Below are 55,101 nucleotides of genomic sequence, written 5' to 3' on the forward strand. Positions count from 1 at the left end.
TCCCGCAGCGCGTCCTGCTCCCCTGCCGTGAAGCCCTGCAAGGCCTGCTCCTTCAGCCGGCCGTCATTGCTGTGCAGGGCGGCGTGCACGGCGCGGCCTTCAGCGGACAGGCTCAAACGCGAACTGCGGCGGTCCGCCTCGTCGGCCTGGACTTCCAGCAGGCCGCGCTCGCGCAGCGCGCGGATCTGACGCGCCACCTGGGCCTTGTCGCGGCCGGAATGCGCCACCAGTTCGCTCTGGGTGGCGCCGGGATGGCGGGCGAAGAAGCCGAGCGCCTTCACCTCCATGTGGGCGAGGTCGTTGGGCCCATCGCGCAGGCTGCGCTGCTGGGCCGAGCGGTAGAGATGCATGATCGCATGCATGGTCTCGAGCACGTCGTCGACCGGACGCCCTGCATGTTGGTTGACTTGATCAACTTGTTTCGGCATAATGGATGACATTATCAACTAATTTTCGGAGTGAGGATGACTGACGTTCACACCCAGGATCCGGCGCCGCTGATTCAGCGCGTACGCCACGAACTCAAGCTGCGCAAACTGGAAGTCAGCAACATCGACACCCTGTCCCCCGGCTTCCTCGGCATCACCTTCACGGGCGAGGCGCTGGCCGACTTCAGCTCGCTCTCCTTCGACGATCACGTCAAGCTCATGTTCGGTGAGGACGATGAACAGGTTCGGCGCGACTATACCCCACGCCGCTTCAGCCGGGAAGCGCGGGAACTGGTGATCGAATTCGCCGTCCACGGCCACGGCAAGGCTTCCGACTGGGCGCGCAATGCAAGCATCGGCGACCGCCTGCTGGTCGGCGGACCGCGCGGCTCGATGATCGTCCCGCTGGAGCTGGACTGGCATCTGCTGGTGGGCGACGATACCGCCCTGCCGGCGATCTCGCGCCGCCTGGAAGAATTGCCGGAAGGCAGCCGCGCCTTCGTGTTCGTGCTGGCCGGCGAGGCCGACCGCCGCAAATTCGCCGGCCAGGCCAAGCTCGAGCTGCACTGGGCTGCCACGAACGAGGAATTACTGGCGGCGCTGGAGCAACTGAGTTTGCCGGCCGCGCAGACCGGCTTCGCCTGGGGCGGCGGCGAAGCCTCCCTGATGGCGCGGGTGCGCCAGGTGCTCGTCGACAAGGGTGTGCCGAAACAGCATATGCGGGTGTCTAGCTACTGGAAACGTGGCGTGGCCGACCATCATCACGAGGAACTGAGCTAAGCCGCCCATCCCGCTCCAGCACAAAGCGGTCGAAATCGCTGGCCAGGAAGAGCCGGCCCTCATACACCTCCCGCGCTTCCCGCTCCAGGTCGGCCATCGTCAGCCCGCCTCGCGTTGACTCCTCCTTGCTTTGCTGGTAGCGCGGGCTGAAATGGGTCAGCACCAGGTTCGGCACCCCGGCCCGGCTTGCTGCCAGCGCCGTCATGCGCGCGGAACTGTGCTGGGGCCCCGGCCCGACCTTCCGCAAGACCTCTTCCGTATAGGTCGCCTCGTGGATCAGCACCTCGGCGTCAACCGCCTCATCGACCAGCAGGTCCGGACTGTCGTTGTCGCCGCCGACGATCAGCTTCCTCGGCTTGCGGCCCGGCAGCAGCCAGTCGCGCGGATCGAGGACGCGGCCGTCGTCCAGCACCACCTGGCGGCCGTGCTGCAGCTCGCCCCAGGCGGCGCCGCGCGCCACCCCGCCCGCCTCCAGCTTGGCCGTGTCCAGCTTGCGCTCGACCTCCCGCTCCGTGAAGCTGTAGGCCCATGAAGGCATGCGGTGCGACAGCGGCGTCGCCACCACCCGCAGGTCGGGCAGCACGTCGATCTCGTCGCCCCGGGTGACGTCGACGTAATCGACCGCGAACGGCAGGCCCAGCTCGGTGGTCGCCATCACGCCCTCCAGGAAAGGCCGCAACTGCGGCGGCCCGACCAGGGCCAGCGGCGCGGTCCGGTTCAGCATGCCGGCGCTGGCCAGCAGTCCGGGCAGGCCGTAGCAGTGGTCGCCGTGCATGTGGGTGATGAAGATGGCGCGCAGCTCGTGCAGCGACCAGCTGGTGCGCAGGATGCGGTGCTGGGTGCCTTCGCCGCAATCGACCAGCGACCAGTGGCGCGCCGCGCGCGCGCCGCCCAGCGAGCGCAGCGCCAGCGCCGTCACGTTGCGGGTCCTGCTCGGGGTGCCGGATGAGGTGCCGAGGAACTGGAATTCCATGCCTTGCCTTCCTGTGATGGTATGGAGCGCATTATCGGGCCGTTTCGCCCCTCCCGCGGCCAGTTTCGCGCCGCCAAAACCGGGCTTCGTCATTTCGCGCTTGCCCGCGCCGCCCGCTCTGGCGACAATTCGATGCATATTAGCAATCAGGAAAGCCGATGCGCACTCTTTCTCCTACGACCGGTCCGGGCCCGGCGCCACGCCGCCCCCTGCTCGCCTTTGCCGGGATCTTCGGCCTCACGGTGCTCATCAGCGGCTGGGCAGCGGTCCTGATGACGCTGGCGGCGGGCCGTCCGGATCAGCTGTACACCGAACTGGTCGTCTCGCTCTGCATCGGCATGGTCGCCCTGGTGGTGGTGCTGGGCGCGCGGCGGGTTTTCTGGCGCGACTCGGCGCGGCACAGCCGCTGGCGCTTTGTCCTGCTGGCCCTGCTGGTGCCGGCGGCGCCGGTCGTGCACTACCTGGGCCTGAGCATCGGCAGCCTGATCCTCGGCCTCGACATGCCCGACCTCGCCCACTACTTCACGGTACCGCGCTTCAGCATGGTCCTGTTCACCATGCTCAGCTCCTTCGGCCTGCTCGGCATCGTCGTCGCCCGCGAACGCATGGACCGCATCAAGCTCGAACGCAGCGAAGCCCATGCGCGCGCCGCGACCGTCGAGCGCCAGGCCCTGCAGGCCCAGCTGCGCCTGCTGCAGGCCCAGATCGAGCCGCACATGCTGTTCAACACCCTGGCCAACCTGCAGGGCCTGATCGCCATCGACCCGCAGCGCGCCGGCCAGATGCTGGACCAGCTGATCCAGTACCTGCGCGCCACCCTCAGCGTGTCGCGTGACGAGACCACCACACTGGAGCAGGAATTCACCGCCCAGCAAGCCTATCTCGGCCTGATGCAGGTACGCATGGGCGCCCGCCTGGCCTACCGCTGCAGCCTGCCGGAGGAGCTGCGCACGGTGCGCCTGCCGACCATGCTGCTGCAGCCGCTGGTGGAGAACGCGATCGTCCACGGCCTGGAGCCGAAGGTGGACGGCGGCACGGTCACGATCGCCGCCGTGCGCAACGGCGATCTGCTGGAGATCAGCGTGTGCGACACCGGCCTGGGCCTCGACAGCGCCCCATCCCGCAAGGGATGCGGCGTCGGCGTCGCCACCACCCGCGAGCGCCTGCAGGTGCTGTACGGCCCGCGCGCGAATATCGAACTTTCCCCGGCCGCGCCCCAGGGCACGGTCGCCCGCATCCACCTTCCCCTGGAGTTTCCATGACCGCATCGATCGCCGCAGCCCGCCCTGTCCGCGCCCTGATCGCCGAAGACGAACCCATACTCGCCGCCATCCTCGCCCAGTCGCTGCAGCGCCTGTGGCCCGGACTCGAGATCCTCGGGCCCGCGCCGAACGGTCTGGCGGCGGTCGAGCAGGCGCTGGAACTGCGTCCGGACGTGCTCTTCCTCGACATCAAGATGCCCGGCCAGACCGGCCTCGAAGCCGCCGAGGAGCTGGCCGAGCGGTGGGACGGCGCCCAGCCCTTCCCGGAGGTCGTGTTCGTGACCGCCTACGACGACTATGCGCTGAAGGCCTTCGAGCAGGCCGCCGCCGACTATGTGCTGAAACCCGTCAGCGACGAGCGCCTGCGCCGCACCGTCGAACGTCTGCGCCAGCGCCTGGGCAGCGCCGGCGGACCGGCCCACGACGGCGGCATGGCGGCCCTGGTCGAGCAGATGCGCGCCCTGCTGCCCCAGGCCGCGGCGCCGGAGCGCCTGAGCATGATCCGCGCCGCGGTCGGCAATGTGGTGCGCATGATCCCGGTGCAGGACGTGGTCTACTTCCAGGCCCTGGACAAGTACGTGACCGTCGCCACCGCCGACAGCGAAGCCCTGATCCGCCTGCCGCTCAAGGAATTGCTGTCCCAGCTTGACCCGGCCCTGTTCTGCCAGGTCAGCCGCGGCGCCATCGTCAACATGAAGCAGGTGGCCAGCGCCAGCCGCGACGAGATGGGCAAGCTGACCCTGGCCCTGCACGGCCGCAGCGACCGCCTGAAGGTCAGCCCCCTGTTCGCCCACCTGTTCAGGCAAATGTAGCAGCTCTCAGTCCTCGATCTCGTCGGGCGATGTCTCCGGCGCCGCCAGCACGTCCTCGGTGGCGGCGTCCGGGGCCACATTGGTCACCTGCAGCACGTTCGAGGCGATGTTCACGAAGGCCGGCGCCGCCACCTGTCCGCCGTAGTGGTAGCGCCCCGAAGGCTCGTCGATCATCACCGCCACGATGAAGCGCGGCGCCGACATCGGCACGATGCCGACGAAGGAGGCGATGTACTTGCGCGGGAAGACATAGCGCCCGTTCTCGGCCTTGTAGGCGGTGCCGGTCTTGCCGCCGACCCGGTAGCCGGGAATGCGCCCGTTCTTCGCGGTGCCCTGCACCACCACGTTCTCCAGCATCTCGCGCATCGTGCGCGCGGTGGCCGGCGAGATCACCCGGGTGCCGGCCGGCGTTCCCGTGCTTTTCTCCAGGGTCAGCGGGACCACCTTGCCGTCGTTGGTGAAGATCGTGTAGGCGCGCGCCAGTTGCAGCAGCGAGACCGCGATGCCGTTCCCGTAGCTCATGGTGGCCTGCTCGATCGGGCGCCAGGAGCGGTAGGGCCGCACCCGTCCGGCCGCGGCGCCGGGAAACCCCAGCTGCGGCTGCTGGCCGAAACCGAGGCTGGTGAACATCTCCCACATATCCTTCGCCGGCAGGCCCAGGGCCAGCTTGGCGGTGCCGATGTTCGAAGAATAGCGCAGCACGTCGCTGACGCTGATGATGCCGTGGGCGCTGGTGTCCGAGATCGGCGCGCCGTTGATCACGTAGCGTCCCGGCCCGGTATCGATCATGGTGTCCGCGCTCACCTTGCCGCGGTCGATCGCCAGCGCCACCGTGAAGGGCTTGAGCACCGAACCGGGTTCGTAGATGTCGGTGATGGCGCGGTTGCGCAGTGCCGGGCCCTTGAGCGCGCCGGCGTCGTTGGGGTCGTAGCTCGGGTAATTGGCGAGCGCCAGGATTTCCCCGGTATGCGCATCGACCACGATGGCGCCGCCGGCCTTGGCCTGGAACTTCTCGACCGCCTCCTTCAACTGCTTCGAAGCGACGTACTGGACCACGCTGCTGATCGACAGCACCGAATCCTTGCCCGGCTGCGGCCTGAGGTCGGTGCCGACGTCCTCGACGATATTCCCGAGACGATCCTTGATGACGCGCCGGTGCCCGGACGCGCCCTCTAGCCGGGTCTGGTGGGCCAGTTCGATGCCTTCGAGTCCCCTGCCCTCGCGGCCGACGAAGCCGACAACGTGGCTTGCCATGTTGCCCTGCGGATAAACACGGCGGAAGCCGTCGGTAAAACCGATCCCGCGGATCTTTATGGCGCCGAGCTGCCGGGCGACGGCGGGGTCGACCTGGTTCTTCAGGTAGACGAAGTTCTTCGCGGTCGCGATGCGCTTGGCGATCTCCACCTCTTGCAACTGCAGCACGCCGGCCAGGCGGCGCAGGGTGTCGGGTTCGGCCTCCCGCAGGTCTTCCGGAATCGCCCACACCGTCACCGCCGGCACYGAGGTCGCGAGGGTGTGGCCGGCGCGGTCGACGATGCGGCCGCGGGTTCCCGGCAAGTCCAGGGTCCGCGCATAGCGGTAGGCGCCCTGCTTCTGCAGGAACTCACCGGACCAGACCTGCAGCCAGACGGCGCGTCCGGCCAGGCCCAGGAAGGCGCACAGCAGCACGCATTGCACCACGCTGGAGCGCCAGCGCGGCAGGCTTTCGGCCAGCAGGGGGTTGGCGGCGAAGGGCCGGCCATTGCGTGCCGCCACGCGGCTTTTTCGGGTGAATCTTCCGATCATTCTTGTTCTTTCAGGGGGCAGCCCGGTACCCGTTGTGAATCGAAGGCAGGTAATGTAACGTAGTGCATTGCGGAGGTTTGGCGCACATCGGATATGAAACATCGACAAACGGACATCTCATCGGCCGACATCCAGGAATTGCAGGCCCTGCGGACCCTGCCGCGGCCGGTCTACGGCCACCTGCACGGCCTGCCGAACCGCGCGATCGGACAGCGCCACCGCCATCCCTGGGCCCAGTTCTCGTATGCCGTGCGCGGCGTGCTGGAAGTGATCACCGACAGCGCGCGCTACATGGCGCCGCCGCTGCACGCCGTATGGGTGCCGGCCGGCGCGCCGCATGCCGTGCAGCGCTTCGAGGGAACGGAGATCCGCAGCCTGTACGTCGATCCGGCGGCCATCGCCGATGCCGGCGGAGAATGCCGGGTGGTGACGGTCACGCCCCTGCTGCGGGAGTTGATCCGCGGCTTCAGCGAATACCCGGTCGAGTACGACGAGGCCGGCGAGCAGGGCCGCCTGGTGGCGGTTCTGCTCGACCAGTTGGCGCGCGCGCCGCAGGCCGGCCTGGCACTGCCATGGCCCGGCGACGCGCGCCTGCGCAAGATCTGCCGCGAGCTCGAAGCGCATCCGGACAGCGCGCGCACGCTGTCCGAACACGCGGCGCGCCTCAGCGTCTCGGAAAAGACCCTGAGCCGCCTGTTCCTGCAGCAGACGGGCCTGAGCTTCCGCGCCTGGCGCCAGCGCCTGCGCATCCTGGCCGCCCTGCCCATGCTGGAACGCGGCCACCGCGTCACCGACGTCGCCGTCGCCTGCGGCTACGACAGCATGTCGGCCTTCATCGCCGCCTTCCGCTGGGTCACCGGCGTGACGCCGGGCGAGTTCTTGCCGCGCGATCAATAGCTCACACAAACATCGAGGCGGCGACGCTGCCGAGCACGATGGCGGCGCCGGCACCGGCCATGAACCGGCTGTCGCGGTGGTTGAGGCTGCGGAATTCCTGCCAGGCCACGGCCAGCAGGCAGACGCCGATGAGGGAGATGCCGTAGACGATGTTTTCCATTCATATTCTCCTTGTGGTGGTGATCATCAAGAGGTCGCTCGCGGTCTTGCCGATCAGGTCGCGGGCGCGGGACTGCCAGCACCATTCATCGACCAGCCAGCGCTGGCTGCCGGACAGGATGACGAGGTCGGCGCCGACGGCGTTCACGTAGTTCGTGACCGACAGCCCGGTGGGGCGCGGCAGCAGGGCCAGGGTCAGCTTCGAGCTTTCCGGCTTCAGTTCTTCCAGGGTTCTGGCGTAGGCCGTCTTCACCTCGCGTTCGAGGGTCTGGCGGCAGGCGTCGATGGCGTCGTCGCGGACGCCCGCCGTGCGCATATGGCCCTCGCCCGGGACCTTATAAGTATGGACGATGGTGATCCGCACGCCGGGCAGCAGGCGCGCCGCCACCCTCAGGGTCTGCAGCGACTCGCAGGAGAAGTCGCTGGCGAAGACCGCATGCCTGTAGGGACGCTTCGCTTCCTGGCGGACCAGCAGGGTCGGGCACAGGCAGCTGCGCGACAGGTCGCGCATCAGGTTGAAGTTGTGCAGCACCGGCCACCAGGGGTGGGCCTGCCACGCGATCGCGATCAGTCCGGGCGCGGCCTGGCCCGCGTGCCGGATCGTCGATTCGAACAGGCTGCCGAATTCGAAGGTGGCCGAGCAGCGCATGCCGAAGCGGATCAGCGCGTTCGCGGAGGCTGTCTTGACGTCGTTCATGCAGCGCGCCAAGGACACGTGCTTTACGTCGCCGCCCTCCTGTTCGGCGGGCGGAATCACGGACAGGAATTCCATGCTCCGGCTGTTCAGGGCCTGGGCCAGCATCGCCGCGCGCTGGGCGGCGTGGGCAAGCGGATTGGGGTACAGGGAGGCAAGCAGGATGGAGGTCGACACATCATTTCTCCTCTACCAGTCGTTCCAGCGCGCGGCGGCGGCCGGAGATGCGGATTTCGTCGTCGGTACCGACCAGCAGGTCGCAGGGCGGCCGGCTGATCATCCTGAGGGCCGAGTCGAACAACCCCGGCCATCCGCGCGCATGGCGGAAGCGCCGGCCGATCACGACCAGGTCGGCGCCGCTTTCCTCCGCGAAGTCGTCCACCACCCGGTGCGGCGGGCCATAGCGCACCTCGCTGGACAGGCACAGGCCGCTGTGGCCGGCGAAGCTGTCGACCAGGGTCTGCAGGTATTGCCGGGCCGCCACGCGCGCCCGCTCGCGGTACAGCGAGACCAGGCGCGGCTCCAGCTCCAGCTCCCGCATCAGGTTCTCGTCCGGCAGGCGGTAGGCGTGCAGGAAGATGAAGTGGGCCGAGGGCGCGAGCTGGAAGGCGGTCCTGGCCGCCGCGATCGACTCCGGCGAAAAATCGGTGGCGATCACGACCTTCCGGTATTCCCCGGTGGTTTCCGGTTTCACCAGCAGCACCGGCAGGCGGCTGCGCCGCATCACCTTCACCGCGCACGAGGGCAGCAGCCACTCGAGCAGGAAGTGCCGCGGGCTGGCGGCAAACAGCATCAGGTCCGCCTTCTTCTGGCCGGCGATGCGCAGCACCCGCGCGGCCGCGCCGCCATGGTCCGCGTTAACGGTCTCGCGCAACGCGACGCGCTCGACGGCATGCGGCACCAGGTGGAACGCCAGCCGGCCGGCGCGCTGCACCAGCCGGCATGGCTGCCGGCCGTGGTCGGCGACCAGCAGGATTCTTTGGATGTGCGGAGCGTTCATGCAATAGCCCTCCCCGGCCGGCATGGCGCTGGCCGACGTCAACGAAATGAATGGACTGCGCGAATGCCCGGCGCGCGAAGGCGCAGCGGCTCGTCAGGCAGTTCGTGTGAGGATGCTCGGGAGACGCTGAACGGCGATGCGTTCAGGTCTCGCCGAGCTCAGGAGAGGCAGGCGAGATCTCGAGTGGACAGATGCACGGGACGCGCGTGGAACACGCTGAGTCCGCGAGACAAAAGGCACTGAGCAAATTTGGTGAAAACTACGGCGACCATGCGCGACGCTTCCTTGCTATGGTTCGATGGACTAGAATCAGTATATACGACTTGGGTTTTTCGTCAACTCAGCCCGGTTCAGCTGCTGCCGCGCCAGTGGAGTCCGAAGATGATTCGTCGAATGCGCTTGCTGGCCATGGCGGCCCTGGCCGTCCTGCTGGTCCTGGCCCTGCCGCCCGCACGTGGCGCCGCGGGCGTCGGCGTGCTGACCGTCGATGGCGTGATCGGCCCGCCGAATGCCGACTACGTGGTACATGGCATCGCCCGCGCCGCCAGCATCAGGCAGCAGCTCGTAATCATCAGGATGGACACGCCGGGCGGCCTCGATACCGCGATGCGCGCGGTGATCAAGGCCATCCTGGGTTCGCCGGTGCCGGTGGTCGCCTGGGTCGCCCCGAGCGGCGCCCGCGCCGCCAGCGCCGGCACCTACATCCTCTACGCCAGCCACGTCGCGGCGATGGCGCCGGGCACCAACCTGGGCGCGGCGACGCCGGTCGAGATCGGCATCAAGCCGCCGCCGCCCGAAGAAGGGCAAAAGAAACCCGACGATGCGGCCGAAGGTTCGGCAATGGCGCGCAAGCAGGTCAACGATGCCGCCGCCTATCTGCGCGGCCTGGCCCAGTTGCGCGGCCGCAATGCCGACTGGGCCGAGCGCGCCGTGCGCGAAGCCGTCAGCCTGAGCGCCGAGGAAGCCTTGAAGCAGCACGTGATCGAGATCGTCGCGCCGGACTTGCCGAGCCTGCTGGCCCAGCTCGACGGCAGGACCGTCACCGTACTGGGCCAGGCGCGCCGCCTCGATACGAAAAACGTGGTGCCGGCCGAGTTCGCGCCGGACTGGCGAACCCAGTTGCTGGCGGCGATCACCCATCCGAGTGTGGCCCTGCTCCTGATGACCATCGGAATCTACGGCCTGGTGTTCGAATTCATGAATCCGGGTTTCGTGGCGCCGGGCGTGATCGGCGCGATCTGCCTGCTGCTGGCGCTGTACGCCCTGCAGCTGCTGCCGGTGAACTATGCGGGCCTGGCGCTGGTCCTGCTCGGCCTGATGCTGATGCTGGCCGAGGCCTTCCTGCCCAGCTTCGGCGTGATCGGCCTCGGCGGGATCGTCGCCTTCGTCGCCGGCGCGCTGATGCTGGTCGATACCGACGTTCCCGGCTTCGGCATCCCGCCTGGCCTGATCGGCACCCTCGGGGTAGCCAGCGCCCTGCTGCTGATCGGCACTGCCCGCCTCGCGCTGGCGAGCCGCAGGCGTCCGCCGGCCAGCGGCGCCACCACCCTGATCGGCGCCACCGCCAGGGTCGAGCGCATCGCCGAGGATGGCGGCAGCCGCGCAGCGTGGGTCCGCATCGAAGGAGAACTGTGGCAGGCGGCCAGCGGCCTGCCGCTCAGCCTGTCGCAGACGGTCAGGGTCGTGGGCCGGCGCGGCCTGACATTGGATGTCGTCCCGGTCGATCCTTCCCCAGGAGCCTAAATCATGTTCAACGTCGGCATCGGCATCGCCGCCCTCATCGTCCTGCTGTTCCCCTTGCTGGCCTCGGCAATCCGGGTGCTGCGCGAATACGAACGCGGGGTCGTGTTCCAGCTCGGGCGCTTCTGGGGCGTGAAAGGCCCCGGCCTGATCATCCTCATCCCGCTGTTCCAGCAGATGGTGCGCGTCGACCTGCGGACCATCGTGCTCGACGTGCCGACCCAGGACGTGATCTCGCGCGACAACGTCTCGGTCAAGATGAACGCGGTAATCTATTTTCGGGTGATTGATCCGGAAAAGGCGATCATCCAGGTGGCCAACTTCCTGGAAGCGACCAGCCAGCTGGCCCAGACCACCCTGCGCTCGGTGCTCGGGAAGCACGAACTGGACGAGATGTTGGCCGAGCGCGAGCGCCTGAACCTCGACATCCAGCAGGTGCTCGACGCCCAGACCGACGCCTGGGGCATCAAGGTCTCGAACGTCGAGATCAAGCACATCGACCTCGACGAATCGATGGTGCGCGCCATCGCCCGCCAGGCCGAGGCCGAGCGCGAGCGGCGCGCCAAGGTGATCCACGCCGAAGGCGAGCTGCAGGCCTCGCAAAAACTGAAGGAGGCCGCCTTCGTGCTGGCCCAGCAGCCGGGCGCGATGCAGCTGCGCTATATGCAGACCCTGGGCGCGATTGCGGGCGACAAGTCGTCGACCATCGTGTTTCCCATGCCGATCGAGCTGCTGGCCGGGGCAAGGGATGCGCTGCGAGGTGAAAGACCTCAGGCCTGACGCCGCAGCTCCACCACCTGGCCGTCGCGGTAGCGCGGGTACAGCTCGGCCCACTGCGCCTCCAGTTTGCCCATGGCCGCCTGCTTGATGTGGCCATAGCCGCGCACCTGGTCCGGCAGCGCCGCCAGCTTGAGCGCCGCTTCCTTGTTGTCGGCGCGCAGGCCGGTGGACAGCTCGCGCACGAACGCCAGGTAGCGGTTGCGCAGCGCGCGTTCCTCCTTGCGCTCGCGGGTGTAGCCGAAGGGGTCGAAGGCCGTGCCGCGCAGTCCCTTGAAGTGGGCCAGCACGGCAAAGGCCGGCAGCAGCCAGGCGCCGAACGTCATCTTGGCCGGCACATCGGAGCCCGGCTTCTTGCGCGCCAGCAGCGGCGGCGCCAGGTGGAAGGCCAGCTTGTAGTCGCCGTCGAACTGGCTGGCGATCTGCTCGCGGAAGGCCGGGTCGCTGTGCAGGCGCGCCACTTCGTATTCGTCCTTGTAGGCCATCACCTTGAACAGGTTGCGCGCCACCGTCTTGGCGAGCTGCCTGCGCGAGCCGCTGCCCTCCACGGCCAGCTCGCGCTGCTCGACGGCGGCCACCGCCTCCCGGTACAGCCAGGCGTAGCCTTCGTCCTGGTAGCCGGCCAGCCAGTCGGTGCGGAAGGCAACGATTTCCTCCAGCGATTTCGGCGCCGCGAACTGGATCACCTGGGCCGGCTGCCCCAAGCGATCGAGCGCCTGCGGATCGGCGGCCAGCAGGCGGCCGAGGGTGAAGGCGCGCTTGTTCATGTCCACCGCCACGCCGTTCAGTTCGATTGCCCGCATCAGCGCCGGCAGACCCACCGGCACCAGGCCCTGCTGCCAGGCATAGCCCATCAGCAGGACGTTGCTGCCGACCGGATCGCCGAGGAAGCGCGAAGCCGTCGCCTGGGCATTCAGGCGCAGCATGTTCTCGTCGCCGGCCGCCGCGCCCAGCCTGGCCAGCAGGCCTTCGCGGTCGACCTGGGCATCGCGGTCGCGGGTGAAGTCGGCGGTCGGGATCTCGTATTCGTTGGCCACCACCCTGGTGTGGCCGTGACGGATGACGGCCAGGCCGTCCGGCATGCCCGCCACCACGAGGTCGCAGGCGAACACCGCGTCGGCCTGGCGCAGGTCGATGCGGACCTGGTGCAGGCGCTCCGGGCTTGATGCCACCCGCACGTGGGACAGCACCGCGCCGCCCTTCTGCGCAAAGCCCATGAAGTCCAGGGTGGAGGCGCCCTTGCCTTCCAGGTGGGCCGCCATCGTGATCAGGGCGCCCACGGTGACGACGCCGGTGCCGCCGACGCCGGCCACCAGGATCTCGAAAGGCTTGGCCAGCGCCGGGCCGCTCGGCTCCGGATACGCCGCCAGCGCACGTTCCAGGTCGGCCAGCGAGAGCTTCTGGCCGGCCGGCTTGCGCAGCGATCCGCCCAGCACCGAGACAAAGCTCGGGCAGAAACCCTCGACGCAGGAATAATCCTTGTTGCAGGACGACTGCTCGATCTGGCGCTTGCACCCCAGTTCCGTCTCCAGCGGCAGGATCGACAGGCAGTTCGACTGCACGCCGCAATCGCCGCAGCCTTCGCAGACGGCCGGGTTGATGACCATGCGCCGCGCCGGGTCCGGGAACACGATATTGTCCGGCTTGTTTTTCTTGCGGCGGCGGCGCTTCTCGGCGGCGCAGGTCTGGTCGTACACCAGCACCGTCACGCCGGGAATCTCGCGCAGCTGGCGCTGGATCGCATCGAGTTCGCCGCGATGGTGCACGGTCACGCCTTCCGGCAGCGTCACACCGTCGTAGTTGTCCGGGTAGTCAGTCACCACCACGGCCTTCTTGACGCCCTCGCTGATCACCTGCTGCAGGATCTGCGGCACCGACAGGGTGCCGTCCACCGGCTGGCCGCCGGTCATCGCCACCGCATCGTTGTAGAGGATCTTGTAGGTGATGTTGACGCCGGCCGCCACGCTCTGGCGGATCGCCAGCGAGCCCGAATGGTAGAAGGTGCCGTCGCCCAGGTTCTGGAAGATGTGCTTCTCCGCCACGAAGCGCGAGGTGCCGGCCCAGCTGATGCCCTCGCCGCCCATCTGCGAGAGGTAGTAGGTGTCGCGCTTCATCCAGGTCGCCATGAAATGGCAGCCGATGCCGGCCAGGGCGCGGCTGCCTTCCGGCACGCGGGTCGAGGTATTGTGCGGGCAGCCCGAGCAGAAATAGGGCGTGCGGCGCACGCCGTCGGCGGGATTGAAAGGCAGTTCGGCGGCGCAGAAGTCCGGGAGGAAGCGGTTCAGTTCCAGCGCCGGGAAGCGCGTGCCCAACCAGCGCACGAGCACCGGCGCGATGCGCGAAGGACGCAGCTCGCCCAGCGCGGACAGCATCGGCGCGCCGTCGCGGTCGGTCTTACCGACCACCGCCGGCCGCTGTTCGGGCGCCAGGTTGTAGAACAGGTTCTTGACCTGCTGCTCGATCACCGGGCCCTTCTCTTCGACCACCAGGATCTCGTCCAGGCCCTCGGCAAAGCTGGACAGGCGGCTCGCTTCGAGCGGATAGGTCAGGCCCGGCTTGTACAGCCGCACGCCCAGTTCCGCCAGCCGCTCGACGGACAGCTCCATGCGTTCCAGCGCCTCGACCAGGTCGAGATAGGCCTTGCCGGCGCCGATGATGCCGACGCGGGCGCCGGGCGCCGGCACCACCAGGCGGTCGATCGAGTTCGCGCGCGCAAACGCCTGCACCGCTTCCAGCTTGGCCGCCACGCGCTGTTCCAGCGCCAGTCCCGGCAGGTCCGGCCAGCGGTTGTGCAGGCCGTCCGGCGGCGGCACGTAATCGGTGGGCGTGACGAAGCGAGGCATGGCCGGCAGCTCGACCACCGCGCCGCCCTCCACCGTTTCCGAGATCGCCTTGAAGCCGCACCATGCGCCCGTATAGCGCGACAGTGCCCAGCCGTACAGGCCGAACTCCAGGTATTCCTGGATGTTGGCCGGATTAATCACCGGCATGCCCCAGGCGATCAGCGCCTGCTCGCTCTGGTGCGGCATCGACGAGGACACGCAGCCGTGGTCGTCGCCCAGGATGGCCAGAACGCCGCCATGCGGCGACGAACCATAGACGTGGCCATGCTTGAGGGCGTCGCCGGCGCGGTCGACACCGGGCCCTTTACCGTACCACATGCCGAACACGCCATCGACCTTGCGGGTCGGATTGGCCTCGACCTGCTGCGATCCCATCACGGCGGTGGCGCCCAGCTCCTCGTTAATCGCGGGCAGGAATTCGACCTGGTGCGCCTGCAGCAGCTTCTTCGCGCGCCACAGTTCCTGGTCGACGGCGCCCAGCGGCGAGCCGCGGTAGCCGCTGACGAAGCCGGCCGTCGTGAGGCCCTGGGCTTCGTCGAAGCGCTTCTGCATGCACAGCAGGCGGACCAGGGCCTGGGTGCCGGTCAGGAAGACCCGGCCGCGCTCGCGGGTCAGGTTGTCGTCGAGTGCGTAGTCGGGGTCTGCCAGCCCGACGGTCGCGGGGAGCGTCATGTCGTTCATATAACTAGGATAGACCGCGCACCGAGAAAGATTTTTTCTATCTGTTCATGTTTCGGGACTAGAATTGCAAGATCTTGTCTGATTCCCCCAAAAAACATGAAAGATCATTCGATCGATGCAGCATCCATGAAAATTCTCGCCGAGCTGCAGAAGGATGGCAGGATCTCGTCGAACGAGCTGGCCGAGAAGATCGGCATGTCGGCCAGCCCCTGCTGGCGGCGCCAGAAGGAGCTGGAGGACAAGGGCTACATCGTGCGCTACACCGCCCTCCTCGACCGCCGCAAGCTGGGCCTGGCCGTGGTCTGCCTGCTGCACGTGTCGCTGCTGCGCCATGCCGAGGGCGTGGTCGAACAGTTCGAGCAGGCCATGCGCCTGCGGCCGGAAGTGGTGGAGTGCTACGAGACCACCGGCAGCTCGGACTACCTGGTCAAGGTCGTGGTCGCGGACATGGATGCCTATCACGACTTCCTGCACAACGTGCTGGTCAAGCTGAACGGGGTGTCGCAGGTGAATACCAGCGTGGCGCTGCGGGAGGTGAAGTATGAAACGGCGCTGCCCTTGTAGCGCTAACTAATTTTATGAAAATATGAGTTTCATATCGCGGCTTAAGGGTTTTGTTAATCCAAAACCACAATTATCGTTTTCCCGAAACGGACCGCCTCTCGATCCCGTAAAGATCCAATAGAGGAGTCTTCGATGGCGCATGGTGGAAAAATCCTCCTTTTCACGGCGCAATTCGGATGACGGCGCTGAACGATAGCGGGTCCATCGGGCAACCCGGGATCGAGAGCGAAAGCCTAGTTGAAAGGAGAGATATACATGACTGCCGTTGTCCTGGAATCAGTATTGACCTGCCCCCGGTGTGGCCACGTGCAACCGGAGTCGATGCCGACTAACGCCTGCCAGTTCTTTTACGAATGCAGTCGATGCAAAGTCGTGCTGAGGCCAAAGGCCGGCGACTGCTGTGTGTACTGCTCGTATGGGACGGTCAAGTGTCCACCCGCTCAAGAGAATCGAGGGTGCTGCGCTTGAGAAATCATTGCGTTTCAGAGCGGCCCAGCGAGTTCCAGCGCCGAATGAGCTTCGAAGCCGGGACATAACGATCGGCAAGCGCAATGGCGACCTTTGCCAGGCACAGCACGATAAGTATGCCGATCGTGTCGCCGATAATCATCGCAGTCAGCGCAGTCCAGTCCACGAGGCCGGTAAGAACCCACATGAAGGTGTGGTGAAACACAGGACTCATGAGCCCGCACAGGATGCCGGTAAAAAGCAGCCGATGCGCTGTCAGGCCCTTGAGACGCGGCTCCAGGTCGAACCAATGCTTGACCAGCAAAGCGGCGAGATAAGGTCCCAGTGCGCCCGCTACCGCCCCGCTCCATGCACGAAAATCGCTATCGAACTCGAAATGGAAGAAGTTGAGATAGACGCCCGCCAGCAGCAGGCCTTCGAAGCCGGCAAGCCCAAAGAGCAGGGTTGAAAGCAGGCGGATGCCGGCCGGGATGAACACCCAGTTGATCCCGTTGCTTTGCTGGAGCTGAATGAATACCAGTTCGTTGATCCAGTTGAGACCGAGGAAAGCAAACACGGTGATGCCCACTTCTCCGAGATGCTTTATTGCGGCCGACGTCAATCTGTTCATCTTGCTAAGTGGACTCAGTTATTTTGCATAATGGTAAGGTTATTCTAGCTCGCATTCCGTAACTTGTGGTTGCGCGACAGGCGCTTGCGTGATCTTTCGGCTGGGAATTGGCCCCTCATTGCTCCCGCGGCGCCGTATCCGTCGCTGTCAGCAAAGCCAGCGCAGCCTTCGCGTCGAGTGGGCGCGAAAACAGGAAGCCCTGGTACTCGTCGCAACCGAACTCGCGCAACATGGCAAGCTGGGATGCCGTTTCCACGCCTTCGGCCACGATGCGCATCTGCAGGCCATGACCGAGGCCCACGATCGAACGCACGATTGCCGCGCTGTCGGCATCGCGCCCGAGATCGCGCACGAAGGCACGATCGATCTTCAGGCGTTGCACCGGGAAGCGCTTCAGGTAGGCGAGACTCGAGTATCCGGTGCCGAAATCGTCGATCGAGAGCTCGACGCCGAGCTCGCGGATGCTGGCCAACAGGGGTTCGACCAGGTCGGCGCGGCTCATGGCGATGCTTTCGGTGATTTCCAGTTCGAGCGCATCCGGCGCCAGGCCGGAACTGGCCAGTGCATCGCGAATCGAGCGCAACAGGTCGCGGTGGTAGAACTGGCGCATCGACAGGTTGACGGCGATCCTGGTCCGGATTCCGTGCTCGCGCAGCCAGGTGCTGGCCTGTGTGCATGCGGCGCCCATGACCCAGTCTCCGATCTGCACGATCAATCCCGTCTGTTCGGCGATCGGGATGAAGCGCGCCGGAGAGACGCTGCCGAGTACCGGATTTTCCCAACGCAGCAGGACTTCGAAACCGACAATGCGTCCAGTCTCGATCTCGACCTTCGGCTGGTACATCGCGGTCAATTCTCCGCGCGCCAGTGCATGACGCAACTGCTCTTCGATCGACAAGCGCTCGTTGAGCTGGGTATGGGTGGATGCGGAATGAAAATGCACCGGCTCGCCGCTCTCGCTGCGGGCACGATGTTTGGCGATATCCGCCAAGCGCAACAATTCGTTGACCGAGCTGGCATCCTGCGGGTAGAGCGCGATCCCGACGACCGGCGCCAGATGGAACTCGCGCCCGCCCACCTGCACCGGCTCCGCCAGCAAGTCATACAGCTTGAACGCGGTCGCATCGACTGTCCCTAGTCCCGCCGAGGCCGGCAATACCAGGCCGAACTCATTGGGTTTGACGCGCGACGTACACAGGGTGTGCGGCACCAGGTCTTGCAGGCGCCTGGCGATCTCGCGTACCGCCTCGTCGCCGGCATCATGGCCCAGCAAGTCGGCCACCTCCTGCAGGCGCTCCAGCGCAACCAGCAGCACGGCGACCTGTTCGCCGCGCGCCGACGCAGCCTGGATCGCCTCGGCGAGGACACGCCGCAGCTGGTCATGGTTGGCCAGCCCGGTCAGTGGATCGTGGTCGGACAGATAGGCCAGCCGCAACTCGACCTGCTTGCGTTCCGTGATGTCGGTGAGGCTGTTGACGATCTGCGCCGCATGGCTTTCGCTTTCCAGGCGCGCGGTGAGCTGGATCATGGTACGCGCCTCGCCGGCGCCATCGCGCACTTCGACTTCGAGCGCGTGCACACCGTCCTGCGCGGTCGCCGCGTACATCCGTTCGCGCGAAGCGGCGCTTTCCGGATCGAGCACCGCGGCCTCCTCGGATCCGGCCAGTACCTGCCCGTCGTGGCCGGTAAAGTGCTGGAATGCCTTGTTGGACAAGACGATGCGGCGTTGCGCGTCGACCACCCAGAGCGGCGTGGCGAGGGCGTCGAGAATGGCGGACAGGTAACGGTAGCTGTGCTGCAAGCGGCTTTCGCTGGTCCTCAGGCGCCCGATCAGCGCCGCCTGGCGCGAGGCCTCGCGGCCGATACGCCAGGCTAACAGCAACAGCACTGCCGACAACAAGGTCCAGGCCAGCAGCGCCACCCACAGCCAGCCCATCCAGAGGCTCAGCGTGTCGGCCACGTCACGGCCCGTGATGATCACCAGCGGATAGTCGGCGACCACGCAGTAGCCATACAGGCGGTGCCTGCCGTCGACCGGACTGATCGCCTCGAACGCGCCAACCGGACTGTGTGGCAGCTGGACCTGGAACAGTGGCGTGTTCAGAAAGGATTTGCCAATGGATTTCGGCAACGCAGGGCTACGCACCAGCATCGTGCCGTCGCGCCGCAGCAAGGTGACCGAGCCGCCGGCGCCCAGGTCGGCGGCATCGAAAATGCGTTCAAAATAGGCGGCACCGGTCTCGATACCGATGGCCCCGCCGGCCACGCTCCCGTTCGCGGGAAGGGCGCGCGCCAGCGTGATGATGTCATGCCCCTTGTCCTGGCCGGACTCCACGATGCCGATCTGCGGGCCCTGGTTCGGCGCCATGCGCCGCATCCAGAGTGGCCCCGCCGGGCCGACTGTGGTACTCGCCGCGCGCACCTGGCCGTCCGGCCCCAGCACATACACGCGAGACGGCATGTCATCGCGTATGGCGCCGGCGAGCGTGCCCGCCACGGCGTCATGGCCGTGCAGGACCCGTTCGGCGTCCCGTGCCAGCGTCATGTCCAGCGCCAGGGTCGCATAATGGGTTTGTGCGGCGAAGGCCGATGCCAGGTTGCGTAGATTGGTCTGTTCGCGCTGGATCGTGCTGCGATAGCTGGAGAACAGCAAGCCGGACAGCACGAGCGTCACCGCGACGATCAACACCCCCGCCACCGCTAGCGCGTGCGCGACGCGACGGTTGCGTTCCGACGGTGGTGGGAGCACATTGGACATAGGTTGCCGAAACTTGAAGATCGTAACCCAGTATAACCGTCATCTCGAATTGCACGAATGCACCGGGACGGCGTATCGCACTGCGCGTCCTGTCCCCCAGCGGGTCTTACACCCGAACCAGCAGCTTGCCGAGATTTCGTCCTTCGAACAAGCTGTTGAGCGCCCTCGGCAATTGCTCGAAACCGTCGACAAAGGTCTCCTGCGTGACGATGTCCCCGGCTTTGATCCAGGGCGCGACCACCGCCTGCATTTCGCCCATGCGCGCCGTGAAGTCGCGCGCCAGGATGCCTTGGATGCTCGCGCGCTTGAACAGCATGTGCTGCAGGAAGCGGGGCGCCAGGTCCGGTGCATCGAGCCCACCGTCGTACTGAGCAATTGCTCCGCAAATGATAATGCGGGCCCGTAGCTTGATCAGCGGAATCACGGCGTCAGTGACCATCCCGCCCACATTGTCGAAATAGATGTCGACCCCGCCGGTGGCGGCGTCGATGGCCGCGCGCAGGCCATCGAGGGTCGGATAAGCACGGTAGTCGACGGCGGCATCCAGTCCCAAGGTGTCGGTGAGGAAGGCACATTTCGAGGCCCCGCCCGCGATACCGACGACGCGACACCCGGCACGCTTGCCGAACTGTGCGACGAGGGACCCCACCGCGCCGGCGGCGCCGGACACCACCAGCGTGTCTCCAGGGCGCGGCCTGCCCGCCTCCATCAGGCCAAACCAGGCCGTGCGCCCAGGCATCCCGAGCGCACCCAGCGCCGCCGTCACCGGCGCAGCCTCCGGATCGAGCCTGGTCAGCTCGTTCTGGTGGCATTTGTCGTAAAGCTGCCAGCCGCTGTAGCTCAACACCCAGTCGCCGGCGGCGAAACCGGCGCTCTTCGAAGCGACGACCTGCCCGACCGTACCGGCGCGCTGTACGATGCCCAGCGGGTGCGGCAGATCGTAGGTATTGCGTTCCGCTTGCTGAATGCGCATGTAGGGATCGACGCTGACATAGCGGACACGGACCAGGACTTCATTGGTCGACAGCACGTCATCGATCTCGTGTTCACGCAATTCATAGTGTTCGTCGCCGACCCGTCCCTCCGGTCGCTTGACGTAAATCCACTGGCGGTTTTGATAGTTCATGGGCAGATGGGGGATGAAAGCCGCACATTCTAGCATTGCGTGGCGGGCCGCTTGAATCGCCATTATTCAGCCGGCAAGGAACTTACGAAAGAATGTTGACAGCGCGTGCGGCCACCAGGCCAACAGTCAACAATGACGCGGTCGATTCCACCATGAAGAGCAGTTTGGCGCGTACGCTGAGCGGTAGCGTATCCGTTGGTGAGAACGCCGTTGCGTTGGTGAACGACACGAAAACGTAGTCGAAGAAACCTGGCGTCCACCGCTCGTGCCCTGGGCATTCCGCATTCATCTGCGGGAACATGAAGTCTGCAACAGGCTGCCTGCTCAAGCCGCGCGCTGCGGGGCCGCCACGGTCGATGTTCCAGAACCAGAGTGCAAACACGACGATATTCGTCAGCCAGATGTTCAGCGCATCGATCAGGAGGCTTTGTCCTGTCGTTCCTTTTGCGCCGTATAGAAGCGCTCTCATCACGCCGAACAGCGCTTGGAAATTGATGAGCGTGATGATCAAGGTGAGTACGATTGCGGCACGGCGGATTTTTCGTCGCCGATGATGAATCAAGGTCCAATGATGCTCACTGGTCGCGCGACGCATTTCGCTGTGGTTCCATGCAGTGGCAACCGATAGCGGAATGAGCAGCGCCAGTTCGACGACGGAAGCCAGCCACCCGGGGAATATGGTCAAATCATTGATGAGAAAAGCATTGAGCGCCGCCGTGACCACGATGGCAGCGCGCGCGATCCAGATCTCGCGCATATGCTTTTCCAGAACCTGTCCGACGTCTTGCATAACAAGGCTGAAGCTGGATGGCCGGGCGGCGAATGTCTTCGGTCACCCGGCCAATATGGAGGTAGTTTACTTGGACGTTCCAGCCGCGCCGTTTGCCGGCGCCGGCGCCGGCGTGTTCGAGGCGGCGCTGGCAGCGGCCTGCTTCTTCTTCGCGGAATGGTGACCGATCGCGCAGCCGGCGGCGGCGCCGGCTGCGCCATGTTTGCCGGCCATATGACCAACGACGGCGCCGGCGACGGCACCTTTACCGCAACCGGCATGGGCAGAAGCAGCAACGAACGCAAAGACGACAGGGGCCAAGGCAAGTTTCAGGCTGGTTTTCATGGTGATTTCTCCGTGTGTTAATCCCAGTGACACAAGCTAGGCTTCTCCCTTCGCCTGGACTGTGCGCTCATTCACACATTACCATTTTGTAATCAAGACAGTTGCCTGGACATATCGGGGCGCCGGCTCACCGATACCCGATCGCCGCGACATGCATCGGGCTATCCAGCAGCGCGGCGGTTTCCGCATCCGGCTCGCCGTCGATCTTCGACGGCCGATAACGGGTCTGGAAGGCAATCAGGACATTGCGCGTTTCCCGGCTCGCCAGCCCATCCTGCGGCACGACGTAGCCGATTGCCGCCAGCCTGCGCTGGAACCACGCCATATCGGGCAAGGCCGATTCGTACTCGACGCGCTTGAGCGCGACCACGGCCGGGTCCGGCCACGGCACGATGCCCGCCGCGGCCAGGCGCCGCCACGGGAACAGGGCACCGGGATCCTGCTTGCGCTGGGGAGCGACGTCGGCGTGGCCCAGCACGTTTTCCGGCGCGATGTGGTGGCGCGCCATGATGTCCTTGACCAGCGGGATCAGTGTCTCGATCTGCTGTTGCGGATAGGGTGCCCAGGTGCGTCCTTGCGGTCCGTCGACCCAGCCGGCATTCACGATCTCGATGCCGATCGAGATATTGTTCAGGTTACGGTCCTGCTTCCAGCTCGAATCCGATCCCGCCTGGTAGGCGGCCCGGCTTTCATCCACGATGCCGTAAATGACCGGCTCCGGATCGTTACTGAGCAGGTAATGGATGCTGGCTTCGACCCCGGCCTGGTGGGTAAATATACGGATCGATTGCGGGGTGTCGGTAACCGTGTAATGCAGGACCAGGTACTTCACGCGGCTGCGCTGGTCGGGCGTGGACAGCGATCGGTCGATACGCGGGCCGCTGGCGCAAGCGGCAAGCAGGACGCCGGCAATCAGGCCCGTGAGGAGTCGCGATACAAAAGTTTTCATGATGTCTTTTCAAGGCTGATGCTGCCGTCGCGCAGGGTCCCGCGCTCTCCGATGCGCCACGAAAGATTGCGTTCGCCATGGCCGACGCCCAGTCCCGCAATGATCGGAACGCCCAGGGGCTTGAGCAGATCCGTCAACACTTCCTGGACGGTGAAATCGCTGCCCGGCGGTACCGGACACCTGACGAATTCCCCGAACGCGATCGCCTTGACGCCGTCAAAGAATCCGCTGGCGAGCAGCTGGCAAACCGACCTGTCCATTCGGAAGGCGAGTTCGGTGACGTCTTCCAGCACCACGATCGCGCCTTTGGCATTCATGGCCGATGCGGTCCCGGCGATACTGGCGAACACCGTCAAATTGCCGCCGATGACAGGCGCGCTGATCTCGTGCGCAGGCCCCCAGATGTGCGTACCGATAAGCGGCACCCTGGGTTCCCCGGTCAGCAATGCCCGCAGGCTTTGCCGGCTGAGATCGTCGATCGCGGTGGCGAGGTTTTCCAGGGTCGGGCCGTGAACCAGCCTGACGTGGCCCTTGCGATGCAAGGCGCCGAACAGGGAGGTCGCATCGGAAAAGCCGATCACCATCCTGTCCTTCGGAAGCGTATCGGGTAGCCACGCAAGGCAGTGGATGCAACCGAAGCCGCCGCGGGCCAGCCATACTGCGTCGATCTCCGGGTCGGACAGCGCCCACAGCAAATCCTCGGTCCTTTGTGCGGCAGTGCCGGCGTTATAGCGGAAGCGCTCGCGCAGATGCCTGCCCTCGCGGACCTGGTAACCCCAGTCGCGCAGCAGGGCCATCCCCATTTGAACCTGTTCCATGTCCGGAATGCCGGCCGGGGCAATCACTGCGATGGTGGAATTCTTTTTCAGCATGTCGATCATTCTTTCACTGGCTTTGCGATGCAAGTTCGCGCAGGAAGTCGCGGCGCAGGTAATCCGGTACTTTTTCGAATTCGGCGAGCACCCGCGCACGGAAGTCCGCATGCGTGTGCCAGTGCGTCTTGTCGACTCCGAAAAAATTGACGGGTGCGGCGGACAGCACGAGACCGGGCCAATGGCGTTCCAGGGTCATCAGGTAACGCCGTAGAGAACAGATCTTGCCGATCACGAGAACGCTTTTGATGTCGTCCAGCGCCATGGTCTCGGCGAGCTTATTGCGCGAGAAAATGACGTTCTCGCCCGTATTCGTCGCCGACTTCTCCAGGATCATCACGTCCCGGGGGACGCCCATCCGAAGCAGGCTTTCGGCGATCACGTCGGCCTCGGTTTCAGCTTGCCCACGCGTCGCACCTCCGGAAATCAGGAGCCTGTCGAACATCTTGCGCTGCCAGAGCGAATGCGCCGTCAGACAGAATTCCTCGACGCCCTGCCGCGTCCCGAACACGAAGCCGAGATCCGCTCTTTGCTCGGGAATGTCCGGCATGATGTAGTCCGCTATCGCCGACAGATCCGGGCCTGGCGCTTCGCCGTGCATGCCTGTCACCTTGCCGCCTTGCCGGCTTCCGCCGCAGCGGCATCATCGGCCAGCGTTTGTGCAAGCCGGGCCCGGGACCTGGCGGCATAGCCGCGGCAGGCGTCCTTATCGATAAAGGCGGCGTTCCCGAGCGCAGGCTGTTTTGCCTTTCGCTCCCATAAACCGCCCAGTTCCGGGTGGGCGGACACGAGTACGTCACAGTCGAGGGACTCGACGGCGGCAATGGATCCTTCGACGTCCGCTTTCGCATTCGGGTAGCCAGGGTTGGCGCTGAAGGGAATGCCGTCGCCGGAGAACGCGTACAGGCTGTCCGCATACACCATATTGGCGACCCGTCCATTTTCCCTGGATTGCCAGGTCCAGCTGGTGCCGCCCCTGGTATGCCCGGGTGTGAAGTGTGCGGTGACGGCGATCGGGCCGAGCCGGACCACCTCGCCGTCATGGAGGACGCGTATGTTGGCGACAGGCGCCAACGGAACCAGATTTGCGATCTGCGGGTCGGTCTTGTCCGGCCGGCCGCTCGACAGCACATTCAACGACGCCGGGCTCGCCAATACCGTGGCGCCGCTCAGTGTCTGCAGCCTGGCAATGCCGCCCGCGTGGTCGGTGTGGGCGTGCGAATTCAGGATGTAGCGGATGTCCGCGACCTTGAATCCCAGTTTCCGGATGTGTTTTACGACCTGGTCGGGCGCCAGCGGACCGCCGACATCGATAAGGACATGACCGGCCGGAGACGTAATCAGAACCGCACTGATGCCGCCGGTGCCGACGTAATAGGTATTGCCGTAAACCGCAAATGGTTCCTGGGGGGCGTACCAGTCCGCGGCGCGGGCCGGCGCGCCAGCGAAAAGGGCCGTACCGAGAATGGTAAGAGCGATGCCGATTGTTTTCATCATGCTTCGTGAAATGATTGAGCGTTGAAGTCTACCCTTCCTTTGCGATGGTCAGAAACGACAAACTCTGGTCAAATTGCGCCATGTCGCCGGGGAAATCAAATCAAACCATGCAGTCGCCCAGAACCATCGCCCTCCTGGTCTTCGAGGGTGCCCAGATTCTCAACATCACCGGTTCCGCGGCGGTGTTTGCCGCTGCCAATAACGTCGCAGGGCATCCGGTCTACGGCATCCATATCCTTTCACCGACGGGTGGGCCGATTGAAAGTATGTCGGCGATTACCATTTCGACCGATTCGATTTCCACCCTCGCCCCGGACAGCGTCGACACGGTCATATTTACCGGCAGCGGAGACCATGCCGCGGCGGACGCCTTCGAACAACCGGCCATGCGCGAGTGGGCGCTGCGCGCGATATCCGCCTGCCGGCGTTTCGGCTCGAGCAGCGCGCCGGCAACCGAGGCCTTGGGCCGGCTCGGCGTGCTTGACGGGGCACGTGTCACGGCCCATTGGTCGGCATGCGCCAGCCTGGCCCGCGAAATACCCGGCATCAGCGTCGTCGCCGATGCGATCTATATCGAACACGGGCGGCTGTGGACGTCCGCCGGCGTCAGCACCGGCATCGACATGACCCTGCAGATGGTCGCCCGCGACCTGGGCGAGAGCGTCGCCAACGAAATCGCGCGGCGTCTGGTGCTGGAGACGCGGCGGCCCGGCTATCAGCCCCAGGTCAGCGGCGTGGTTGCCGCGCTCAAGAAGGCGGACAACGACTTTTCCGAGTTGATCGGCTGGATCAAGGCCCACCTGTCGCAGCCAATGAGCGTCGAATCCCTGGCGGCGCGGGCGATGATGTCCCCGCGGAATTTCCAACGGAAGTTCAATGCCTGCCTCGGCCAGCCTCCGGCGCGCTTCGTCGAGAGCTTGCGCCTGCAACACGCGCATGGGCTGTTGTCGTCGGGACTGTCCGCAAAGATCATCGCCAACACCTGCGGCTATCCGAATCCCCAGCAATTGGCAAAGGCCTTCCAGCGCCGCTACGGAAGCACGCCCGCCAGATTCCTGCGCGACCGGCAGGTCCAGGGCTGACGACAAGCCCGGCGGCGCTGGTCCCCGCCAGGTAGATCTCCCCGCTCAGTGCGCGAGCGAAGCAAGCAGGTCGCGCGTGACCTGCGTGTGCGCGGGCAGCGTCCGGTGCGACTGCAGCTTGCCGAGGACGTATTTGCGGATGCGTTCGGACTGGCTGAGCGACTGCTCAAGGCTGGCCTGGCGCAACTGTCCATCCTTGTACGCCAGCCGCAGCGCGCTGCTCGCGGCATCGTCGATCTCGTGGTAGTCGTAGTTCTGCGCCGGCAGCCTGGCGCCGGGCTTCGCCTGCCCCTCGCCCTCGAGACCGACGTGGAACTGGGCCCGCAGATGCGACTTCTGCACCTGCTCCAGCGAGCGCTCGGCGCGCGACCTGCCGCCGGTGCGCGACGCCTGCGAAACCTCGTACTGGAAGCCGTCGGCTTCGTCGCGCCGCGCGGGATTGCTCCACCCCGGGGCCTGGGTCACGTTGGCGCTGAAGTCGGCCAGGCCGGTCAGCAGCGCGCGGTCTTGCGCCGACCAGGCCCGGGGCCTGCCCAGCGTGATCCCGGTCTCGTCCAGTTCGTCGCTGGCCGAGGTGGCGCTCATGCTCGCGAAGGCATCCTTGAACATGCCGATCAGCCTGGAGTCCGCATGGCCGCGGGCGGCTGCCTCGTCGAACTGCTTCAGGTAGCTGTCGATCGCCCTGGCCTGCTGCTTGCGGGTGCCGAGGGTCTCCAGCTTGCTCATGTCGACCGCGACGTCGATCTTGCCGGCCGGGCCGTCGATGGCGACCTTGCGCTGGCCGGCGTCGAGATGGAGGTCGAGCTTCTGCGTCTCCGCGGCGGGTCCCGGCGGCGTCAGCTCGGCATGCAGGTCGACCGAGCGCAGGAAGCGGCTGTCGAACTGCGCCAGTCCGTCGAGACGGATCTGCGGATGGTCGCGGTCCATGCCGCCGATGACATCCTGGAAGCCCTGCGCCAGCCCGGCCAGCGCTTCGCGTTCGTCGATGCTCAGGCCTTCGTCCGCATCGACGCGGACGCTCAGCCGGTCGCCGCGGCTGGCCAGGCCCAGCTCCACGCGTTTGCCGCTGTCCGTCACGATACTCAGGGTGAAGCGATTGTCGGCCTGGCCGGGAAGCTGTCCGCTGGCCACAGGTAGCACCGCGCCGGTCCTGAAGCCCGACAGCCGGGCCGCACCAATATCCGCGAGGCGGGCCGCGGGCGTGGCGGCGCCTGCCTGCGCCCTGGCGGCGGCCAGGCCTTCCGGGCTCAGTTGCACGATGCTCGAGGGTCCCGGCCTGGCGGCCGAGGCGGGGGCGCCGGAGGCAGGCGGGACGGCCGCATAGGCGGCGGCAGGCTGTTGCCTGGCGATGGACGAGAGGGCAGAAATCGAGGTCATGCCGGTGTTAACGGCAGACTTATCGAAGAATCAAGGGTAGACCCGGTTGACCGGCGTCAGGCGGCGCTGGCTGCCTTGGTGGCGGCCGCGATGCCGGCGGGCCCGACGGGTACGCGCAGTGTCCAGGTGGTCCCCTGGCCTTGGTTCGACACCAGCTCGCGCCGGCCATACGCCAGCGTCACCGTCACTTTGTGCGGCCGGGCGTGCACGAAGGCGTTCCAAATGGCTTCGCGCGCAATCGCGAACACCGCATCGCATACGGCGCCGTCGAGGGTGGATGGCTTGCCGCGCGCGCACGTCGAAGCCGCCTGCATCACGCTTTCGCCGCGCAGTCCGGCAACCCGGTCCCGCCCTTCCGCCAGCACCTGGCCGGCGCTGTCCAGGGCTTCGTCGATCGGCTTGCGATCGTCCTCGCCCAGGCGCCGCGCGGCGGCCCGCATCTTCCAGAGCAGACCCTGGATGGACTGCAACAACCCGCCAATCTCACTTCAAACCGGCTTCGGCGTCAGGCGCTTCACCCACATGGCGTTCGATGCGGCGGTCCGGGATGAACCAGATCAGGGCGACGATCACGTAGACGGCCAGCCCCATCCAGGCCTGCACGCAGCCGAAGCCGATCCCGCAGGCATACAGCAGCAACGAGATCCAGCCCTTGCGGTCGGCGCCGATCGCCAGCGCCAGCCTGCGGTTGCCGCCGCGCCGGCTGGCCAGGCGATGCACCAGCAGCACATACGCCACCGCGCACATGAACAGCACCACGCCGTAGACGGATACGGGGGCGGTCGCGAAGCCGCTCGCGCCCATCCAGTGCGTAACGAAGGGCAGCAGCGACAGCCAGAACAGGAAGTGCAGGTTCAGCCACAGCACCGTGCCGTCGATGTCGCGCACCGCCTGGAACAGGTGGTGATGGTTGTTCCAGTAGATGCCGACGTGGACGAAGCTCAGCACATAGCCCAGCAGCACCGGCGCCATGTGCTCGAAGGCGGCCAGCGTGCCCTCGTGCGGCACTTCCAGCCCGAGCACCATGATCGTGATGATGATGGCGATGACGCCATCGCTGAAGGCTTCCAGCCTGCCCTTGCCCATCGAAGTTGTCCCCTGCCCGCGCTCAGCGCTGCTGGTAGCCGCCGTGGACGGCGACCGGACTCCAGGCCGGCGAGACCGCCGGCAGCTGCGGCGCCAGCGGCGCGTAGGCCCCTGCGCCGTAGACCACCTTGCCGTTCACGACCGTCAGCACGCTCTCCAGCCGCTTGATCTTCTCGGCGTCGATGGTGAAGTAATCCTCGGGCAGGACCACGAAGTCGGCGTACTGGCCGCGCTTGATGCTGCCCTTGATCTTTTCTTCGCCGCTCATCCAGGCCGAGCCGGTCGTCATCAGTTTCAAGGCCTGGTAGCGGCTCAGGCGGTCTTCAATCTTCCAGATCTGCAGGCCGCCGGCGGTCTTGCCGGTCACGGCCCAGTACAGCGAGGGCCAGGGGTTGTAGCTGGACACGCGCGTGCCGTCGGTGCCGAGGCCGACCGGCACCCCGAGTTCGAGCATCCTGCGGATCGGCGGCATCTGGCGCGCCTGTTCGCCGTAACGCTTCCAGTAGGTCTCGCCCTGGAAGTGCATGCGGTCCTGCACCGCCACGCCGCCGCCCAGCTTCTTGATGCGGGCCAGCTGGCTGTCGCTGATGGTCTCGCCATGGTCGACGATGAAGCGCAGGCCGTTCAGCGGCGTCCGGGCATTCACCTTTTCGATGACGGCCAGGTCGCGGTCGATGCTTTCGCCGTAAGTCGCATGCAGTCGGAAGGGCCAGCGGTTCTTCACCAGCAGGCTCACCACCGGTTCCAGTTCGCTCTCCATCGCCTGCGGAAGTTCGGGACGCGGCTCGAGGAAGTTCTCGAAGTCGGCGGCGCTCGCCACCAGGTTCTCGCCGCCGCCCTCGGCCGAGAAGCCGTTCGGGTAGAACATGTGGTCGTTCTGCTTCGGATGGGTCATCGTCAGCCAGCGCTGGAAGTCTTCCAGCTCCTTGCCGGCGCGCTGGGCGAACAGGTAATACGAGGTACGCACCGTCAGCTTGCCGGCGCGTGCAAGTTCCAGCGTCACACCGTAGTCATCGGGATAATTCTGGAAGCCGCCGCCGGCATCGATGGCGCTGGTCAGGCCCAGGCGATTCAGTTCGCGGTAATACTGCAAGGTCGAGTTGAGCTGGTCGTCCCGGCTCAGCTTATTGGTTTTCGCCAGGGTCGAGTACAGGATCAGGGCATTCGGCTTGGCGATCAGCCTGCCGGTCGGCTTGCCGTCGACGCCCAGTTCGACCTCGCCGTCCTTGTACTTCGTGTTCCTGTCGTAGCCGAGGGTGTCGATGCCCTTCTTGTTGAGGAAGCCCAGGCCGTAGAGGTAGAGGATGAAGACCGGCTTGTCCGGCACCGCGGCATTGATTTCCTCCAGCGTCGGCAGGCGCTTTTCCTCGAACTGGTATTCGTTCCAGCCGCCGACCACCTTCACCCATTCGCCGTCCGGGGTGCGCGCGGCCTGCTCCTTCAGCATCTCGAGGGCGCGCTTGAGCGAGGTGACGCCGTCCCAGCGCAGCTCCATATTGTAGTTGAGACCCTCGCGGATCACGTGCAAGTGGGAGTCGTTCAGGCCCGGGATCACCGTGCGGCCGCCGGCGTCGATCAGCCGGGTGTTGGCGCCCTTCAGTTTCAGCACCGCGGCGTTGCTGCCGGTCGCCAGTACCTTGCCGTCCTTGACGGCGACGGCCTGCACGAACTCGCCCTCGCGGGCCATGGTCGCGACCTTGCCGTTGGTGAGAATGAGGTCGGCCTGCTCGCGGGCTTGCGCCGGCATGGCGGCGAAGATGCCGGCGGCAAGCGCGGCGGCGAGGACAGTGCGGCGATTCAGGGGCGTTGGATTCGTCATGACTCGGTTCTTTCGTGGGTTCGTGGCGGCGCTTGTGCGCGCAGGCCTTTTTACGATAACAGTCGGGGGCGGCACCGTCCCCTGCCTTATTGCCGGGACGGGGACGGTGCGGCGGTTCAGGCGGTGCGCCCCTGCGGCAGCGGCGTGTTCGCCTGCGCCGCCGCACGGCGCCGCTTCTCGGCGCCGATCACGATCAGCATGCCGCCCAGGATCGCCAGGTTTTTCAGGAAGTGGTTCAGCTGGTTCTGGAACTCCGTGGCATCGGCATGCCGGAAGCCGTGGAAGACCAGCGTGACCGGCACCAGGAACAGCGCCAGCGCGATCGCCGCCAGCCGCGCATGGACGCCGGTCACCAGGGCCAGTCCGCCGCCCACTTCGAGCAGGATGGTCAGCACCAGCAGCAGGCCGGCCGCCGGGATCCCGGCGCCATTCATCCACGCCGCCACGCCAACGAAACCCAGCACCTTGCCGATGCCGGACACCAGGAAGAGGATGCCGGCGAGTGCGCGTCCGGCCGGATAGAGTTTGGTCGTTTCCATGATCTTTCCTTTCGATGAGTGGGGAATGGAAGGCATTATGGAGAGCGCCGGGGAGGAAGAAAAACGAGTTATTTGCGGGTCTTGCATCGATTTTTTCGATCGGCGTCGATGGCGGGCCCGCCTTGCCAAAGGATGGGGTTCAGCGCCCATCCCCGCCGCTAAGATCGGCCTTTCTGCGATCAACCAGCGAACAAGATGAAACAAACGATATTCCGCGGCGCCGTCCTCGGCCTGCTGGCAGCGCCCGCCTGTGCCCATGCCGAAGCGGTCCAGCCCTACGGCCGCCTGAACCTCGCGATGGAGGACCTGCGCACCAGCGGCGGCGCGTCCACCAGCCGGCTGTCGAATTACCGCTCGGTGCTCGGCGTGCGCGGCGGCGAGGACCTGGGGGACGGCCTGCGCCTGGTGTTCCAGGTCGAAGGCACGCTCTCGCCCGATACCGGCGCCGGCGCCATCGCCGCGCGCGACACCCGCGTCGGCCTGGCGGGCAACTGGGGCATGCTGTTCGGCGGTAACTGGACCACGCCCTACAATTCCGCGACGTCGGGCCTGGATCCCTTCTATCCGACCACGGCCGGCTACATGAGCATCATGGGCAACGGCTCGGCCGCCACCGCAAACAACGCCAGCGATACCAGCTCCTTCGACCGCCGCCAGCAGAACAGCGTGCATTACTGGAGCCCGGCCTGGCATGGGCTGAGCTTGCGTCTTGCGCACGGCCTGAACGAGGAAAGACCGGCCAGCGGCGCGAAGCCATCACTGAGCTCGGGCGCGCTGATCTACGAAAGCGGCGGGCTGGTTGCCGCGCTGGCGCACGAACGCCACCATGCCTACCGCGGTCCCGGACTCGAGGACCGCGCCAGCAAACTGGCCGCCGCCTACCGCCTCGGCACGCTGCGCCTGGCGGGCGCCGTCGAATGGCTGCGCTACGAGACCGCCGGCGGCACGCTCGAACGCGTGTCGGGCTTCCTGTCGCTGACGAAGCAGTTCGGCCCGCACGGACTGCAGCTGGCGATCGCGAAAGCCGGCGACGGCAAGGGCGGCACAACGGAAAAGGTGGGGTTCATCCGCGCCGGCAGCGCGACCGGCGCCGTGCATGCGACCCTGGGCTACGACCTGGCGCTGTCGAAGCGCACCAGCCTGTTCGTCTTCCACACCCGGCTGCGCAACGACGCGCACGGCGTCTACGACTTCGCGATCAATGGGCTCGATGGCGGCGCCGGAGCCACCGCGTCGGGGACGGCGCTGGGGATGCGCCACGCATTCTGAGACGGGAAACGGGAGAGGCTAGCGGCTGCGGGTCTTGACGATCTGCAGCCGTTCCGCCTGGCGCACGAGGTCGGGCAACGAGCGCGCCGCCATCTTTTCCATGACCTTGCGCCTGTGGGTCTTGGCCATGATCTCGCTGACGCCCAGCTCGCCGGCGATCTGCTTGTTCAGCAGTCCGCCGATCACCAGCTGCATGGTCTGGCGTTCGCGCGGGGTCAGGCTGGCGTGGCGCCGGCGCAGGCCGGCCAGCTCGCGGCGCTCGTCCAGCCGGCGGGCATCCGCGGCCAGGGCGTCGCGCACCGCCTGCAACAGTTCGTCGGGCACCACCGGCTTGGTGAGGAATTCGACGGCGCCCGCCTTCATGGCGCGCACCGACATCGGAATCGTACCGAAGCCGGTCATGAAGATCACGGGAATGTCGGCGCCCAGGCGCGCCAGCTCGGCCGCCACTTCCAGGCCGTCCAGTTCGGGCATGTGCATGTCGCAGACCAGGCAGGACGGCGCCTCGGCCCGGACCTCGCCCACGAAGTCCGGCCCCGAAGCAAAGCCGCGCGCCTCGAAGCCTTCGGCGCGCAGCAGGTTCAGGACCGAGTCGCGGACGGTGTCGTCGTCGTCGACCACGTAGACCATCGGCGCCGGCTCGTCGCCGGCGGCGCCGATGGTTGCGGGGGTTTCAGGAGACACGCTCATCCGCGGCCTGTGCCTTGGCCGCGACGGCTGGAACCCCGGTGATGCGGGCCACGCATTCGGTCCGCAGCCAGGCCGCGGTGACCGGCTCGCCGGCCACCATGCGCTTGATGACGGGGCCGGCCTGCTCGCCGATCAGCATGCCCAGCAGGCCGACCAGGGCGATGGCGGGCGGCGCCGGCGAGCGTACCTGCAGCAGGGCGTAGATCAGGCCGACGAGGATGCCGGCCGCCAGCGAGACGACATAGATCTTCATGGTTTCTCCGGTTGAGCGGCAGGCATGCGCTGGTCAGCGCGCGGGCACGGGCGCCAGCACCTCATGGCTGCCGGCGGTGCGTTGCGGCGCCTTGTGCACCATGGTGTAGGCATAGTCGACGCCCATGCCGTAGGCGCCCGAGTGCTCGCGCACGATGGCCATCACTTCATTATACGTATCGCGATGGGCCCAGTCACGCTGCCACTCCAGCAGCACCTGCTGCCAGGTGACCGGGACCACGCCGGCCTGGATCATGCGCTGCATCGCGAAGTCGTGGGCATCCTTCGAGGTACCGCCGGAAGCGTCGGCCACCATATAGATCTCATAGTCGCCTTCCAGCATGGCGCACAGGGCGAAAGTGGTGTTGCAGACTTCGGTCCACAGGCCGGAGACGATCACCTTCCTGCGGCCGTTGGCGGCCAGCGCGTCGCGCACTTTCTGGTCGTCCCAGGAGTTCATCGAGCTGCGCTCCAGGATTTCCTTGCCCGGGAAAACGTCCAGCAGTTCCGGGTAGGTCGGGCCGGAAAACGCCTGGGTCTCGACCGTGGTGATGGTGGTCGGGATGTTGAAGGCCTTGGCGGCCTTGGCCAGGCCGACCGTGTTGTTCTTCAGGGCCTGGCGGTCGATCGACTGCACGCCGAAGGCCATCTGCGGCTGCTGGTCGATGAAGATCAGCTGGCAGTTATCGGGGGTCAGTACTTCGAGTTTTGGATTGCGCATGTCGTGCTTTCAGGTTGAGATTATGCGGCGGGTTGCCGCAGGGAGGCTCCCACTTGCGACGGCTTTTCGGCCGCCAGCAGGGCGAGCAGGATCAGGACGGGCAGCGCCAGCGCGGCGAAGCCGAACCAGTGGAATCCGAATGCCGCGGCGACGCAGCCGATGGCGAAGGCGGCCAGCGGCCACACGAATTTCACCAGCCGCTCCTTGACGCCGGGGTCGTCGGCGCCGCGCAACAGGTCGACCAGGTCGATCACGACCTGGGTCACGTTCCCGGTCATCATCGAGGTGGGCGCCAGGTGGCCCAGCAGCAGCCGGCTGGTGGCGCTGTGCGCGCCCATTGCGGCGGCGCCCAGCAGGCCGGCGGCCATCGCCAGCGGACCGACTTCGCCGCCGACCGGCGACGCCGCCAGGCCGCAGCCCATGAAGCCGAGCAGGAACAGCAGCTCCATCGCCAGCGCCGGCCGCAATGCCGCGACGCCACGCCGTTCGGCCGCCACCACCAGCAGGCGCGCCAGCGCCACCCCGGCGATGAAGGCCGGGAAGGCCAGGAACTTGAGGAGGACGGAACTGCGCGAGGGATCCGCCAGCGCGGCGCCGATCAGGATGAAGTTGCCGGTCACGTGGGCGGTGAACAGGCCGAACAGCGCCAGAAAGCCGAGGGTATCGACATACCCTGCAAAGAATCCCAGTGCCATACCCTGGCACTGGCTGCGGCTTCGATCGTTCATGCATGTCTCCCATCGGGCGCGGTGCTGGGACGGACGCGTCCCAGGCCACCGCGAGTCCATGCATCCTAGGGCCGCCGCGTCCGCCCTGCCCCTCCCATTCGGCCAGTTCGGCCCGCACCCGATCTTTCAGCCGGGGCCGGCGGGGCTTGCGGTCCCTAGACTGGTCATCCTTACCATGACAAACCGAAAGCACGACCATGAACGACAAACCTTCCCTGGCACGCCGCTCGCTGCTGGCCGGCGCCGCCACCGCCGCTGCGGCCGGCGCCGCGCTCTCCACCTCCGCCGCAGCCGCCGCGGCCACGGGCAAGCCGGCCGCCGCGCCGGCCGGCGCCGGTGCCGGCCACTTCCTGACCGTCGCCGACGGCAGCGTGATCCACTACAAGGACTGGGGCAGCGGCCAGCCGGTCGTGTTCAGCCACGGCTGGCCGCTGCAGGGCGACGCCTGGGAAGACCAGATGTTCTTCCTCGCCTCCCACGGCTACCGCGTGATCGCCCACGACCGCCGCGGCCACGGCCTGTCCAGCCAGCCCTGGGGCGGCAACGACATGGACCACTATGCGGACGACCTGGCGGCCCTGCTGAACCACCTCGACCTGAAGAACGCGGTGCTGGTCGGCCACTCGACCGGCGGCGGCGAAGTGACCCGCTACCTTGCCCGCCACGGCAGCAAGCGCGTGGCGAAGGCGGTGCTGGTCGGCGCGGTGCCGCCGCAGATGGTGAAGTCCGCCACCAACCCGAACGGCCTGCCGATGGAAGTATTCGACGGCATCCGCAAGTCGGTGGTGGACGACCGCGCGCAGTTCTTCATGGACCTGACCCTGCCCTTCTACGGCTACAACCGTCCGGGCGCCAAGGTCTCGCAGGGCGTGCGCGACACCTTCCGGGCCCAGGGCATGCAGTGCGGCCTGAAGAATGCCTACGACTGCATCAAGCAGTTCTCGGAGACCGACTTCAGCGCCGACCTGAGGAAGATCGACGTGCCGACCCTGATCGTGCACGGCGACGACGACCAGATCGTGCCGATCGACGCCTCGGCGCGCGCGGCGGCGAAGCTGGTGAAGCGGTCGACCCTGCTGGTCTACGAAGGTGCGCCGCACGGCCTGCCGACCACCCACAAGCATCGCCTCAACGCCGACCTGCTCGCCTTCATCAAGGCCTGACCTATCCTTTGGTATAGCTGGACCGCAGGCCGTCCGCGCCCGAGAATGGGGCGGCCTGCGCCAGCGCGCAGGCACCCGCCTGCCACAGCCGGAGCACCCACATGGACAACTCAACGATCTCCCTGGTCATCGCGGATGACCACCCGCTCATCCTCGCCGGTATCGCCACCCTGATCGAGGCCGAACCGGAACTGGTCCTGCTCGGCCAGGCCGCCGACGCCGACGGCGCTGTCGAGCAGTACGAGCGCCTGCGGCCCGACGTGCTGCTGGTCGACCTCAACATGCCGGGCGGCGGCCTGGAGGCGATCGCACGGGTACGTGCCCGCCATCCGGACGCGAAGATCGTGATCCTCACCACCTACGAAGGCGACGAGGACGTGCACCGCGGCCTGGCCGCCGGCGCTTCCGGCTACCTGCTGAAGCAGTCGGGTTTCGAGGAGATCGTCGACTGCGTGCGCCACGTGCTCAGGCAGGGCCGCTACCTGCCGCCGCGCCTGGCCGAAAAGCTGGCCGCGCGCATCCATACCAGCCCGCTGTCGCGGCGCGAACTCGACATCCTGGCCCACCTCAGCGCCGGCAAGAGCAACAAGCTGATCGCCCGCGATGCCGGCATCGGCGTCGGCACCGTGAAGTACCACATCAACAACATCCTGACCAAGCTGAACGTCACCTCGCGCACCGAGGCGGCCAGCGTCGCCCAGCGGCGCGGCCTGCTGCATCCCTTTTAAACACGGAGCATTCATGCAATCAAGCGCCCCCCTCATCCTCTTCAACGGCTGCTTCCACACCGTCGACCGCCAGAATCCCCAGGCCAGCGCGGTCGCGATCCGGGACGGCAAATTCCTCGCCGTCGGCGATACCGACGAAGTGATGCGCCACCGCGCGCCGGACAGCCAGGTGATCGACCTGAACGGCCGCACCGTCATTCCGGGGCTGAACGACTCCCACCTGCACCTGATCCGCGGTGGCCTGAACTACAACCTCGAACTGCGCTGGGAAGGCGTGCCCTCCCTGGCCGACGCCCTGCGCATGCTGAAGGAGCAGGCCGACCGCACCCCGAATCCGCAGTGGGTGCGCGTGGTGGGCGGCTGGAACGAATTCCAGTTCGCCGAAAAGCGCATGCCGACCATCGAGGAGATCAATGCCGCGGCGCCGGACACGCCGGTGTTCGTGCTGCACCTGTACGACCGCGCACTCCTGAACCGCGCGGCCCTGCGCGCGGTCGGCTACGACCGCAACACGCCGAATCCGCCGGGCGGCGAGATCGTGCGAGACGCCCAGGGCAATCCGACCGGCATGCTGATCGCCCGCCCCAACGCCATGATCCTGTACGCGACCCTGGCCAAGGGCCCGGCCCTGCCGCACGACCTGCAGGTGAACTCGACCCGCCAGTTCATGCGCGAACTGAACCGCCTGGGCGTGACCAGCGCCATCGATGCCGGCGGCGGCTTCCAGAACTACCCGGAAGACTATGCCGTCATCGACGAGCTGGCGAAGGAGAACCAGCTGACCATCCGCATCGCCTACAACCTGTTCACCCAGAACAAGGGCAAGGAGCTGCAGGATTTCGAACAATGGACCGGCATGGTCAAGCCGGGCGACGGCAGCGACTTCTACCGCCACAACGGCGCCGGCGAGATGCTGGTGTTTTCGGCGGCCGACTTCGAGGACTTCCTGCAGCCGCGTCCGGACCTGCCGCCGGGCATGGAGGACGAGCTGGAAAAGGTCGTGCGCCACCTGGTGGCCAGCCGCTGGCCCTTCCGCCTGCACGCGACCTACGACGAGTCGATCTCGCGCATGCTGGACGTGTTCGAGAAGGTCGACCGCGAGATCCCCTTCGACGGCCTGTCCTGGTTCTTCGACCATGCCGAGACCATCAGCCCGCGCAACATCGAACGCGTGAAGGCCCTCGGCGGCGGCATCGCGATCCAGCACCGCATGGCTTTCCAGGGCGAGTTCTTCGTCGAACGCTATGGCGCGGAAGCCGCCAAGGCCACGCCGCCGGTGGCGCGCATGCTGGAGATGGGCGTGCCGGTCGGCGCCGGCACCGACGCCACCCGCGTGGCCAGCTACAACCCCTGGACCGCGCTGTACTGGCTGGTGTCCGGCCGCACCGTCGGCGGACTGCGCCTGTACGACGCCGGCCAGCGCCTGCCGCGCGAGACCGCCCTCGAACTCTGGACCAATGGCAGCGCCTGGTTCTCCAGCGAACAGGGCAAGAAGGGCCGCATCCGCGAGGGCATGCTGGCCGACCTGGCGGTGCTGTCCCGCGACTTCTTCCGCGTGCCGGAAGACGAGATCAAGGGCCTGGAATCGGTGCTGACCATCGTCGGCGGCAAGGTCGTGTTCGGCCAGGCCGAGTTCACGCCGCTGGCGCCGCCGCCAATCCCGGTGCTGCCGGAGTGGTCGCCGGTGAACAAGGTGGCCGGCCACTGGCGCCGCGCGGTGCCCCAGCCGGCGGCCGCGCTGGCCCACCAGTGCCAGGGTCCATGCGGCGTGCACGGCCACGGTCACGACCGGGCGCGCCGCTCGAACGTGCCGGTGTCGGACTTCCAGGGCTTCTGGGGCGCCTTCGGCTGCAGCTGCTTCGCGTTCTGACTACGACTATCGTATGAAGGACTAAGGGCCGACTGGCCGGATAATGGGGCGAACCGCAACAAGGAAAGCTCCCATGAACCTGGCCCAGAAAACCGCCCCGTTCCCTCTATCGTTCGCCGGCCTGTCCCGGCTACGGATGCCGGTCCTGGCGCTGCCGGACAGCGGCACCTCCGGCATCCCCGTTGCGGTGCCGGAACGCAGGCCGCGCGGGGGCAATGTTGGCGAGATCGCCTGCTCCCAGGCCTGGGAGCGGATCCGCCGGCTCACGCCGGCACGCTGGCTCGATCTGCCGGCGGCGCAGCAGCAAGGCGCCCAGGATCCCGCCTTCCTGCTGCAGGCGCTGACGGCGGCCGGCGCGCCCCATCCCGCGATCGCTTCCGAAGTCGAGCATGCGCTGCTGCGCGGCGCCGGCAGCGCCACCGCCTTGGCCCTGGTGACGCTCGGCGCCCTCGCCCATGCCCGTTACGGCGGCGGCGAGGCGGCGCTGGAACTGGCCCGCGCAGGCCTCCAGTGCGCTGCACGCAGGGACGACGGCCACGCCGGCCTGGCGCATGCGGTGCATGCGGCGCTGCTGACGCCGGCGAACGAGGGCTTGGCACGCGCCGCCGCCGTGCTCGCCGGCCTTTGCCATGGCCAGTCCCTGGCCGCGGCCGCCGGCAGCTATCTGTACGGCGCCGGGCTCGTTTCCGGCATGCCGGTGCCCGCGCTGGCCCACCACCTCGACATGGCCTGCCGCCAGGCGCTGGCCGGCCAGGCCGCCGATGCCGCGGTCCAGGAACTCGAATCCCGCGCCAGCCTGCTGCGCGGCCTCCTGTCGCACCAGGGCGGCGCCATCCTCGAGCGCCTCTGCACGCTGCGCGCACCAAGCCAGGAAAGCCGCTTCGGCCACTGGCTGACCCGGCTCCAGGCGGCGTGGTATGCGGGCGAGCATGCGCTGGCGCTGCGCGCAGTGGAAGAAGCCGGAGCCCTGAGCGGTCCCTTGAGCGCGCCCGGCGACCTGCTGGTCTACCACGTGTTCGCCGTCCTCGCCCTGTCCCGCTGCGGCGACCCGTTCACGCTCGACGCGCTGCGCCGCCACAGCGATGCGCTGACGGCGCTCGACACGCGCTGCCGGGCCAGCCATGGTGCGATGGCGGCACTGGCGGATGCCGCCATCGAGCGCCGCCGCGGCCAGCCGCTCGGCGCGCTACGGGGCTTCGAACGGGCCGCGGCACTCGCCACCGGCGCGAAACTGCACTGGCTCGCCGTCCTCGCCAGCGAGCAGGCCGCTGGACTGGCCGAGGACTGCGGCCTGGACTCGGCCGCCCACCAGTATCGCCAGCAGACGCTGCTGGCCTGCCGGCGCTGGGGCGCGCTCGGGCATCTCGAAGCCTTGCGGGCGAAGTGGAACGAAGCCGCGCAGGAAACGGACGGCGGCTGCGATCTGGGCCAGTCGGTCGCGCATGAACTCAACCAGCCGCTGGCGGCCGTCGCCCTGCACGCGGCGGCCGCCGCCAAATGGCTGCGCCGCGCCCAGCCGGACGTCGAGCGGGCCCTCGATTCCCTGGCCCTGATCGGCGCCGCCGGCCGGCAGGCCGGGAATATCGTGCGCGGCCTGCAGCGCCTGGCGGCCGGCATGGACATGGAAACCGACAGCGTGGTGCTCGACCGCGCCGTGCGCGAAACGGCGCAGTTGCTGCGCCGGCTGCTGCGCAAGCACGGCATCGAGCTCGATCTCGTGCTCGGCCTGGGCGAACGCAGCATCGAGGCCAACCGCGTCCAGCTGCAGCAGGTGCTCACCAACCTGGTCGTCAACGCCGCCGAGGCCCACGCCGCCGCGGGGCTGGATGGAGCGCGCCGCATCCGCATCGAGACCGTCGCCCGCGGCGGCCATGCGGTCGAACTGGCGGTGAGCGACAACGGTCCGGGCATCGCCCCCGCCCACCGCGAGCGCCTGTTCACCAGCATGTTCAGCACCAAGCGCGGCAGCAGCGGCAACGGCATGGGCCTGTCGATCAGCCTGTCGATCGCGCGCGCCCACGGCGGCCATATCTGGTACGATCCCTGCGCGCCACGGGGCGCCTGCTTCCGCCTGCGGCTTCCGGTGTAATATCCGAAGGCTATGCACACTCCAGTTACAACACCGATCCGCGTGATGGTGGCCGACGACCACCCGATGATGCGCGAGGGGATCGCCGCCGCCCTGCTGGCCGAGGGCGACATCGAGATCGTCAGCACCGCCGCCAACGGCGCCGAGGCGATCGCCGACTTTGCCCGCCACCGTCCCGACGTCTCCCTGGTCGACCTGCAGATGCCGGTAAAGGACGGGCTCGAAGCCATCATCGGCATCCGCGCCCTGCATCCGGACGCGCGCATCGTCGTGCTGACCACCTTTAGCGGCGACGCGCGCGTGGTGGCGGCGCTGAAGGCCGGCGCCGCCGCCTACCTGCTGAAGGACGCACCCGGCACCGCCCTGGCCCAGGCGGTCCGCAACGTCTACAAGGGCGCCAGCGTGATCGCCCCGCTGGCCCAGCGCGACGTCGACAGCCACCATCGGGCCGACGCGCTGTCGCCGCGCGAGCTCGACGTGCTGCGCCTGGCCGCCGACGGCAACACCAACCGCGTGATCGGAGAAGCGCTCGGCATCAGCGAACCGACGGTGAAGACCCACATGAGCACCATCCTGGTCAAGCTGGGCGCCAGCGACCGCACCCACGCGGTCACGCTCGCCCTCAAGCGCGGCTACATCAGCCTGTGAGAGCGGGCCAAGGAGCGCCGGTGTATCCCTTCGTATAGCTAGGCCGGCGTGGGCGCGCCATCCACAATACAGGAGGGCCGCACAGCAGCGGCATCATCCATCTCCTGAAAGGAAGCAGACATGAGCGCCAACCGCACCATCGATACCGTCACCGCGCGTGACGGCACCATCATCCACTTCACCGACTGGGGCCACGGTATTCCCGTGGTGTTCAGCCACGGCTGGCCGCTGTCCGGCGATGCCTGGGAAGACCAGATGATGTACCTGGCCGAACACGGCTACCGCGTGATCGCCCACGACCGCCGCGGCCACGGCCGCTCCAGCAAGGCATGGCACGGCAACGACATGGACACCTATGCCGACGACCTGGCCACCCTGCTGGACACCCTGGACATCACCGGCGCCACCCTGGTCGGCCACTCGACCGGCGGCGGCGAAGTCGCCCGCTACATCGGCCGCCACGGCACCGGCCGCGTCGCCAGGGCGGTGCTGGTCGGCGCCGTCACTCCGCAGATGATGGCTTCGCCGAACAATCCGGACGGCGTGCCGATGTCGGTCTTCGACGGCATCCGCGACGGCGTCAGGAACGACCGCGCCCAGTTCTTCCTCGACCTGACCATGCCCTTCTTCGGCTTCAACCGCCCGGGCGCCAAGGTCTCGGAAGGCATGCGCCAGTCCTTCCTGATCCAGGGCCTGCAGTGCAGCCTGAAGAGCGCCTACGCCTGCATCAAGCAGTTCTCGGAATCCGACTTCACCGAAGACCTGAAGAAGATGACGGTGCCGACCCTGGTGATCCACGGCGACGACGACCAGATCGTGCCGCTGGCCACCACCGCCCGCCGCGCCGTCGAACTGCTGCCGCAGGGCCGCCTGTCGGTCTACGAGGGTGCCGGCCACGGCCTGCCGTCCACCCACAAGGACCGGCTCAACGCCGAGCTGCTGGCCTTCCTGCGCGGCTGATCCCAGCTCCCGGCGTCAACCCCTGGCCGCCGCCTTCCGCTCGCGCACATCGATATACGCGACGATCATGAAGGCGCCGGCCAGGCCGAGGTGTTCGAAGAAGCCGTTCTCGGACATCGTGCGGGCGGCCCCGGCCAGTTCCCAGAAGCGGTTGGCCAGCAGGTTGGCCGCCAAGGTGAACAGTGCCAGGTAGGCGGCGCCCAGCCAGCGTCGGAACCCGCAAAGGATCAGCAGCGCCCCGCCAAGCTCACCGAGGATGGTGAGGAAGGCGAGCGGCGCGGCGGGCGACAGGCCGAAGTGATGCATCTCGGCGACCGCCGCCGGAAAATCCAGGGCCTTCTCGATCCCGCCCTGCAGGTAGGCGGAACATAACAACAGCAGAAAACACCAGTAGGCGATGGCGGGACGGCGGTCGGCGCGACCGGTGGGAATGGCGGGTGCGGATTTGGAATACATGGCGAATCCTGAAAGTGTCGTGTGGAGGGAGGTCGGGCGACGGGCCCTGCTTCGATGATAGAAGCCCGCAGCCGCTTGCGCCCCTGTCCTTGGACAGGCCGCTACCCTTACACCCGCGCCGCCCCCACGTGCGCCGCCCGCCCGGCACGCCAGCCGTTGAAGCCGGCGATCGCCCCCAGCACCACGAACAGCAGGGCGCACCAGCCGAAGCCGCCGGTCTGGCCGCGGATCAGCCCCACCACCAGCGGCCCGCTCGCCGCCAGCAGGTAGCCTACGCATTGCGCCATGCTGGACAGCTGCGCCGCCACCTGGGGATCGCCCGAACGCAGCACGATGACGGTCATGGCCGCGGCGATCAGGCCGCCCTGGCCGACGCCCTGCAGCACCGCCCACAGCCAGACCGTGGACAGCGGCGCGAACAGCAGGCCGATCAGCGCGACCACCGCGATCGCGGACAGCGCCAGGTTGATCAGGCGCTGGTCCTTGCCGCGCACGGCGATGTGCGGCACCGCCAGGCAGGACATGGCCTGGACCATGACCGACATCGAGACCACGCTGCCGGCGAGGACGGGATCGAGCCCGCGCTCGCGCAGGATCGGAACCAGCCAGCCGAACACGCTGTAGGCCAGCGCGGACTGGAAGCCCATGAACAGGGTGACGTTCCACGCGAGCCGGTCGCGCCACAGTCCCTTGATGTGGGCGCCGCCGCCCGCCGGCCGCTGCGCCCCCTGCCCGAGCTGCGGCAGCCAGACGAGGGCGACGACGGCCGCCGGCAGCGCCCACGCGGCCAGCGCGCCGTGGATCGAACCGCCCAGCAGCCTTTCGATGGGCAGGGTCAGGCCGGCGGCGCTGGCGGCACCGCCGCACAGCGCCATCGTGTACAGCCCGGTCATCAGCGCGCTCCGGTGCGGGAAGTCGCGCTTCACCAGTCCCGGCAGCAGCACGTTGCCGACCGCGATGCTGGCGCCGGCCAGGGCGGTGCCGAGGAACAGCGCCGGCAGCGGCGCCAGTCCGCGCAGCGCCGTGCCCAGGGCCAGCAGCAGGAGCACGCCCAGCATGGTCCTTTCGGCGCCGATGCGGCGCGCCAGCCGCGGCGCCAAGGGCGAGAACAGCCCCAGGCACACCACCGGAAGCGTGGTCAGCACGCCCGCGCCGAAGGCCGACAGCTGCAGCTCGCTCTTCAGTTCCGGCAGCAGGGCCGAGGCGCTGGAGAACAGCGGGCGCAGGTTGAAGGCGATCAGCACCAGGCTCGCGCCGAGGAAGGCGCGGGCCGCGCGGCTGCGCCCCACGCCGCTCAATGCGCGGCGCCCGCGGAGCTGCGCGCCGCGGCCGATCCGGAAGATTCGGCCGAGCCGGCCGATTCGGGACGCTGCGGCTCGCCCCAGTGCTTGACCAGCAGCGCCAGCGTGGCCAGCACGCCGGCCACCGCGATCGTCGCGAAGATGCCTTCGAAGCCGACCTGGCGGCGCGCCAGTTCGGCCACCAGGAAGGAGCCGGCGACGCCGCCGAAGCGGCCCACGCCCATCATCCAGGCGACGCCGGTGGCCCGGCCCTGGGTAGGATAAAAGGCCACCGCCAGCGCCGGCAGCGAGGACTGGGCCGTATTCATCAGGGTGCCGGCGATGAAGACCACCGCCATCAGCAGGCCGGTGCTGCCGGCCGACAGGCCGATCGCGTAGATGCTCAGCGCGCTCAGGCTGAAGCACAGCGCGATCACGCGGTTGGCGCTGAAGCGGTCCATCAGCCAGCCGAGGAAGATGGCGCCGACGCCGCCGAGCGGGAACAGCGAGGCTGCCAGCGTGGCCGTGCGCGCATCCAGGCCGGCTTCCTTGAACAGGATCGGCATCCAGTTGATGAGGGAGTAGAAGATCACCAGGCCCATGAAGTAGGCCAGCCAGATCATCACTGTGCCGACGATGAAGGGACGCGACAGGATGACGCGCAGGCCGCTGCCGGCGACGGACGGCGCGGCCTTCTCGGCCATGCTGAACGAGGCTGCCTGCGCCGCCGCCGGCGAGATGCGCAGCAGCGCGGCGCGGATGCGCGCGGCGGGATGACGCTTGGCGACCATGTAGCGCACCGACTCCGGCAGGCGCGCCAGCATGACGGCCGCCAGCACCACCGGCACCGCGCCGCCCAGCAGCAGCACGCTGCGCCAGCCCCACTGCGGGATCATCCAGGCGGCCAGGAAGCCGCCCAGCGCCGCCCCCAGCGGGAAGCCGCAGAACATCGCATTGGTCAGGGTCGCGCGGCGCTGGTCGGGGCAGTATTCGCTCATCAGGGTGACGGCATTCGGCATCGCGGCGCCCAGCCCGAGGCCGGTCACGAAGCGCAGGACGGTCAGCTGGGTCAGGTCGGCCGCAAAGGCCGACCAGGTGCAGGCTGCGCCGAACAGGGCCACCGCCGCCACCAGCACGGTCTTGCGGCCGAAGCGGTCGGCGCAGGGACCGGCGGTCAGGCCGCCGGCGGCCAGTCCGAACAGGGCCGCGCTGAGCACCGGCGCCAGCGCCGCCTTGCTGAGACCCCATTCCTTGAGCAGGGATGGGGCGATGAAGCCGATCGCGGCGGTGTCGAAGCCGTCCAGCAGCACGATCAGGAAGCAGATCGCGAAGATGGTCCACTGGAAGCCGGAGAACCGGTGGCGGTTGAGGAAGTCCTGGACGTCGACCGCTCGGACGTCTTTCTGCATATGTGTCTCCTTCGGGCGGTCCCGCCGGTGGCCGGCCGCGTTTTATATCGTATGCCTGATGGCTCTACTGTATCGCAATATGCGCCACGGGTGGGCCGCGGCGCTGCAGGTCCGCTTCAGAAGGCGCCGACGTAGTTCTCGGCAAGTGCGGTGCTGAGGGCGCGCGAGGCCACCACGTTCTCGAGCTCCGCCAGCTGCACTTCGCGGTCGAAGGGCGAGGCATCCTCGAAGGTGTGCAGCAAGCGCGTCATCCACCACGAGAAGAATTCGGCGCGCCAGATCCGCTTGAGGGCCTCGCTCGAATAGCGCTCCAGGCCTTCCTCGCCGGCGCCGCGGTAGAAGCTGTCGAGGGCGCGCGACAACAGCTTGACGTCGGAGATCGCCAGGTTCATGCCCTTGGCGCCGGTCGGCGGCACGATGTGGGCGGCGTCGCCGGCCAGGAACAGGCGGCCCGAGCGCATCGGCGCGCACACGAAGCTGCGCATGCCGATGATCCCCTTCTGGAAGATCCTGCCTTCCTTGAGCTTCCAGCCGTCGTCGCTCTCGAGGCGCGCATGCAGTTCGGCCCAGATGCGGTCGTCCGACCAGTTGTCGACGTGGTCGCGCGGGTCGCACTGGAAGTACAGGCGCTGCACGGTCGGCGAGCGGGTGCTGACCAGGGCAAAGCCGCGTTCGTGGCGAGCGTAGATCAGTTCTTCCGACGAGGGCGCCGACTCGACCAGGATGCCGAACCAGCCGAAAGGATAGGTGCGCTGGAAATCCTGGCGTACCGTCGCCGGGATCATCGGGCGCGACACGCCGTGGAAGCCGTCGCAGCCGATCACGAAGTCGGCCTCGATGCGGTGCGCCACGCCGCCGTGCATGAAGCCGACCGTCGGCCGCTCGCCGTCGATGCCGGCGATCTCGACCTGGCTGGTCTCGAACAGCAGCTCGCCGCCGGCGGCCAGACGTGCGGCCACCAGGTCGATGATGACCTCGTGCTGGGGATAGACGGTGATCGACTTGCCGGTCAGGCCGTGCAGGTCGATGCGGTGGCGGCGGCCGCCGAAGGCCAGCTCGATCCCGTGGTGCAGCGCGCCTTCGCGGCGCATCCGCTCGCCGACGCCGGCGTCGCTCAGGATGTCCATGCTGCCCTGTTCGAGCACGCCGGCGCGGATGGTGGCTTCGATGTCGGCGCGGCTGCGCGATTCCAGCACGACCGACTCGATGCCGTTCAGGTGCAGCAGGTGGGAAAGCAGAAGGCCGGCGGGGCCGGCGCCGATGATGGCGACCTGGGTACGCATGATGATGTCTCCGTTTATGTGTTCTGGTTGACATCATCCTAGTGCGGCGGCGGCCCGATATGAATGGATGAAAATGGAAAAAACTTGTACTATTTTTTCATTCGACTCCAACCGTCCCGATCTTCGCCATGCCTTCCGCCCTCAAGCTGCCGTCCGCCGCCATCCCCCAGTTCGCCCTTTACGGCGAGCTGACAAGGGGCCTTGACGCCGAGGGCGTGCACGTCGAACTGATCGAGACGCGCAGCCGCGGCTACGACTGGCATATCGGCATCCATACCCACGCCGGTCTGTTCCAGGTACTTTTTTTATTCGGCGGACGCGTAAGGGCCACCCTCGGCGGCGAAGTCTGCGAACTCGACGGCCCGGTCGCGCTCACCATCCATCCTTCCCTGGCCCATGGTTTCGAATTTTCCGAAGAGGCCTACGGCTACGTCCTGACGATCGACCAGAACATGCTGTTCGCCGCCGCCGGCCAGGACGGCAACCTGTTCACCTCATTGTTCGTGGAGCCGCTCGCCATCGGGCTCGGACCGGTGCCGGAAGCGCGCGAGCGCATCGAGGCGCTGCTGCGCAACCTGATCGCGGAAGCGGCCTGGCCGCGCCAGGGCCATACCCTGATGCTCGACTGGCTGTCGCGCTGCGTGCTGTTGATGCTGGCGCGGGTGCAGGCCGAACGGCGCATCGCCGAAAGCTCGGGTCGTAAGGACTTCGAGCTGTTCAGCCGCTTCCGCACCGAAATCGAGCGCCGCTACAAGGAGCAGTGGCGGGTGCCGCAATATGCCGACGCGCTGCGCGTGCCGCCGGTGCGCCTGAACCGCCTGTGCCTGAAAATCGCCGGCAAGACCGCCTTCGAGATGACCCAGGAGCGCCTGATGCTGGAGGCCTGCCGCAAGCTGACCTATGTGCCGGCCAGCGTGGCCGGCATCGCCTATGAGCTGGGGTTCCAGGACCCGGCTTACTTCAGCCGGCTGTTCAAGAAGCTGGTGGGGGTGACGCCGAAGGAGTATCGGCAGCGGACGCAGGCGGATCACTAGCCACCTCGTCGTCCCCGCGAAGGCGGGGATCCAAGTTTGCGCGGGCACCCGCAAGTTCAAACGCTACAGGTATGCGCCGAACTTGGGACCCCGCCTTCGCGGGGACGACGTGGGGATCACGCAGGCACGACGGGGTAAGCTACAACATCGCCCCCAGCTCCACCTGCGTCTTGATCATCGCCGGCAAACAACGCTCCACCATCTGCTCCACCGGCAGCCGGCCCGCGTGCACGCTCACGTTCATGGCCGCCACCACGTCGCCGCGGAAATTCCGCAGCGGGACCGAGATCGTGCGCAGGCCCAGTTCCAGCTCCTGGTCGACCAGGGCATAGCCTTGCGCCCTTGCGCGCGCGATCTCGAGCGCCAGGCGTTCCTTGTCGACGATCGTGTGCCGGGTGATCTGCTCGGGCGTGGCCTGGGCCAGGAAGCGTTCGATGTCGGCCTGCGGCAGGGAGGCCAGCAGCATGCGCCCGTTGGCCGTGCAATAGGCCGGCACCCGGGTGCCCGGCTGCAGGGTGGCCGAGACCAGGCGCCCGGCGCTGACCGCCGCCACGCAGACCAGCTGGTCGTGGTCGAGCACCCCGACCGAGGCCGCCTCGCCCAGCGAATACGCGAGCCGGTACAGCGGCGGCTGGGCGATGCGCGGCAGGCGCGCCGAATGCAGGTAGGACTGGCCGAGGCGCAGCACCGCCGGGGTCAGCGAGAACAGCTTGTTCTCGTGCCGCATATAGCCCAGGTGGGTCAGCGTGATCAGGTAGCGGCGCGCCGCCGCCCGCGTCAGGCCGGTGGCCTCGGCCACCTCGGCGATCGACAAGCGCGAGCGCTCCTGGTCGAAGGCCTCGATCACCTTCAGGCCTTTTTCGAGGCCGCCGACGAGGTCGCGCTCCAGCGGCGCGTCAGGTTTTTCGCTCATATGCAAATTGGCAGGGGTTTTGTGCGAGTATCGCACAAAGTGCGCGCATAGTGAACGCTGCAGCACTTTGCCGGCTTGTCGCTGCCGCCGCCCTTCCCTACCATCGATTGCACAACAACCCCTCCCAAGGAGACTCGCTGTGAAATTCGATGCCATCGAGCCGGGCGTCTACCCGGAACTCGTCTATCCCGCCTATAAATCGACCGTCAAGCGCGGCCCGCTCCAGCCCAACCTGCGCATCGAGGCCCCGGTCCCGGTCACGCGCAACATCGTCGCCGGCCCCCACATCCTGCTGCCGAACGACACCGACCTGACCGCCCACGGCCAGGGCGAGCCGCTGGGCGAGAAGATCGTCGTCACCGGCCGCGTGGTCGACGAGGACGGCAAGCCGGTGCGCAACTCGCTGGTCGAAGTCTGGCAGGCCAATTCGGCCGGCCGCTACTGGCACAGCAAGGACCAGCACGCGGCGCCGCTGGATCCGAACTTCCACGGCCTCGGCAAGATGCTGACCGACGACGACGGCCGCTACCGCTTCGTCACCATCAAGCCCGGTCCCTACCCCTGGGGCAACCACGACAAGGCCTGGCGTCCGGCCCACATCCACTTCTCGCTGTTCGGGAACGTGTACGCGCAGCGCCTGGTGACCCAGATGTACTTCCCGAGCGACCCGCTGTTCGACTACGACCCGATCTTCCAGAGCGTGCCTGACGAAGCCGCGCGCCAGCGCCTGATCTCGCGCTTCAGCCTCGAGCACACGGTCGGCGCCGAGATGCTCGGCTACGAATTCGATATCGTCCTGCGCGGACGCGACGCCACCCCGATGGGCCTGTAAGGAGACACCACATGAGCAAGATCACGACTTCCCAGACCGTCGGCCCGTTTTCCCACGAAGCCTGGCAGTGGGCCGCCGACGCCTGCACGCCCGCCAACCTGAAAACCAGCGGCCCCACCGTCCTGGTCAGCGGCATCATCTACGACGGCGACGGCAACCCGATCAACGACGCCCAGATCGAGGCCTGGACGCCGGATGCTGCCGCGCGCGAAGCCGCGCACATGATCCCGGGCTTCCGCCGCGTGCCGAGCGGCGCCGACGGCGAGTTCAGCATGCGCATCGCCGCGCCCGAGGATGCCGCGCCGGGCGAGCCGCTGGCCTACATCACCGTGTTCGCGCGCGGCCTGGTCAAGCACCAGTTCACCGCCATCTTCCTCGAGGACGCCGCCGGCCTGTCCAATTCCGCGATCCTGGGCCAGGTGCCGGAAGCGCGCCGCGCCACCCTCCTCGCCCGCAAGACCGGCGACGGCCAGTACCACTGGGACATCTGGATGCAGGGCGAGAAGGAAACCGCCTTCTTCGATTATGTATGATGATGCGGGCATGACAGCCAAGCGACGGGAGCGCCAGTGAGTGTATCGATCTTCGACAGTTTTCTGACCACGCCCGACATGGAAGCCGCCTTCGACGACGCGGCGGTGGTGCAGGCCATGCTCGACTTCGAGGGCGCGCTGGCGCGCGCCCAGGCGGCAGAGGGCCTGATTCCGCAGGCCGCCGCCAGCGCCATCGGCAGCGTCTGCAAGGCGCAACTCTACGACATCCCGGCCCTGGTCCGCGCCGGCCGCCGCGCCGGCAGCCTGGCGATCCCGCTGGTGAAGGAGCTGCAGAAAACCGTGGCGCTGTACGACGAGGAAGCGGCGCGCCACGTGCACTGGGGCAGCACCAGCCAGGATGTGATCGACACCGGCCTGGTGCTGGTGACGCGCGACGCCCTGCGCCTGCTCGACGAGGGCCTGCACGAGCTCTCCGGCCACCTGCTGAAGCTGGCCGAAGACCACCTGTCCACGCCGGTGCTGGCGCGCACGCTGATGCAGCCGGCCCAGGTGACCAGCCTGGGCTTCAAGGCCACCGGCTGGCTGGCGCCGCTCGTGCGCGCACGCGAGCGGATGCGCGAGGCGGCCGCGCGCGGCCTCCAGCTGCAACTGGGCGGCGCCGTCGGCACCCTGGCCGTGATGGGCGAGCATGGCCCGGCGGTGGCGCTGCGGGTCGCCGCCGACCTGCGCCTGCGGGTGGCGGACGCCGCCTGGCACACCCAGCGCGACGAGTGGGTGCGCCTGGGCCTCGAAGTGGCGGTGCTGGGCGGCAGCCTGGGCAAGCTGGCCACCGACCTCGGCCTGATGGCCCAGGGCGAGGTCGGCGAACTGGCCGAGCCGTCCGGGAATGGCCGCGGCGGCTCCTCGGCCATGCCGCACAAGCGCAATCCGGTGTCCACCATGATCGCGCTGGCGGCCGCGCGCCGCACGCCCCAGCATGCGGCGGCCCTGCTGGCCTGCATGGACCAGCAGCACGAACGGGGCCTCGGCAACTGGCAGGCCGAACTGGCCGAATGGCCGCAGATATTCCTCTCTAGCCATGGCGCCCTCGGCGCGCTCAACGACGCCTTTGCCGGCCTGGCGGTCGACCGCGAGCGCATGCTGCACAACATCCACGCCCTGCACGGCCTGGTATTCGCCGAGGCGGTATCGAGCTGCCTGGCCGGCGCCATCGGCCGGCCGAAGGCGCACGCGCTGCTGGAAGAGCTGAGCAAGCGCGCCGCCACCGGTCCGCAGGGTCTCGACCAGCTGGTGCGGGATGCCGTCGCCGCCGATCCGCAACTGGCCGCCCACGTCGATCCCGCCCGGCTGGCGCGCCTCTTCGATCCGGTGGCCGCCGCCGAACCGGCGCGCCGCCTGGCCGAAGCCCAGCTGCATGGCCTGCGCCTGTCCATGGACAGGCTGGCAGCCACCCACCCATTTCATGAATGAGCCACACCGATGAGTTTCGATCCGCTTGACCACGATTTCGAACGCGGCCTGCAGAACCGCCGCAACGTCCTCGGCGACGCCTGGGTCGACCGTTCCCTGAACAACGCGACCAGCTTCAATGCCGAATTCCAGAACCTGATCACGCGCTTCGCCTGGAACGAGATCTGGGGCCGCCCCGGCCTGGACCACAAGACCCGCCGCGCGATCGTCCTGTCGATCACGGTGGCGCTCGGCCGCTGGGAGGAATACGACCTGCACGTGCGCGCCGCCCTGCTGGGCGAGGCCGGCAGCCGCCTGACGCCCGACGAGATCAAGGAAATCCTGATGCAGTCGGCCATCTACGCCGGCGTCCCCGCCGCCAATACCGGCTTCACGCACGCAATCGCGATCCTGCGCGAAGTGGCGGACCAGATCGGCTACGTGCTGGAGCCGTCCGCTCCCGGCGCGGTCTCGCATTCCGGCACCGGCCGCGAAGGCCGCACCACGAGCACGCCCGCCCTCCACTACAGCGTGCGCGAGCCACGCAGCGGCAAGGCGCCGCGCCACACCGTTGTACTGAGCCATGCGCTGGGCTGCGACCTGGACATGTGGGACGGCCTCGCCAACGTCCTCGCGCAGGACTGCCGCGTGATCGCCTACGACCATCGCGGCCACGGCAGCTCGGACGCCATCGACGGCCTGTACTCGATGGCCGAACTGGCCGACGACGCCGCCCGCCTGCTGCGCGAACTCGATACCGGGCCGGTGGTCTGGGTCGGGCTGTCGATGGGCGGCATGGTGGGCCAGGAGCTGGCCCTGCGCCACCCTTCCCTGGTGCGCGCGCTGGTGCTGGCGAACACCACCAGCGGCTATCCGCAAGCCGCGCGCGAAGTCTGGGAACAGCGCATTGTCACCGTGCGCGAACGCGGCATCGAAGCGATCGCCGACGCCGTCATGGCGCGCTACTTCCACGAAGCTTTTCGCGCGCAGAAGGCCGGCACGGTGGCCCGCTTCCGCCGCCGCCTGGTGACGACCGATGCGGTGGGCTATGCCGGCTGCTGCGACGCGGTCGGGAAGGTCGACACCACCGCGCGCCTCGGCCAGATCGGCGTGCCGGCGCTGGTGATCGCCGGTGAGCTGGACCAGGGTACGCCGGTGGCCATGGCGCAGGCTTTGGCGGAAGGGATTCCGGGGGCGTCGCTCACGGTGCTGAAGGAGGCGTCGCATTTGAGTGCGGTGGAGCAGCCGGAGGGGTTCAATCAGGCGGTTGCGGGGTTCATCGGCACGCTCTGATCCGTCATCCCCGCGCAGGCGGGGACGCCGGTAAGCGCTTTACAAATCCAGCACCAACATAGGTGTCTTCGCCCGCGAACAACAAGGCGTGAACTGGTCGTTCGCCGCCTGCTCCTCCTCGGTCAGGTACATGTCGCGGTGCTCCGGCACGCCCTCCAGCACCCGTGTCAGGCAGGTGCCGCACACTCCCTCCTCGCAGGAATACGCGATCTCGATGCCCTCGGCTTCCAGCGCTTTCAGCACCGTGGTGCCGGCCGGTACCGTCACGATCCTGCCGTTCGAGGCCAGTTTCACTTCGAAAGCCTGGTCGCCGCCGGTGTCCACCGCTGCCGCGCTGAAGTACTCGACATGCAGCTGGGCCGGCGGCCAGCCAAGGCCGCGGGCAGCGCCCAGCACGTGGTCGATGAAGCCCTGCGGGCCGCACACGTACAGGTGGGTGCCCGCATCCGGATTCGCCAGCAGCGCCGCCAGGTCCAGTTTCTGGGCGTCGTCGCCGCTGTCGTAGTGGAAGTGCACCTGGCCCGCCAGGTGGGATGCCGCGAGGCGCTCCCTGAAGGCGGCGCGTTCCGGCGAGCGCGCGCTGTAGTGCATCTCGAAGGCGGCACCCTTGGCGGCCAGGGCCTCGGCCATCGCCAGGATCGGCGTGATGCCGATCCCGCCCGCGAACAGCAGCGTGCGTCGTGCCTCGACCAGCGGGAAGTGGTTCTTCGGCGCGCTGATGGTCAGCTTCGAGCCGGTGTCGATGTGGTCGTGCATGGCCTGGGAGCCGCCGCGCGAATTGGCGTCGCGCAGCACGCCGATCTGGTAGCGGTGGGTCTCGCCGGGCGGATTGCACAGCGAGTACTGGCGCACCAGCTTGTCGCCCAGGTGTACGTCGATGTGGGCGCCGGCCTCGAAGGGCGGCAGCGGCGCGCCGTCCAGGCGCACCAGTTCATAGCTGCAGATGCCGTCGGCCTCGCTGGCCTTGCGCGCCACGCGCACGTCGAAGGTCGTCATGCCGCCGCCTCCCCTGCCACCTGGCCGGCGTGCTCGCGCGCCAGCCACTGGTCGATGATGCGGCGCGACTGCACGCCGCCGGCGTCGATGTTCAGCATCAGCAGCTTGCGCTCGGGATGGCGCAGGATGTTCTGCTGCTGCAGTTCCAGCATCTCGCGGTCCTCGCCGAAGATCTTGCCCTGGCCTTCGCGGATGGTGCGGGTGAGCTCTTCGTCCTGCGGCTTGAAGTTGCGCGCCATGCCCCAGAAGTACCAGTGGGAGGTCTCGGTTTCCGGGGTGATGAAGTCGACCACGATGCTGGATGCCTTGTGCGCCGCGTCGGCGTGATAACCGCCCTTGCCCGCGTGCGCGACACCGACCTCGATCATCACGTGGCTGGGCGCGCTGAAGCGGCAGATCTGCCAACGGTCGACCGGCACGTCGTCGGCCAGGCCGTTGCCGCGCAGGGCCGCCTGCCAGAACGGCGGCGCGATGATGTTCTCCATGAAGCGGCTGGTCACCACCTGCTCGCCCTCGACCTTGGTGTTCACCGGCGCCTCGTCGATTTCCTTCTGGCCGATGCTGGACGCGTGCACATAGGTCTCGTGGGTCAGGTCCATCAGGTTATCGACCATCAGGCGGTAATCGCAGTTGATGTGATACAGGCCGCCGCCGTAGGCCCATTCGGGATTGTCGGCCCATTCCAGGTGGTGGATGGTGGCGGGATCGGCCTTGTCCTTCTCGCCCGGCCAGACCCAGATGAAGCCGTAGCGTTCCTCGACCGCGTAGCTGCGGATGCAGGGGAAGCCGCGCACGCGCTGGCCCGGCATGCTGATCGCCTTGCCCTCGCAGCCCATTTCCAGGCCGTGGTAGCCGCACACCAGGTTGCCGTCGCGGACGAAGCCCAGCGACAGCGGCGCGCCGCGGTGCGGGCAGAAATCCTCGACCGCGGCGACCTTGCCTTCCTTGCCGCGATAAAACACGATTTTCTCGCCGCAGATCTGGCGGCCGAGCGGCTTGCCATCGATTTCATCCGGCGTGCAGGCCACGTACCAGGCGTTTTTCGGGAACATCTTTGTCTCCTATTTGTTGGCTATATTCAGTACACTGAATGTAAGAAAAGTATCACGCGTTTGGACGACGAAGTAAACTACGATGACGAATATTTTTATGGTGCGCCGCACCAATACTGACGGGAACCATGCCGACCAACAACGCACGCGCCATTGACGCCGCACCGCTCGACCTCTACGAACATCCAGGCCACCTGTTACGGCGCGCCCAGCAGATCGCGGTGTCGATTTTTTACGACGAACTGGGTTCCGAACTGACGCCGGTGCAGTACGCGATCCTGAGCCGCCTGGCCGAGCATCCCGGCATCGACCAGGTATCGCTGGCCGGACTGGCCGCCATAGACACCTCGACCGGGGCGACGGTGTGCGCCCGGCTCGAAGAGAAAGGCTTGCTGGAACGCAAGGTGATTCCGCACAACCGGCGCCAGCGGGCGCTGAGCATCACGCCCGAGGGCGCGCGCCTGCTGGCGGCGCTGGAAGCCGGCGCCCTGCGCCTGCGCCAGCGCCTGCTTGCGCCGCTGGCGCCGCCGGAGCAGGCGCAGTTCATGGCGCTGCTGGAAAAGCTGGTGAATGGGAACAATGAGCAGAGCCGGGCGCCCTTGAATCCCCGCCGTCCCCGCGAAGGCGGGGACCCATGCTGAGCAATGCCCGGCATGACGGGTGGTATTACTCCACGCCCGGATCCTTAAACTTCTCGACCTTGTCGAACTCGACGTTGTACACCCCGCCATTCACCTGCTCGGCCTTGCGGATGTAAACCGTCTGCACGATGTTGCGGGTGGCCGGGTCGATGCTGACCG

55 protein-coding genes (2 of these 55 running past the window's edge) are annotated in these 55,101 nt (G+C 67.3%); 22 read left to right on the plus strand and 33 right to left on the minus strand.

The window, feature by feature from the left end; translation table 11 throughout:
* Positions 1-428, minus strand: partial view of a MarR family winged helix-turn-helix transcriptional regulator gene (locus tag AB4Z32_RS01305; protein WP_441933605.1) — the 5' portion only. 46 nt of this gene lie to the left of the window's left edge; the window shows 428 of its 474 coding nt (coding positions 1-428); it begins with the start codon at positions 426-428; the stop codon falls past the left edge of the window.
* A gap of 36 nt (positions 429-464) precedes the next feature.
* Between AB4Z32_RS01305 and AB4Z32_RS01310 the strand changes: the two genes are divergently transcribed.
* Positions 465-1,208, plus strand: coding sequence for a siderophore-interacting protein (locus AB4Z32_RS01310; protein WP_441933606.1), 744 nt, complete (start codon positions 465-467; stop codon positions 1,206-1,208).
* Here AB4Z32_RS01310 and AB4Z32_RS01315 read toward each other — a convergent pair.
* A complete protein-coding gene (locus tag AB4Z32_RS01315; RefSeq protein WP_441933608.1) occupies positions 1,156-2,181 on the minus strand; it encodes a ribonuclease Z in 1,026 nt (341 codons plus the stop codon). The genes AB4Z32_RS01310 and AB4Z32_RS01315 overlap by 53 nt on opposite strands.
* Before the next feature lie 158 nt (positions 2,182-2,339).
* On the opposite strand from AB4Z32_RS01315, the gene AB4Z32_RS01320 reads away from it, so the two are divergent.
* A complete protein-coding gene (locus tag AB4Z32_RS01320) occupies positions 2,340-3,443 on the plus strand; it encodes a sensor histidine kinase (protein ID WP_441933610.1) in 1,104 nt (367 codons plus the stop codon).
* Positions 3,440-4,255: a LytR/AlgR family response regulator transcription factor gene (locus AB4Z32_RS01325; protein WP_441933611.1), complete on the plus strand. Its 816-nt coding sequence runs from the start codon at positions 3,440-3,442 to the stop codon at positions 4,253-4,255. Before AB4Z32_RS01320 ends, AB4Z32_RS01325 begins: the two co-directional genes overlap by 4 nt.
* Positions 4,256-4,261: 6 nt before the next feature.
* On the opposite strand, the gene AB4Z32_RS01330 is transcribed toward AB4Z32_RS01325, so the two are convergent.
* Positions 4,262-6,040: a peptidoglycan D,D-transpeptidase FtsI family protein gene (locus AB4Z32_RS01330; protein ID WP_441933613.1), complete on the minus strand. Its 1,779-nt coding sequence runs from the start codon at positions 6,038-6,040 to the stop codon at positions 4,262-4,264.
* Between the two features lie 93 nt (positions 6,041-6,133).
* Here AB4Z32_RS01330 and AB4Z32_RS01335 point away from each other — a divergent pair, with 93 nt between their 5' ends.
* On the plus strand, positions 6,134-6,937 hold the full coding sequence (locus AB4Z32_RS01335) for an AraC family transcriptional regulator (protein ID WP_441933615.1): 804 nt from the start codon (positions 6,134-6,136) through the stop codon (positions 6,935-6,937).
* 1 nt (position 6,938) lies between these two features.
* Here the strand turns inward: AB4Z32_RS01335 and AB4Z32_RS01340 are convergent, their stop codons facing one another.
* The 3 genes from AB4Z32_RS01340 to AB4Z32_RS01350 are packed head-to-tail and all read right to left on the minus strand — an operon-like array spanning position 6,939 to position 8,790.
* Complete coding sequence (locus tag AB4Z32_RS01340; protein WP_441933617.1) at positions 6,939-7,097, minus strand: hypothetical protein; 159 nt, start codon at positions 7,095-7,097, stop codon at positions 6,939-6,941.
* Complete coding sequence (locus tag AB4Z32_RS01345) at positions 7,098-7,967, minus strand: hypothetical protein (RefSeq protein ID WP_441933619.1); 870 nt, start codon at positions 7,965-7,967, stop codon at positions 7,098-7,100.
* Position 7,968: 1 nt separating this feature from the next.
* Entirely contained in the window at positions 7,969-8,790 is an 822-nt protein-coding gene (locus AB4Z32_RS01350; protein ID WP_441933620.1) for a universal stress protein, read from the minus strand.
* Between the two features lie 381 nt (positions 8,791-9,171).
* On the opposite strand from AB4Z32_RS01350, the gene AB4Z32_RS01355 reads away from it, so the two are divergent.
* Positions 9,172-10,533 carry an NfeD family protein gene (locus AB4Z32_RS01355; protein WP_441933622.1) on the plus strand — a complete coding sequence of 454 codons (1,362 nt, stop codon included), beginning with the start codon at positions 9,172-9,174 and terminating at the stop codon, positions 10,531-10,533.
* Positions 10,534-10,536: 3 nt separating this feature from the next.
* Entirely contained in the window at positions 10,537-11,310 is a 774-nt protein-coding gene (locus tag AB4Z32_RS01360) for a slipin family protein (RefSeq protein ID WP_441933624.1), read from the plus strand.
* Here AB4Z32_RS01360 and AB4Z32_RS01365 read toward each other — a convergent pair.
* Complete coding sequence (locus AB4Z32_RS01365) at positions 11,301-14,822, minus strand: indolepyruvate ferredoxin oxidoreductase family protein (RefSeq protein ID WP_441933626.1); 3,522 nt, start codon at positions 14,820-14,822, stop codon at positions 11,301-11,303. The genes AB4Z32_RS01360 and AB4Z32_RS01365 overlap by 10 nt on opposite strands.
* A 105-nt stretch (positions 14,823-14,927) precedes the next feature.
* On the opposite strand from AB4Z32_RS01365, the gene AB4Z32_RS01370 reads away from it, so the two are divergent.
* Together AB4Z32_RS01370 and AB4Z32_RS01375 are read left to right on the plus strand one after the other, a co-directional pair.
* Complete coding sequence (locus tag AB4Z32_RS01370; RefSeq protein WP_441933628.1) at positions 14,928-15,395, plus strand: Lrp/AsnC family transcriptional regulator; 468 nt, start codon at positions 14,928-14,930, stop codon at positions 15,393-15,395.
* 255 nt (positions 15,396-15,650) lie between these two features.
* Positions 15,651-15,863 (plus strand): GDCCVxC domain-containing (seleno)protein, encoded by a 213-nt coding sequence (locus AB4Z32_RS01375; RefSeq protein ID WP_441933630.1) that lies wholly within the window; start codon positions 15,651-15,653, stop codon positions 15,861-15,863.
* Positions 15,864-15,867: 4 nt separating this feature from the next.
* On the opposite strand, the gene AB4Z32_RS01380 is transcribed toward AB4Z32_RS01375, so the two are convergent.
* The 9 genes from AB4Z32_RS01380 to bla all read right to left on the minus strand — a co-directional run bounded on the left by AB4Z32_RS01380 (position 15,868) and on the right by bla (position 24,789).
* On the minus strand, positions 15,868-16,473 hold the full coding sequence (locus tag AB4Z32_RS01380) for a hypothetical protein (protein ID WP_441933632.1): 606 nt from the start codon (positions 16,471-16,473) through the stop codon (positions 15,868-15,870).
* A gap of 115 nt (positions 16,474-16,588) precedes the next feature.
* On the minus strand, positions 16,589-19,231 hold the full coding sequence (locus tag AB4Z32_RS01385) for a bifunctional diguanylate cyclase/phosphodiesterase (protein WP_441933634.1): 2,643 nt from the start codon (positions 19,229-19,231) through the stop codon (positions 16,589-16,591).
* A 106-nt stretch (positions 19,232-19,337) separates the two neighbouring features.
* Entirely contained in the window at positions 19,338-20,357 is a 1,020-nt protein-coding gene (locus tag AB4Z32_RS01390; RefSeq protein ID WP_441933636.1) for an NADP-dependent oxidoreductase, read from the minus strand.
* A gap of 82 nt (positions 20,358-20,439) precedes the next feature.
* Complete coding sequence (locus AB4Z32_RS01395; protein WP_441933638.1) at positions 20,440-21,114, minus strand: hypothetical protein; 675 nt, start codon at positions 21,112-21,114, stop codon at positions 20,440-20,442.
* A 99-nt stretch (positions 21,115-21,213) separates the two neighbouring features.
* On the minus strand, positions 21,214-21,471 hold the full coding sequence (locus AB4Z32_RS01400) for a hypothetical protein (protein WP_441933640.1): 258 nt from the start codon (positions 21,469-21,471) through the stop codon (positions 21,214-21,216).
* 127 nt (positions 21,472-21,598) lie between these two features.
* Positions 21,599-22,420 carry an N-acetylmuramoyl-L-alanine amidase gene (locus AB4Z32_RS01405; RefSeq protein ID WP_441933641.1) on the minus strand — a complete coding sequence of 274 codons (822 nt, stop codon included), beginning with the start codon at positions 22,418-22,420 and terminating at the stop codon, positions 21,599-21,601.
* Positions 22,417-23,301 carry a S66 peptidase family protein gene (locus AB4Z32_RS01410; protein ID WP_441933643.1) on the minus strand — a complete coding sequence of 295 codons (885 nt, stop codon included), beginning with the start codon at positions 23,299-23,301 and terminating at the stop codon, positions 22,417-22,419. The genes AB4Z32_RS01405 and AB4Z32_RS01410 overlap by 4 nt, the downstream gene beginning before the upstream one ends.
* Before the next feature lie 4 nt (positions 23,302-23,305).
* The gene (locus tag AB4Z32_RS01415) at positions 23,306-23,893 is read right to left on the minus strand and encodes a YdcF family protein (protein ID WP_441933644.1); all 588 of its coding nucleotides are present in this window, start codon (positions 23,891-23,893) and stop codon (positions 23,306-23,308) included.
* 5 nt (positions 23,894-23,898) lie between these two features.
* On the minus strand, positions 23,899-24,789 hold the full coding sequence (gene bla, locus AB4Z32_RS01420; RefSeq protein WP_441933646.1) for a subclass B3 metallo-beta-lactamase: 891 nt from the start codon (positions 24,787-24,789) through the stop codon (positions 23,899-23,901).
* Between the two features lie 14 nt (positions 24,790-24,803).
* Here bla and AB4Z32_RS01425 point away from each other — a divergent pair, with 14 nt between their 5' ends.
* A complete protein-coding gene (locus AB4Z32_RS01425) occupies positions 24,804-25,871 on the plus strand; it encodes a GlxA family transcriptional regulator (protein WP_441933648.1) in 1,068 nt (355 codons plus the stop codon).
* Between the two features lie 45 nt (positions 25,872-25,916).
* Here the strand turns inward: AB4Z32_RS01425 and AB4Z32_RS01430 are convergent, their stop codons facing one another.
* The 5 genes from AB4Z32_RS01430 to AB4Z32_RS01450 all read right to left on the minus strand — a co-directional run bounded on the left by AB4Z32_RS01430 (position 25,917) and on the right by AB4Z32_RS01450 (position 30,692).
* Complete coding sequence (locus tag AB4Z32_RS01430; RefSeq protein WP_441933650.1) at positions 25,917-27,248, minus strand: hypothetical protein; 1,332 nt, start codon at positions 27,246-27,248, stop codon at positions 25,917-25,919.
* Positions 27,249-27,304: 56 nt separating this feature from the next.
* Positions 27,305-27,718, minus strand: a complete 414-nt coding sequence (locus tag AB4Z32_RS01435; protein WP_441933652.1) for a hypothetical protein — start codon at positions 27,716-27,718, stop codon at positions 27,305-27,307.
* Positions 27,719-27,731: 13 nt separating this feature from the next.
* Positions 27,732-28,334 (minus strand): TMEM175 family protein, encoded by a 603-nt coding sequence (locus AB4Z32_RS01440; RefSeq protein ID WP_441933654.1) that lies wholly within the window; start codon positions 28,332-28,334, stop codon positions 27,732-27,734.
* A 22-nt stretch (positions 28,335-28,356) separates the two neighbouring features.
* Complete coding sequence (locus AB4Z32_RS01445) at positions 28,357-30,153, minus strand: amidohydrolase (RefSeq protein WP_441933655.1); 1,797 nt, start codon at positions 30,151-30,153, stop codon at positions 28,357-28,359.
* Positions 30,154-30,269: 116 nt separating this feature from the next.
* On the minus strand, positions 30,270-30,692 hold the full coding sequence (locus AB4Z32_RS01450; protein WP_441933657.1) for a DoxX family protein: 423 nt from the start codon (positions 30,690-30,692) through the stop codon (positions 30,270-30,272).
* A gap of 195 nt (positions 30,693-30,887) precedes the next feature.
* Here AB4Z32_RS01450 and AB4Z32_RS01455 point away from each other — a divergent pair, with 195 nt between their 5' ends.
* Positions 30,888-31,961 carry a porin gene (locus AB4Z32_RS01455; protein ID WP_441933659.1) on the plus strand — a complete coding sequence of 358 codons (1,074 nt, stop codon included), beginning with the start codon at positions 30,888-30,890 and terminating at the stop codon, positions 31,959-31,961.
* Positions 31,962-31,979: 18 nt separating this feature from the next.
* Here AB4Z32_RS01455 and AB4Z32_RS01460 read toward each other — a convergent pair whose 3' ends face one another.
* Genes AB4Z32_RS01460 through AB4Z32_RS01475 form a run of 4 tightly spaced genes read right to left on the minus strand, consistent with a single transcriptional unit; the run spans position 31,980 to position 34,352 of the window.
* Positions 31,980-32,645, minus strand: coding sequence for a response regulator transcription factor (locus AB4Z32_RS01460; protein WP_441933661.1), 666 nt, complete (start codon positions 32,643-32,645; stop codon positions 31,980-31,982).
* Positions 32,635-32,904: a XapX domain-containing protein gene (locus AB4Z32_RS01465; RefSeq protein ID WP_441933663.1), complete on the minus strand. Its 270-nt coding sequence runs from the start codon at positions 32,902-32,904 to the stop codon at positions 32,635-32,637. Before AB4Z32_RS01465 ends, AB4Z32_RS01460 begins: the two co-directional genes overlap by 11 nt.
* 33 nt (positions 32,905-32,937) lie before the next feature.
* Entirely contained in the window at positions 32,938-33,624 is a 687-nt protein-coding gene (locus AB4Z32_RS01470) for a hydrolase (protein WP_441933664.1), read from the minus strand.
* A 20-nt stretch (positions 33,625-33,644) separates the two neighbouring features.
* A complete protein-coding gene (locus AB4Z32_RS01475; RefSeq protein ID WP_441933666.1) occupies positions 33,645-34,352 on the minus strand; it encodes a YoaK family protein in 708 nt (235 codons plus the stop codon).
* Positions 34,353-34,549: 197 nt separating this feature from the next.
* Here AB4Z32_RS01475 and AB4Z32_RS01480 point away from each other — a divergent pair, with 197 nt between their 5' ends.
* The 6 genes from AB4Z32_RS01480 to AB4Z32_RS01505 all read left to right on the plus strand — a co-directional run bounded on the left by AB4Z32_RS01480 (position 34,550) and on the right by AB4Z32_RS01505 (position 41,810).
* Positions 34,550-35,515, plus strand: a complete 966-nt coding sequence (locus tag AB4Z32_RS01480) for an alpha/beta fold hydrolase (RefSeq protein WP_441933668.1) — start codon at positions 34,550-34,552, stop codon at positions 35,513-35,515.
* A gap of 101 nt (positions 35,516-35,616) precedes the next feature.
* Entirely contained in the window at positions 35,617-36,243 is a 627-nt protein-coding gene (locus AB4Z32_RS01485) for a response regulator (RefSeq protein WP_441933670.1), read from the plus strand.
* 13 nt (positions 36,244-36,256) lie between these two features.
* The gene (locus AB4Z32_RS01490) at positions 36,257-38,113 is read left to right on the plus strand and encodes an amidohydrolase (protein WP_441933672.1); all 1,857 of its coding nucleotides are present in this window, start codon (positions 36,257-36,259) and stop codon (positions 38,111-38,113) included.
* A gap of 73 nt (positions 38,114-38,186) precedes the next feature.
* Positions 38,187-40,202 (plus strand): ATP-binding protein, encoded by a 2,016-nt coding sequence (locus tag AB4Z32_RS01495; protein ID WP_441933674.1) that lies wholly within the window; start codon positions 38,187-38,189, stop codon positions 40,200-40,202.
* A 12-nt stretch (positions 40,203-40,214) separates the two neighbouring features.
* Positions 40,215-40,850, plus strand: a complete 636-nt coding sequence (locus AB4Z32_RS01500; protein WP_441933676.1) for a response regulator transcription factor — start codon at positions 40,215-40,217, stop codon at positions 40,848-40,850.
* 120 nt (positions 40,851-40,970) lie between these two features.
* The gene (locus AB4Z32_RS01505; RefSeq protein WP_441933678.1) at positions 40,971-41,810 is read left to right on the plus strand and encodes an alpha/beta fold hydrolase; all 840 of its coding nucleotides are present in this window, start codon (positions 40,971-40,973) and stop codon (positions 41,808-41,810) included.
* A gap of 15 nt (positions 41,811-41,825) precedes the next feature.
* On the opposite strand, the gene AB4Z32_RS01510 is transcribed toward AB4Z32_RS01505, so the two are convergent.
* The 4 genes from AB4Z32_RS01510 to AB4Z32_RS01525 all read right to left on the minus strand — a co-directional run bounded on the left by AB4Z32_RS01510 (position 41,826) and on the right by AB4Z32_RS01525 (position 46,238).
* Positions 41,826-42,266, minus strand: a complete 441-nt coding sequence (locus tag AB4Z32_RS01510; RefSeq protein WP_441933680.1) for a DoxX family protein — start codon at positions 42,264-42,266, stop codon at positions 41,826-41,828.
* 107 nt (positions 42,267-42,373) lie between these two features.
* On the minus strand, positions 42,374-43,555 hold the full coding sequence (locus tag AB4Z32_RS01515; RefSeq protein WP_441933888.1) for a CynX/NimT family MFS transporter: 1,182 nt from the start codon (positions 43,553-43,555) through the stop codon (positions 42,374-42,376).
* Positions 43,556-43,560: 5 nt separating this feature from the next.
* Entirely contained in the window at positions 43,561-44,955 is a 1,395-nt protein-coding gene (locus AB4Z32_RS01520; RefSeq protein WP_441933682.1) for an MFS transporter, read from the minus strand.
* Between the two features lie 116 nt (positions 44,956-45,071).
* Positions 45,072-46,238, minus strand: coding sequence for a 4-hydroxybenzoate 3-monooxygenase (locus tag AB4Z32_RS01525; RefSeq protein ID WP_441933684.1), 1,167 nt, complete (start codon positions 46,236-46,238; stop codon positions 45,072-45,074).
* A gap of 128 nt (positions 46,239-46,366) precedes the next feature.
* Here AB4Z32_RS01525 and AB4Z32_RS01530 point away from each other — a divergent pair, with 128 nt between their 5' ends.
* Entirely contained in the window at positions 46,367-47,272 is a 906-nt protein-coding gene (locus AB4Z32_RS01530; RefSeq protein ID WP_441933686.1) for a helix-turn-helix domain-containing protein, read from the plus strand.
* Between the two features lie 139 nt (positions 47,273-47,411).
* On the opposite strand, the gene AB4Z32_RS01535 is transcribed toward AB4Z32_RS01530, so the two are convergent.
* The gene (locus AB4Z32_RS01535; RefSeq protein WP_441933688.1) at positions 47,412-48,185 is read right to left on the minus strand and encodes an IclR family transcriptional regulator domain-containing protein; all 774 of its coding nucleotides are present in this window, start codon (positions 48,183-48,185) and stop codon (positions 47,412-47,414) included.
* 139 nt (positions 48,186-48,324) lie between these two features.
* Here AB4Z32_RS01535 and pcaH point away from each other — a divergent pair, with 139 nt between their 5' ends.
* The 4 genes from pcaH to pcaCD are packed head-to-tail and all read left to right on the plus strand — an operon-like array spanning position 48,325 to position 52,253.
* Positions 48,325-49,017, plus strand: coding sequence for a protocatechuate 3,4-dioxygenase subunit beta (gene pcaH, locus AB4Z32_RS01540; RefSeq protein WP_441933690.1), 693 nt, complete (start codon positions 48,325-48,327; stop codon positions 49,015-49,017).
* Positions 49,018-49,028: 11 nt separating this feature from the next.
* Positions 49,029-49,550, plus strand: coding sequence for a protocatechuate 3,4-dioxygenase (locus tag AB4Z32_RS01545; RefSeq protein ID WP_441933692.1), 522 nt, complete (start codon positions 49,029-49,031; stop codon positions 49,548-49,550).
* Between the two features lie 36 nt (positions 49,551-49,586).
* On the plus strand, positions 49,587-50,981 hold the full coding sequence (pcaB, locus tag AB4Z32_RS01550; protein WP_441933694.1) for a 3-carboxy-cis,cis-muconate cycloisomerase: 1,395 nt from the start codon (positions 49,587-49,589) through the stop codon (positions 50,979-50,981).
* A gap of 9 nt (positions 50,982-50,990) precedes the next feature.
* A complete protein-coding gene (pcaCD, locus tag AB4Z32_RS01555; protein ID WP_441933696.1) occupies positions 50,991-52,253 on the plus strand; it encodes a bifunctional 4-carboxymuconolactone decarboxylase/3-oxoadipate enol-lactonase PcaCD in 1,263 nt (420 codons plus the stop codon).
* Positions 52,254-52,292: 39 nt separating this feature from the next.
* Here pcaCD and AB4Z32_RS01560 read toward each other — a convergent pair whose 3' ends face one another.
* Both AB4Z32_RS01560 and AB4Z32_RS01565 read right to left on the minus strand, forming a co-directional pair.
* Complete coding sequence (locus AB4Z32_RS01560; protein ID WP_441933698.1) at positions 52,293-53,249, minus strand: PDR/VanB family oxidoreductase; 957 nt, start codon at positions 53,247-53,249, stop codon at positions 52,293-52,295.
* Positions 53,246-54,301, minus strand: a complete 1,056-nt coding sequence (locus AB4Z32_RS01565; RefSeq protein ID WP_441933699.1) for an aromatic ring-hydroxylating dioxygenase subunit alpha — start codon at positions 54,299-54,301, stop codon at positions 53,246-53,248. The genes AB4Z32_RS01560 and AB4Z32_RS01565 overlap by 4 nt, the downstream gene beginning before the upstream one ends.
* Before the next feature lie 128 nt (positions 54,302-54,429).
* Here AB4Z32_RS01565 and AB4Z32_RS01570 point away from each other — a divergent pair, with 128 nt between their 5' ends.
* A complete protein-coding gene (locus AB4Z32_RS01570) occupies positions 54,430-54,942 on the plus strand; it encodes a MarR family winged helix-turn-helix transcriptional regulator (protein WP_441933701.1) in 513 nt (170 codons plus the stop codon).
* A 25-nt stretch (positions 54,943-54,967) separates the two neighbouring features.
* Here the strand turns inward: AB4Z32_RS01570 and AB4Z32_RS01575 are convergent, their stop codons facing one another.
* Positions 54,968-55,101, minus strand: partial view of an ABC transporter substrate-binding protein gene (locus AB4Z32_RS01575; protein WP_441933890.1) — the final stretch only. It continues 1,042 nt past the right edge of the window; 134 of the gene's 1,176 nt are visible here — the last part of the coding sequence; the start codon falls outside the window, past its right edge; its stop codon occupies positions 54,968-54,970.

It is taken from the genome of Massilia sp. 2TAF26 (assembly GCF_052115005.1).
Classification (GTDB): Bacteria; Pseudomonadota; Gammaproteobacteria; order Burkholderiales; family Burkholderiaceae_D; genus Telluria.

Coding starts and splice junctions, on each gene's coding strand:
- AB4Z32_RS01310 (WP_441933606.1), top strand. CDS start 465: ATGACTGACGTTCACACCCAGGATCCGGCGCCGCTGATTCAGCGCGTA.
- AB4Z32_RS01315 (WP_441933608.1), bottom strand. CDS start 2,181: ATGGAATTCCAGTTCCTCGGCACCTCATCCGGCACCCCGAGCAGGACC.
- AB4Z32_RS01320 (WP_441933610.1), top strand. CDS start 2,340: ATGCGCACTCTTTCTCCTACGACCGGTCCGGGCCCGGCGCCACGCCGC.
- AB4Z32_RS01325 (WP_441933611.1), top strand. CDS start 3,440: ATGACCGCATCGATCGCCGCAGCCCGCCCTGTCCGCGCCCTGATCGCC.
- AB4Z32_RS01335 (WP_441933615.1), top strand. CDS start 6,134: ATGAAACATCGACAAACGGACATCTCATCGGCCGACATCCAGGAATTG.
- AB4Z32_RS01340 (WP_441933617.1), bottom strand. CDS start 7,097: ATGGAAAACATCGTCTACGGCATCTCCCTCATCGGCGTCTGCCTGCTG.
- AB4Z32_RS01350 (WP_441933620.1), bottom strand. CDS start 8,790: ATGAACGCTCCGCACATCCAAAGAATCCTGCTGGTCGCCGACCACGGC.
- AB4Z32_RS01355 (WP_441933622.1), top strand. CDS start 9,172: ATGATTCGTCGAATGCGCTTGCTGGCCATGGCGGCCCTGGCCGTCCTG.
- AB4Z32_RS01360 (WP_441933624.1), top strand. CDS start 10,537: ATGTTCAACGTCGGCATCGGCATCGCCGCCCTCATCGTCCTGCTGTTC.
- AB4Z32_RS01365 (WP_441933626.1), bottom strand. CDS start 14,822: ATGACGCTCCCCGCGACCGTCGGGCTGGCAGACCCCGACTACGCACTC.
- AB4Z32_RS01370 (WP_441933628.1), top strand. CDS start 14,928: ATGAAAGATCATTCGATCGATGCAGCATCCATGAAAATTCTCGCCGAG.
- AB4Z32_RS01375 (WP_441933630.1), top strand. CDS start 15,651: ATGACTGCCGTTGTCCTGGAATCAGTATTGACCTGCCCCCGGTGTGGC.
- AB4Z32_RS01380 (WP_441933632.1), bottom strand. CDS start 16,473: ATGAACAGATTGACGTCGGCCGCAATAAAGCATCTCGGAGAAGTGGGC.
- AB4Z32_RS01385 (WP_441933634.1), bottom strand. CDS start 19,231: ATGTCCAATGTGCTCCCACCACCGTCGGAACGCAACCGTCGCGTCGCG.
- AB4Z32_RS01390 (WP_441933636.1), bottom strand. CDS start 20,357: ATGAACTATCAAAACCGCCAGTGGATTTACGTCAAGCGACCGGAGGGA.
- AB4Z32_RS01395 (WP_441933638.1), bottom strand. CDS start 21,114: ATGCGCGAGATCTGGATCGCGCGCGCTGCCATCGTGGTCACGGCGGCG.
- AB4Z32_RS01400 (WP_441933640.1), bottom strand. CDS start 21,471: ATGAAAACCAGCCTGAAACTTGCCTTGGCCCCTGTCGTCTTTGCGTTC.
- AB4Z32_RS01405 (WP_441933641.1), bottom strand. CDS start 22,420: ATGAAAACTTTTGTATCGCGACTCCTCACGGGCCTGATTGCCGGCGTC.
- AB4Z32_RS01410 (WP_441933643.1), bottom strand. CDS start 23,301: ATGATCGACATGCTGAAAAAGAATTCCACCATCGCAGTGATTGCCCCG.
- AB4Z32_RS01415 (WP_441933644.1), bottom strand. CDS start 23,893: ATGCACGGCGAAGCGCCAGGCCCGGATCTGTCGGCGATAGCGGACTAC.
- bla (WP_441933646.1), bottom strand. CDS start 24,789: ATGATGAAAACAATCGGCATCGCTCTTACCATTCTCGGTACGGCCCTT.
- AB4Z32_RS01430 (WP_441933650.1), bottom strand. CDS start 27,248: ATGACCTCGATTTCTGCCCTCTCGTCCATCGCCAGGCAACAGCCTGCC.
- AB4Z32_RS01440 (WP_441933654.1), bottom strand. CDS start 28,334: ATGGGCAAGGGCAGGCTGGAAGCCTTCAGCGATGGCGTCATCGCCATC.
- AB4Z32_RS01445 (WP_441933655.1), bottom strand. CDS start 30,153: ATGACGAATCCAACGCCCCTGAATCGCCGCACTGTCCTCGCCGCCGCG.
- AB4Z32_RS01450 (WP_441933657.1), bottom strand. CDS start 30,692: ATGGAAACGACCAAACTCTATCCGGCCGGACGCGCACTCGCCGGCATC.
- AB4Z32_RS01455 (WP_441933659.1), top strand. CDS start 30,888: ATGAAACAAACGATATTCCGCGGCGCCGTCCTCGGCCTGCTGGCAGCG.
- AB4Z32_RS01465 (WP_441933663.1), bottom strand. CDS start 32,904: ATGAAGATCTATGTCGTCTCGCTGGCGGCCGGCATCCTCGTCGGCCTG.
- AB4Z32_RS01470 (WP_441933664.1), bottom strand. CDS start 33,624: ATGCGCAATCCAAAACTCGAAGTACTGACCCCCGATAACTGCCAGCTG.
- AB4Z32_RS01475 (WP_441933666.1), bottom strand. CDS start 34,352: ATGAACGATCGAAGCCGCAGCCAGTGCCAGGGTATGGCACTGGGATTC.
- AB4Z32_RS01480 (WP_441933668.1), top strand. CDS start 34,550: ATGAACGACAAACCTTCCCTGGCACGCCGCTCGCTGCTGGCCGGCGCC.
- AB4Z32_RS01485 (WP_441933670.1), top strand. CDS start 35,617: ATGGACAACTCAACGATCTCCCTGGTCATCGCGGATGACCACCCGCTC.
- AB4Z32_RS01490 (WP_441933672.1), top strand. CDS start 36,257: ATGCAATCAAGCGCCCCCCTCATCCTCTTCAACGGCTGCTTCCACACC.
- AB4Z32_RS01495 (WP_441933674.1), top strand. CDS start 38,187: ATGAACCTGGCCCAGAAAACCGCCCCGTTCCCTCTATCGTTCGCCGGC.
- AB4Z32_RS01500 (WP_441933676.1), top strand. CDS start 40,215: ATGCACACTCCAGTTACAACACCGATCCGCGTGATGGTGGCCGACGAC.
- AB4Z32_RS01505 (WP_441933678.1), top strand. CDS start 40,971: ATGAGCGCCAACCGCACCATCGATACCGTCACCGCGCGTGACGGCACC.
- AB4Z32_RS01510 (WP_441933680.1), bottom strand. CDS start 42,266: ATGTATTCCAAATCCGCACCCGCCATTCCCACCGGTCGCGCCGACCGC.
- AB4Z32_RS01520 (WP_441933682.1), bottom strand. CDS start 44,955: ATGCAGAAAGACGTCCGAGCGGTCGACGTCCAGGACTTCCTCAACCGC.
- AB4Z32_RS01525 (WP_441933684.1), bottom strand. CDS start 46,238: ATGCGTACCCAGGTCGCCATCATCGGCGCCGGCCCCGCCGGCCTTCTG.
- AB4Z32_RS01530 (WP_441933686.1), top strand. CDS start 46,367: ATGCCTTCCGCCCTCAAGCTGCCGTCCGCCGCCATCCCCCAGTTCGCC.
- AB4Z32_RS01535 (WP_441933688.1), bottom strand. CDS start 48,185: ATGAGCGAAAAACCTGACGCGCCGCTGGAGCGCGACCTCGTCGGCGGC.
- AB4Z32_RS01545 (WP_441933692.1), top strand. CDS start 49,029: ATGAGCAAGATCACGACTTCCCAGACCGTCGGCCCGTTTTCCCACGAA.
- pcaCD (WP_441933696.1), top strand. CDS start 50,991: ATGAGTTTCGATCCGCTTGACCACGATTTCGAACGCGGCCTGCAGAAC.
- AB4Z32_RS01560 (WP_441933698.1), bottom strand. CDS start 53,249: ATGACGACCTTCGACGTGCGCGTGGCGCGCAAGGCCAGCGAGGCCGAC.
- AB4Z32_RS01565 (WP_441933699.1), bottom strand. CDS start 54,301: ATGTTCCCGAAAAACGCCTGGTACGTGGCCTGCACGCCGGATGAAATC.
- AB4Z32_RS01570 (WP_441933701.1), top strand. CDS start 54,430: ATGCCGACCAACAACGCACGCGCCATTGACGCCGCACCGCTCGACCTC.